The organism is Streptomyces sp. NPDC058291 (genome assembly GCF_042880855.1).
Taxonomy (GTDB): domain Bacteria; phylum Actinomycetota; class Actinomycetes; order Streptomycetales; family Streptomycetaceae; genus Streptomyces.
In genome coordinates this window covers 1-56264 of sequence record NZ_JBHVYK010000028.1, presented here as the reverse complement: position 1 = coordinate 56264, position 56264 = coordinate 1, and the positions used below count along the sequence as shown (strand labels likewise).

Sequence of the window (56264 nt, the reverse complement as noted above, 5' to 3'; positions counted from 1 at the left end):
TCCAGCTCGCGCTGTACCGGCTGGCGTGGGCCGAGCAGCAGGGCGTGCCCGTGGAATCCGTCACAGCGGCGTTCCTGTACGTGCGCACCGGCGACGTCGTCCGTCCGCAGGGACTGCCCGACCGGGCCGCGCTGGAGCGCCTGTTGACCGGGGACGAGGCCACCGGGCGCGACCGCGACGGACGACCCGGGGGAGCCGCGGCCGTTCAAGGGCCCGGCGAGGATGTCGGCGCGGGCCGATAGGCTCGTGACCATGAGCCATTCCGTTGACAGTGCCGTCAGCGCCGTCCGCAGGTACGTCGAACAGCACCGCGCCGCCTTCCTCGACGACCTCGCCGAGTGGCTGCGCATCCCGTCGGTGTCGGCCCAGCCCGACCACGCGTCCGACGTACGGCGCAGCGCGGACTGGCTCGCCGCCAAACTGAGCGAGACCGGCTTCCCCACCGTCGAGGTCTGGCCGACGCCGGGTGCGCCCGCCGTGTACGCCGAGTGGCCCTCCGGCGATCCGCAGGCCCCCACCGTCCTGGTGTACGGCCATCACGACGTGCAGCCCGCCGCCCGCGAGGACGGCTGGGACACGGACCCCTTCGAGCCCGTCGTGCGCGGCAACCGCCTCTACGCGCGCGGGGCGGCCGACGACAAGGGGCAGGTCTTCTTCCACACCCTGGGGGTGCGCGCCCACCTCGCCGCGACCGGGCGCACGGCCCCGGCCGTGACCCTCAAACTGCTGATCGAGGGCGAGGAGGAGTCCAGCTCACCGAACTTCCGCGCCCTGGTCGAGCAGCGGGCGCAGCGGCTGACCGCGGACGCCGTGATCGTCTCCGACACCGGCATGTGGTCCGAGGACACCCCCACGGTGTGCACGGGCATGCGCGGTCTCGCCGAGTGCGAGATCCGGCTCTTCGGACCCGACCAGGACATCCACTCGGGCTCCTTCGGCGGCGCCGTGCCCAACCCGGCCACCGCCGCCGCCCGCCTGGTGGCGGCGCTGCACGACGAGCAGGCGCGGGTGGCCGTCCCCGGGTTCTACGACGGCATCGTCGAGCTCACCGACCGTGAGCGCGAACTCTTCGCCGAGCTGCCCTTCGACGAAGCGCAGTGGTTGCGCACCGCCAGGTCGCACGCCGCCCACGGCGAGGCGGGGCACACCACCCTGGAGCGCGTCTGGGCCCGACCGACCGCCGAGGTCAACGGCATCGGCGGCGGCTACCAGGGCCCCGGCAGCAAGACGATCGTCCCGTCCTCGGCCTTCGTGAAGCTGTCCTTCCGGCTCGTCGCCGGCCAGGACCCCGAGCACGTCGAGAAGGCCGTCCGCGCGTGGGCCGCCGAGCAGCTGCCCGCCGGGATCCGGCACGAGATCACCTTCAGCCCGGCCACCCGTCCGTGTCTGACCCCGCTGGACCACCCGGCGCTGCGGTCGGTGGTCCGCGCCATGGGCCGCGCCTTCGAAGCCCCCGTCCGCTTCACCCGCGAGGGCGGCTCGGGGCCGGCCGCCGACCTGCAGGAGGTGCTCGGCGCCCCCGTGCTCTTCCTGGGCATCTCCGTCCCCTCGGACGGCTGGCACGCGCCGAACGAGAAGGTCGAGCTGGATCTCCTCCTCAAGGGCGTCGAGACCGCCGCCCACCTCTGGAGCGACCTCGCGGAGAACTGGCGTCATGCGCCCTGACGTCCGCGACCGGCCCGGAGGGCCCGCGTGCGGGGCGCACACTGGAGGGGCCGCCCCGCACCCCGACACCGCACCCGACCCGGTCGCCCCCTGCTGTACGTCCCGCTGAACCGCCCGCCGAAACAACCGTTCAACCGGGGGAGTTGGAAGTACCCGTGACCACCTGGACCGACCAGAACGCCGATCGACCCCTCTCGCTCACCGCTCCGAGCGGCGTCGACCGGGCCGCCCACCACCGGCTCGACGAGGCCTGGCTGGCCGCGGCGTGGAGCCACCCGACCACGCGGTGCTTCGTGGTCTCCGGCGGCCAGGTCCTCATCGACGAGACGTCCGACGGCCGCACCGAGCTCGTCATGACCCCGTCGTTCGAGGCGCCGCTCACCGAGGCGCACCGCTACTTCCTGGGGACCGACGACGACGGCGTCAGCTACTTCGCGCTCCAGAAGGACACGCTGCCCGGCCGTATCGACCAGTCCGCGCGCCCGGCCGGACTGCGCGAGGCGGGACTGCTGCTGTCGCCCCGCGACGTGGGCCTGATGGTGCATGCGGTCGGCCTGGAGAACTGGCAGCGCACCCACCGTTTCTGCTCCCGCTGCGGCGAGCGCACGGTCATCGCAGCGGCCGGCCACATCCGCCGCTGCCCCGCCTGCGGCGCCGAGCACTACCCGCGCACCGACCCCGCGGTGATCATGGCCGTCACCGACGACGACGACCGCATCCTCCTCGGCCGTCAGGTGCACTGGCCCGAGGGCCGCTTCTCCACCCTCGCCGGCTTCGTGGAGCCGGGGGAGTCCATCGAGCAGTCCGTGCGCCGTGAGGTCTTCGAGGAGGCCGGCATCAGCGTCGGCCCGGTCGAGTACGTCGCGAGCCAGCCCTGGCCCTTCCCGTCCAGCCTCATGCTGGGCTTCATGGCCCGCGCCACGTCCACCGACATCGACGTCGACGGCGACGAGATCCACGAGGCCCGCTGGTTCTCCCGCGACGAACTCGGCGCCGCCTTCGACTCCGGCGAGGTGCTGCCCCCTTACGGGATCTCCATCGCGGCCCGGCTGATCGAGCTCTGGTACGGCAAGCCGCTGCCCACCCGCGGCGTCTGACCCGACGCGCACGAAGGGCGGCCCCGAAAGCTCGGGGCCGCCCTTCGTCGTACGGCTGCGCCTGGTCACGCGCCGGACAGGATCACACGCCGATCTTCTGCTTCACCTGCGCCAGCGACGGGTTCGTCAGCGTCGAACCATCGGGGAAGAGCACGGTCGGCACCGTCTGGTTTCCGCCATTCGCCTTCTCCACGAACGCGGCGGACTCCGGGTCCTGCTCGATGTTGATCTCGGTGTACGCGATGCCCTCGCGGTCCATCTGCTTCTTCAGCCGCTGGCAGTAGCCGCACCACGTGGTGCTGTACATCGTCACGGTGCCCAGCATGTCTTTCGTGCTCCTTCGGCGGGTCGTGGGGACGGGGGTCGTAGGAGGGGAACGTACGGGGAAGGGCTGCCATTCCCGTGAGCCGGGGCCCGGCAATGCCGTGAGCGGAGGCCGGGCGGCGGGCGACCGAGGTGACGCTCGCCGCATTAGTACGACTGCGCGGGCCCGCCTGTGGACAACCGTCTCGACCGCCTCCGGCGACCTGGCAGCATGGCTGTGTGACAGCAGCAACGCACTCCTCCCTCTTCCCGCAGGCACCGGACTCGGCCGACGCGGTGCTCGAAGGGCTCGACCCCGAGCAGCGCGAGGTGGCCACCGCCCTGCGCGGTCCGGTGTGCGTGCTGGCGGGAGCCGGCACCGGCAAGACCCGGGCGATCACCCATCGCATCGCCTACGGCGTCCGAGCCGGCATTCTGCAGCCCTCCAGCGTGCTCGCCGTCACCTTCACCAACCGCGCCGCCGGGGAGATGCGGGGCCGGCTGCGCCAGCTCGGCGCCCAGGGCGTCCAGGCCCGCACCTTCCACTCCGCCGCCCTGCGTCAGCTCCAGTACTTCTGGCCGAAAGCGATCGGTGGCTCCCTGCCCCGGCTCGTCGACCGCAAGATCCAGCTCGTCGCGGACGCGGCCGCGGCCTGCCGTATCCGACTCGACCGCGGCGAGCTGCGGGACGCCACCGCGGAGATCGAGTGGTCCAAGGTCACCCAGACCGTCCCGGCCGACTACGCCCTGGCCGCCGTCAAGGCGGGCCGCGAGATCCCCCGGGACCCCGCCGAGATCGCCCAGCTCTACGCCTCCTACGAGGACCTCAAACGGGCCCGCGGCGTCATCGACTTCGAGGACGTCCTGCTGCTGACCGTCGCCGTCCTGCAGGACCGGCAGGACATCGCCGAGCAGGTCCGCACCCAGTACCAGCACTTCGTCGTCGACGAGTACCAGGACGTCAGCCCCCTCCAGCAGCGCCTGCTCGAACTGTGGCTCGGAGACCGGGACGACCTCTGCGTGGTCGGCGACGCCAGCCAGACGATCTACTCCTTCACCGGGGCCACCCCCGACCACCTCCTCGACTTCCGCACCCGCCACCCCGGCGCCACCGTCGTCAAGCTGGTGCGCGACTACCGCTCCACGCCCCAGGTCGTCCACCTCGCCAACGGCCTGCTCGCCCAGGCCCGCGGCCGCGCCGCGGACCACCGCCTGGAGCTGATCTCCCAGCGCGCCCCCGGCCCCGAGCCCGCCTACGCCGAGTACCCCGACGAGCCGGCCGAGGCGGAGGGTGCGGCCCGCCGTATCCGTGAACTCCTCGACGGGGGCGTCCCGGCCGCGGAGATCGCCGTCCTGTTCCGCACGAACGCGCAGTCCGAGACCTACGAACAGGCGCTGGCCGACCGCGGCGTCCCGTACCAGCTGCGCGGCGCCGAGCGGTTCTTCGACCGCCCCGAGGTGCGCAAGGCGAGCGTGGCCCTGCGCGGCGCGGCACGCTTCGGCGGCAACGACGCCCTCCTGGAAGACGCCGTCGATCTGCCCTCCCAGGTGCGTGCCGTCCTTTCCGGCGAGGGCTGGACCAACCGGCCGCCGGCCGGTTCCGGAGCCGTCCGGGAGCGCTGGGAGTCGTTGGCCGCGCTGGCCAACCTCGCCCAGGACTTCGCCGCCGCCCAGCCCGGCGCCACGCTCGCCGACCTGGTCGCCGAGCTCGACGAGCGCGCGAGCGCCCAGCACGCCCCGACCGTGCAGGGCGTCACCCTGGCCTCCCTGCACTCGGCCAAGGGCCTCGAGTGGGACGTCGTCTTCCTCGTCGGCGTCGCCGAGGGCATGATGCCGATCAGCTACGCCAAGACCGACGAGCAGATCGAGGAGGAGCGCCGCCTTCTCTACGTAGGGGTCACCCGGGCCCGCGAACGTCTCCACGTCTCCTGGGCGCTCTCCCGCTCACCGGGCGGCCGCGCCGGTCGCCGCCCCAGTCGTTTCCTCGACGGTCTGCGTCCCGGTTCGGGCACCGCCGCCGGTCGCGGCGGCGCCGGAGGCGCGGGAGGCATCGAGCGCGGCTTCACCGGCGTCGCGGCTCACGCGCCCGTCGCGCCGCGCCGGACCCAGCGCGCCCCGGCCCGCTGCCGGGTCTGCGGACGGACCCTGACCGACGCCGGTGAGATGAAGCTGATGCGCTGCGAGGACTGCCCCTCCGACATGGACGAGGGACTCTACGAACGGCTGCGGGAGTGGCGGGCGGGCCAGGCGCGGCGCAGCGGACAGCCGGCGTACTGCGTCTTCACCGACAAGACGCTGATGGCGATCGCCGAGGCCGTGCCCGACGAGGAGGGCGAGCTGGCGCGGATCCCGGGCGTCGGAGTGCGCAAGCTCAACCGCTACGGGACCGATGTTCTGGCCATCTGCGCAGGCCAGGACGTCGCAGGAGGTGACACGGAGGACTGAGGGGCGGGGCGCGCGGGATTGATCCGAACTCGTCGGAAAAATAGTTTGCGCATGCCCCGGCAATCCCCATAGGTTCTTAGACACGGAAACGGCGGCCTTCTCCAAGGCCCTGATTCCGTGCTGTACTTGCATACCCGTCGGACCGGTCTCATCCCCGGTCCCCCGAGACGCCGAGAGGAGGCGATTCCAGTGATCATCATCAACCGCAGCTCTGCCGCCGAACTGACCGATTGCTCGGTCGTCTCCGCGTGCATGCTCGGCGTTTCCACCCTGGGCACCGGTCTGTCCGTCATCAGTGTCGGTCGGCCGGCGTCCACCTCCATCGCCTCCGCGGATGTTCCCGTCCGTGAGCGCAATGAGCGACCGATCGAGGCACTGGAAGCAGTAAAGGGACAGGCGCACGCCTATGCCTTTGCGGCAGCCGGTGCCGGATCCCGGAAGCAGACGACGCAGCACCACCTTATGTGGGCCTTCCGTGGGCCGGAACCCTGGAGTGATCCAGCCTGATCGACGATCAGGCCGGCGCCTTCAGGGCCGCGGAACCCCACCCGGGATCCGCGGCCCTTCTGTTTGTCCCGAACACCGGGACGACGGAGCGAAGGGGCCTCGGGACAAGAAAAGAACCCGGTACCCGCCGACACCCGGTCCTACCGGACCGGACCGACCAGACGAGGAAAAACACACCGTGCAACTCGAAGCGCACGCCCCGTCCGTACCGCCTTCCGAAACGATCCCCCCGCCCGGCCTCCCGAAGGACCCCACCTTGACCCCGCTCACGGCGCTCACCGCGCTCGACGACGCCATCGAGAACCTCGGCGTGCCCGTCCCCTGCCGTTCCTACGACCCGGAGGTCTTCTTCGCCGAGACGCCGGCCGACGTCGAGTACGCCAAGTCCCTCTGCCGCACCTGCCCGCTGATCGAGGCCTGCCTCGCCGGCGCCAAGGAGCGGCGCGAGCCCTGGGGTGTCTGGGGTGGCGAGCTGTTCGTCCAGGGTGTCGTCGTCGCCCGCAAGCGGCCGCGTGGTCGCCCGCGCAAGAACCCGGTCACAGCATGAACATCGCAGGAACGATCGACCGCCCCCTCACGCAAGACCCCAAGAAGCAGGCCCCGATGAAGCCGTTCACCAGCGAGCCCGCAGGCTCCGCGACCGAAGACGTCACCACCACCGGCGCGTACGACTCGCGTCAGAACAGGACCCGCGAGATGCAACTCATCCCAGAAGCCCTGGCTCGTGCGCATATGCACGACCGACTGCGGGAGGCCGAGCAGGGGCGCCAGGCCGCGCGCCTGCTGGCCGCTCGCCGGATGCAGCGTCGGGCCGAGCGCGCCTCGCTGCGCGCCCGCCGGGCGCTCGCCATGGCCGTGATGCAGTAACGACACCCACCTGAAGCGGTGGCCTCCCGACCGACCGGGAGGCGAAGCTTCCGCGCGGGGGCCGGTCCGTCCGAACGGACCGGCCCCGCGGTGCGTTGTGCGGACCGATCGCGTCCGCGGCGTTATCGTCCCGAGGATGACGCGTTCTCCCGGAGACAGCGACCGAGGCGACTCCTGCGCCGAGCCCGGCCCCCTGGCCTGCGCCCGCTGTGGGGCCCAGGCAGCCCAGCCGCCGCCCCTCACGTGGAGCTGCTCCGTTCAGGACGGCGTCCGGCACTTTCTCTGCGAGGCCTGTGCCCGCGACCACCTGAGGGCGATCGAAGGGCGACTGGACTCGGACTGGTGGTGAGAACCGTCACACCGTGAGGGGCGGGCTCGCTGTCTGGACGGGATCCCGCCCGCCCCGCGCTTCTTCCCGGCTCACGCCTCGGCGACCGACTCCTCCGGTTCCTCGGATTCCTCGACGTCCTCCGGGAGGAACCCCGGCAGCCATTCCTCCAGTTCCTCGCGCAGTCGCACCGTCGCGCCGAGCTGGCACAGCACACCGATCGTGCTCAGGGTCACCCGGTGGATCAACAGATAGGCCGGCGGCAGGTTGAGCTGCTTGCCCAACTGGTGGGCGGGGGAGCGTATGTCGGCGATCCTCGCGGCCTGGCTGCGCATCCAGCCACGAGTGAAGGTGAACTCCTCCGCTCGGGCCGGCTCGATGATCGGCAGGAGGTAGTCGAGGACCGCGTCGGGATCCAGCTCGATGGACGACTTGACGAATCCCTCCCTGCGCAGCAGTTCGTAGACGCCCTCAGCCTCGCCCTCCAGCGTCATGCGCAGGGACTCGCCGATCGGGTCGGGCAGGCCGCCCGGGAGCCGGTCGACGGTGCCGAAGTCCAGGACGCCCAGCCGCCAGTCGTCCTCGCCGCCCGGTCCGCCCGGCAGCAGACGGAAGTTGCCCGGGTGCGGGTCGGCGTGCAGCAGGCCGGTGCGTGCCGGCCCGGAGAAGAGGAAACGGGACAGCAGCTGACCGGCGCGGTCGCGCTGGGCGTCGGTGCCGTCGGCGATCACCTCGGACAGCGGCACTCCGTCCATCCACTCGGTGACCAGGATCTGGTCGCACTGGTGGACGACCGCCGGGACCACGACGTCGGGGTCGTCGGCGAACTCCTCGGCGTGGGTCTGCTGGGCCTGCGCCTCCAGGCTGTAGTCGAGCTCCTCAGAGACCCGGTCCCTGAGCTCGGAGATCAAGGGCTTGACGTCCATGCCGGGGATGAGCGGGCCCAACAGCCTCGCGAAACGGCTGAGTTGGTTCAGGTCGGACAGCAGGGCCTCGCCGGCCCCGGGGTACTGGACCTTCACCGCGACCTCGCGGCCGTCGTGCCACACCGCTCGGTGCACCTGGCCGATCGAAGCGGCCGCGGCCGGCTTGTCGTCGAACTCCAGGAACAGCTCGGACCAGCCCTCGCCGAGCTGCGCGGCGAGCACGGAGTGCATCGTGCGCGTCGGCATCGGCGGGGCGGCGTCCTGGAGCTTGGTGAGAGCCGCGCGGTAGGGCCCGGCCACCTCCTCGGGCAGGGCGGACTCGAAGACGGACAGTGCCTGTCCGAACTTCATCGCGCCGCCCTTCAGCTCGCCCAGCACCTTGAAGAGCTGTTCGGCGGTGCGCTGCTGCAGCTCGCGGCCGACGATCTCCGCGGACTCGCCCACGATCCGCTTGCCCAGGCCCCAGGTCGCCCGCCCGGCGAAGCCGAGCGGGAGCGCGGCGAGCTTGGCGGTCCGGGTGACCGCCTTCCGGGGAAGATCAGACATGCGCCCTCCAAGTCTCAGACAACCGCGTCGCGTCCGCCGTACGGCGACGCTGCGTCGGATGCCGATGCCTCTCCATTGTCGCGTGCGACCCCCGGTGTTCGGAGGGGTGTTCCCGCTCACCTTTGCGCGCGGCCCCGCACGGACACGCGGAGTGAGGCCGCACCGGCCGAGCGTGCCACTGCAGGGTGGGCGAGCGGACCTCCCAGCGTGTGGCCTCACCGACCGGGGTCCGGCCGTCGAGGAAGGCGAGTGCGTGGGCGGCAGCCAGCCCGGCGACGGCCGTGGCGAGGGCCAGGTCGCAGGCGCCGGCCGCTCGCTTCCTGCCGGAGTGCCACTGGGCGACCAGCCGCGGCCAGGCCGGGTCCCGGTCGATGCGCTCCTGCTGCAGACACCCCGCGCAACCCGTCTCGCCCGGCAGCACGAGGGGACCGACGACGCCCGTGCCCTCCACGACGCCGGTATAGAGGTGAGGGGTGCCCGAGGCGATGAGGGGCTCGGCCGCCGAGGGCGCGGGCGCGTGCACGGACACGTCGTCCCGTGGGGCGAGGATCACCAGGCTGAAACCGGGGGTGTCCGACCCGGTGGGTGAGTCCGGGCGACGGCGCGGCGGGCGGTCCGGTGCGGCGCGGCGTACGGCGCGGCGGGCGGACTCGTCCCGACGCTCGCCGATCGCCTCGGCCGGCAGGCCGCCCGGAGCGACGTCCTCCGGCTCCACCCGGCCGCCGTCCCGCACGTCCACCTCGCCGACGCCCGCCCCCGACAGCAGCGCGGCGAGCACCGCGCCGACCCGGCCTGCGCCGCGCACCTGGACCCGCAGCCCGCGCCGGGCGGCCAGGTGCTCGATCGCGTCGCCCGGTTCCGGCGCGAGAAGGGAGAGCGCGGCGAGGTCGGGACGCAGGCGGGCCATGACCTCCTTGTTCTCGCGCAGCGCGCAGGCGTCGGGCCCGCCGCCGCGGGCGTCGTCGAGCAGCCCGGCCCGGGCCAGCCGCTCCACCAGCCGGTCGACATGGCCGTCCGGCAGATCCATGCGGCGGCCCTCCTCGCGCAGCAGCGGCAGCCCGCGCGTGCCGTCCAGCAGGTCGAGGAAGCTGCCGGTGGCCGTGTCCACCGGGCCGAGTGTCAGTGCGTGCGTCGGCGTCATCCCGAACTGCACCGTGTTGAGGTCGCGCCAGCCGCGCCGCAGCGCGGGTTTCACCGTCGGATGCATCGAAGGCCCCCGTTCGCCTGGAAACTCCCCGTCACGTCGACGGAGCGGGGCGTGGGGTGTCCTCGCTCCGCCGACGAGTGCCAGCATGCCGGGGTCCGGCGGAGCCCGTCGAAAGTTGTCCACAGGCGGAGGCGTTCATCGTATGAATCCGTCGTATGAGGCACATGTGACGGGAGAGATCGAAACCGAACCGTCCCGGAGTCGGGACTTCCCCCGTGTGCAGCGGGTAACGTCGGGGCGTGTCCGCCGACCCACTGCACCGCGCCGGAACACCACAGCGCATGACGACGAGCCAGCCGCCGAGCGGCTCACGGGCGAGCGCGATCGAGGTCCGCAGGAGCGCCCGTCGACGTCGGACGGTCTCCGCGTACCGCGAGGGCGACCGCACCATCGTGCTGATCCCCGCCCGGATGTCCGAGGCCGAGGAGCAACGCTGGGTGAGCGTCATGCTCGACAAGCTCGCCGCGCAGGAGAGCCGGCGGGTGCCGGGGGACGCCGAGCTGGCCGAGCGCGCGGAGCGGCTGTCGGCCCAGTGCTTCGGGGGCCGGGCCCGGCCCACCTCGGTGCGCTGGGTGACCAACCAGAACACGCGGTGGGGATCGTGCACCCCGGCCGAGGGCAGCATCCGGCTGTCGCACCGCCTCAAGGGCATGCCCGAGTACGTCATCGACTACGTCCTCGCCCATGAGCTCGCGCACCTGCTCGTGCCCGGCCACGGCCCCGACTTCTGGCGGCTGCTGGAGGCGTACCCGCGCACCGAGCGCGCACGCGGCTACCTGGAGGGCGTCGTCGCGGCGGAACGGCTGCCCCACCTGCCCGGCACGAGCGGGGAGTGACCTGCTCCGCGCGCGGTGAACCCGTCCCGCCTCGGGTGACGCCGGTTGTGTACCGGGTCTGTACCGACGTCGTGCGTTGTCCGACTTTGCCGTTAGCCTGACGCGACGCACTCGCAATCGGGATGGGGGACGGTCGTTACGCATGCCCAGGGAATTCCAGCGCGGCCACAAGGCCAGGATCAGTGACCTCACCGCGGGCACCGATCTGTACGTAGGCGTGCAGATCGCCGCACCCGGCCTGACCTTCGACATCAGCTGCTTCGGTCTCGACGCCGAGGAGCGACTCTCGGACGACCGGTACTTCGTCTTCTTCAACCAGCCGAAGTCTCCCGAGGAGTCCATCCAGCTCCTGGGCGCCCAGGCCGGCGACACGGAGTCCTTCCGCATCACCCTGGACCGGATCCCGCCGCAGATCCAGAAGCTCTCCTTCACGGCGACCCTCGACGGCGCCGGGCAGATGTCGCAGATCAACCCCGGCTATCTCCGCATCGTCGCGGGCGGTGAGGAAGTGGCCCGCTACGCGTTCAGCGGTTCGGAGTTCACCACCGAGCGCGCCGTGATGCTGGGCGACTTCTATCTGAAGGACGTCTGGCGGTTCGCGGCCGTCGGCCAGGGCTTCGACGGCGGTCTGGACGCGCTGCTGAAGAACTTCGGCGGCGAGGTCGCGGAGGAGGAGGCGCCCGCCGCGCCGCCCCAGCCGCAGGCCGGCGGCACCGGTCCCGGCTTCGCTCCCCCCACGTTCGGCGCCCCGCCGGCTCCGGCTCCGGCTCCGGCTCCGGCTCCGGCCCCCGCCCCGCACCAGCCGCAGCCCGCCGCGCAGGGCTTCGCGCCCCCGCCCGGCGCGTTTCCGCCGCCCGCCCCGGCGCCCGCGCCCTCGGTGCACGCCGCGCCGACCATCGTCGCGCCCCTGGCCCCGCCCGGCGGCGGCCACGTCCCGCCCCCGGCCCCCGCGCCGGCGCCCTACGGCCAGCCGCCGCAGCAGCCCTACGGACAGGGCCCTGCGCCGACCGCCCCCATGCCGCCCGGCTACGGCCAACAGCCGCCGCAGGCCCCGCCCGGCTACGGACAGCCGACCCCGCCGCCCGGCTACGGCCAGCAGCCGCCGTTCGGACAGGTCCCCGGTCAGCAGGCGTACGGCGTGCCGCAGGGCGCACCGCAGGGCGGCGCCGGGGTGGCCGCCGCTCTCCAGCAGTTCAAGGAGACGCCCACCGGGCAGCGCTGGACGCAGCAGAACAAGAAGCTGATCCGCGTCGACCTCGGCATGGGCGGCCAGCCCGTGCTCGCCCGCCAGGGCAGCATGGTCCTCTACCAGGGCAAGGTCGACTTCAGCTACAAGGGCGCCGGATTCGCCGGGCGGATCGTCGGCAACGCCACCGGCCAGGAGATGCAGCTGATGCGCTGCACCGGCCAGGGGCAGGTCTTCCTCGCCGAGAACTCCACCCATGTGCACCCCATCGAACTCCAGGGCGACGCGATCTGCGTCTCCGCGGAGAACGTCCTCGCCTTCGACGAGAGCCTCCAGTACGAGGTCCGCCGCATCGAGGGCCACGGCATTCCCGGCGGCGCGCTGTTCACCATGCAGTTCCAGGGCACCGGCACGATCGTCGTGAAGACGCACGGCACGCCCGTCGTCCTGCCGGTCACGCCCACCACGTTCGCCGACTGCAACGCCGTCGTCGCCTGGTCGGCCGCCTCCCAGGTGGTCGTCTCCAGCCAGGTGCGGATGCGACGCAACGCCTACCCCGGCGACACCGGAGAGAGCGTCAACCTCCAGTTCCGGGGAGCTCCCGGCAACTTCATCGTCGTCCAGCCGTACGAGGTCTGAGGGAGCCCGTCATGAACCAGCCGCTCGCGGGCTACGCCCCCGCACCCGTCACCGCCCGCATGGAGAACCACGGCAACCACATGCTGAAGGTCGCCATGCAGACCGGCAACGACCTCTTCGCGCGCGTGGGCTCGATGGTCGCCTATGAGGGCTTCGTCCAGTACGAGCCCAACCCGCCGGCCGTGCGCCAGATCGCGCGCGACTGGATGACCGGGGAGGGCGCGCCACTGATGAAGTGCACCGGCGACGGTCTGCTCTACCTCGCCGACTACGGCGCGAACGTCGTCGTGATCAACCTCAACGGCGACGGCATCTCCGTCAACGCCACCAACCTGCTCGCCTTCGACGCCCACCTCACCTGGGGCGTCGAGCGCGTCAAGGGGCTCGCGAAGTTCGCCGGCCAGGGATTGTGGAACACCAAGATCAGCGGCCAGGGATGGGTCGCGCTGACCTCCCGGGGCAAGCCGATCGTCGTCGACTGCGGCGGCGGCGAGGACGAGACGTACGTCGACCCCGACGCGCTCGTCGCCTGGTCCCCGAACCTCAAGGTGAAGGGCAAGCGCAGCTTCAAGGCGCAGTCGCTCATCGGCCGGGGCAGCGGCGAGGCCTACCAGATGGCCTTCTCCGGCCAGGGCATCGTCGTCGTCCAGCCCAGTGAGGACAGCACCGACCGCCTCCGGGTCCGGGGCTGAGGGGGAACCAGAAACGCCATGCAGAGCCCACTTTTCGCGCACAACGACGCGCAGACCCAGGAACGCTGGAGTCTGCAGAACAAGCAGATGCTCCGGATCGCCCTGGAGGGCCACGACGACATCCTCGCCCGCAAGGGCACGATGGTCGCCTATCAGGGCCTGATGGAGTTCGACGCCGAGTACCAGAGCAACCAGCAGGGGCGCGCGCGGGCGTACACGGGCGAGGGCCTGGACCTGATGCGCTGCCACGGGCAGGGCACGGTCTACCTCGCCAACCTCGCCCAGCACATCCACGTGATGGAGGTGGAGCAGGACGGCCTGACCGTGGACAGCAGCTATGTGCTCGCCATGGACTCCTCGCTGCACCACGAGGTCATCGCCGTCGACAGCCTCTACGGCATCTCCGGCTCGGGGAAGTACCAGCTGAACATCACCGGCCGCGGCAAGGTCGCCCTGATGACCTCGGGCGCGCCCCTGATGATGCAGGTCACCCCGGACAAGTACGTCAACTGTGACGCCGACGCCATCGTCGCCTGGTCCACCGGGCTGCGGGTGCAGATGCAGGCGCAGACCCACTCCTCCGGGGTGTGGCGCCGGCGCGGCAACACCGGGGAGGGCTGGGAGCTCAGCTTCATGGGCTCCGGCTACGCGCTCGTGCAGCCCAGCGAGCTGCTGCCGCCGCAGAACGCGGCGCTCGGCTCCGGCCTGGCCGCCCAGTACGGCATGGGCCAGCAGGGAGTGCGCGGTCAGAACCAGGGCAACGCCTGGAGCTGACCGACCGCCGGAGACGAGGTAAGGGGCGACCGCCCGGCGGGCCGCCCCTTACCCGTGCCGGTCACAACCGTGCGCGGGTCGCCTCCAGCAGCCGTACGACCGATTCGTCGGCGACGTCCGCCACCTGCGCGTACGGGAACCAGCGCAGGTCCAGGGACTCGTCGCTCATGGCCTCCACGGACCCGGCCGGGGCCAGCGCCGCGTACTGGACGTCGTAGTGCCAGGCGCACGGCGTCAGATGACGGTCGAGCCGGACCGGGCCGCCGGGCAGCAGGGCCAGACCCGGGACACCCGACTCCTCGGTCCCCTCCCGCAGGGCGGCGGCCGCCAGCGTCGCGTCGCCCGGCTCGCAGTGCCCGCCCGTCTGCAGCCACATCCGCAGCTTCTTGTGCAGTGTCAGCAGCACCCGTTCCCGCTCCGGGTCGATCACCAGCGCGCTCGCCGTGACGTGCCCGTTCCGGCAGGCCTTCCACATACCGTCGGGATGCGCCGTCAGGTGGTCCAGGTAGGACTGGCGCAGTTCTTCCTGGCCCTCGTACCCCTTCAGGACGAGGACCGCGTCGTCGTACAGGCTCACTCGGTGTCGTCGCCCCTGGAGTCGCTCTCGTCGCCGTCCTTCTTCAGGCCGTCGCCCTTCTTCAGGTCGTCGTCCTTCGTCGGACCGTCGTCCTTCGTCAGGTTCGGCTTCTCGCCGAGGCCGCCGCCGCTCGCGGCCTCGCCGAGCATCTTGTCGAGCTCGGAGAAGTCCATGTGCTCGCTGTGCACGAAGCCGTCCGGGTCGTCCAGGTCGGAGGCCGTGGGCAGCATGTCCGGGTGCGCCCACAGCGCGTCACGGCCGTCGACCCCGCGCGCGTCCGTCAGCGAGGCCCACAGACGGGACGCGTCCCGCAGCCGGCGCGGGCGCAGCTCCAGGCCGATCAGCGTCGCGAACGTCTGCTCCGCGGGACCGCCGGTGGCCCGGCGGCGGCGCAGCGTCTCGCGCAGCGCGTCGGCGGACGACAGGCGTGGTTTGGCGGCCGCGTGCACCACCGCGTCCACCCAGCCCTCGACGAGCGCCAGAGCCGTCTCCAGACGCGCCAGCGCGGCCTTCTGCTCCGGGGTGTCCTCCGGCTGGAACATGCCCTGCTGCAGCGCGTCCTGCAGCTGCTCGGGGTTCTGCGGGTCGAACTGGCCGACCACGTCCTCCAGCTTGGCGGTGTCGACCTTGATCCCGCGCGCGTAGCCCTCCACGGCGCCGAACAGGTGCGAGCGCAGCCACGGCACGTGCGCGAACAGGCGCTGGTGGGCCGCCTCGCGCAGGGCGAGATACAGCCGCACCTCGTCCTGCGGCACGCCCAGGTCCTTGCCGAAGGCCGCGATGTTCACCGGCAGCAGCGCCGCACGCCCGGCCGGGCCGAGCGGAAGGCCGATGTCGGTCGACCCGACGACCTCGCCCGCGAGGACGCCGACGGCCTGCCCGATCTGCGAGCCGAACATCGCCCCGCCCATCGAGCGCATCATGCCGATCAGCGGGCCGGCCATGGCCTGCATCTCCTCCGGCAGGACGTCGCCCATCGCGGCGCCGACGCGTTCGGCGACCGGGTCGACGAGCTCCTTCCACGCGGGCAGGGTCGCCTCGACCCACTCCGCGCGCGACCACGCCACCGCGGACCCGGCGCCGGACGGCAGCGAGGTGGCGTCGTCCAGCCACAGGTCGGCCAGGCGGACGGCCTCCTGGACGGCGGTGCGCTCGGAGGAACCGACGCTCGCGTCCTTGACGCCGTCGGACGTGCCCTGGGAGACGGTCTGGCGGGCGATCTGCTGGGCCATGTCCCAGTTCACCGGCCCGCCCTCGTACGAGAGCATCTGACCGAGCTGCTGGAACGCGGCCCCCAGGTCGTTGGGGTTCAGCGAACCGAACATCGCGGCGAGCGGGTTGTCGGCGCCCGGGGCGCCGAAGCCTCCGGCGCCGGGCAGCCCGCCGAAGCCGAACGGGTTGGCCGGTCCCTGACCACCGCCGCTCTGCGAGTCCTTCTTCTTGCCCTCGTCGCCGTCTTCCGGCTCCTCCGGCGGAAGGCCGAATCCGAATGGGGTGTCACTCACGGGGTTCCTCGGCTGGTAAGGCCACCGGTTTCTCGGCCGGCGGCGACTGCCCTGCAACACCACCCAGCGTAGACACCCCGGCTCGATCGGGCCTCGGTGCTTCGCCGACTGTCGGCCTGCGGCAGGATGGATGCCACCTGGTACGTACGCGTCACTCACGCCCGTATGCCAAGACAACCGCTGGAGACACCTGGTGAGTTCCCCAGATCCGCAGGTTCGCGCAGCGCGAAACCCTTCGACCCCGGGCGGTTCGCGCGGGCCCGTCGTCGCCGTGACCGGCGCGGCGAACGGGGTGGGCGCGCTGCTCACGGAGCGGCTCGCCGCATCGGAGGAGGTCAAGCAGGTCGTCGCCATCGACGAGCGGCGCGGCGAGTGCGACGCCGCCCAGTGGCACGTCCTCGACGTCCGTGATCCGGCGATCGCCGACAAACTGCGCGGGGCCGACGTCGTGGTCCACCTCGCGCTCGACCTCGACCTGGGGAGTGACGCCGCCGCCCGGACGGCCTACAACGTGCGCGGTACGCAGACCGTGCTGACGGCCGCCGCGGCGGCCGGCGTGCACCGGGTCGTGCTGTGCACCTCCGCGATGGTCTACGGGGCGCTGGAGGACAACGAGCTGCCGCTGTCCGAGGACGCGGAGCTGCGGGCGACGGCCGAGGCGACCGGCGTCGGCGACCTCCTGGAAGTCGAACGGCTCGCGCGGCGCGCGCCCCGGGCGCATCCGGGGCTCAACGTCACCGTGGTGCGCCCCGCGATCCTGGTCGGCGGCACGGACACCGCGCTGACCCGGTACTTCGAGTCGCCGCGGCTGCTGGTCGTGGCGGGGTCGCGGCCCGCCTGGCAGTTCTGTCACGTCGAGGACCTGGTGAGCGCCCTGGAGTACGCCGTCCTGGAGAAGGTCGACGGCGAGCTGGCCGTCGGGTGCGACGGATGGCTCGAACAGGAGGAGGTCGAGGAGCTCAGCGGGATCCGCCGCATGGAGCTGCCCTCGGCGGTCGCCCTGGGCGCGGCGGCCCGGCTGCACCGGATCGGGCTGACGCCGTCCCCGGCGGGCGACCTGGCGTACACGATGTACCCCTGGGTGGTGAGCGGGAGCCGGCTGCACGACGCGGGCTGGCGGCCGCGCTGGACCAACGAGGAGGTCCTCGCGGAGCTGCTGGCGGAGGTGGCCGGGCGGCACACGGTGGTCGGACGGCGGCTGGGGCGCAGGGACGCGACCGCGGCGGGCGCGGCCGGCGCGACGGTCGCTCTGCTGGGCGCGGCGGCCGTCGTGCGGCGCGCCCGCAAGGCCCGTCGCCGGTGACCGGCGGGGCGCGCGGGCGGCTCTGCTCGCCCCCGGCGCGCCTTGCCGCCCGTCGCCGCCCTGTTCGCGCCGTGCGGACATGAGGCGTTTTGTAGGTCGCTCCGAAGCGGCACGCGCGTGTGCCGGGCGATCACGCTGTTCCGGCTCGTCCGCGGAGTGCGGCACGATGGGGGCATGGCAGCCATCGACGACCATCCGGGCGAGCACGCAGCGCAGGACCCCATCAAGCTGATCGCCGTCCGCGACACCGCTCTCTCCCTGGACGAGGTCTTCCGGGCCGTCGGGGACGACGCGGCCGGCGGGACCGCGCTCTTCGTGGGCACCGTGCGCAACCACGACGGGGGCGCCGACGTCGACGCCCTCGGGTACTCCTGCCATCCCAGCGCCGAGGCCGAGATGCGGCGGATCGCCGAGAAGGTCGTCGCCGAGTTCCCGGTGCGGGCGCTCGCGGCCGTCCACCGGGTGGGGGACCTCGCGGTGGGAGATCTCGCGGTCGTCGTCGCCGTGTCCTGCCCGCACCGCGGGGAGGCCTTCGAGGCCTGCCGGAAGCTGATCGACGACCTCAAGCACGAAGTGCCCATCTGGAAGCACCAGAGGTTCTCGGACGGGACGCAGGAGTGGGTCGGCGCCTGCTGACCCGTGGCCTCCGCCGACGCGGCCCGGGCCGCCGCCGGCTCACCCGTCCGGTTGCGTAACCGCACCCCTGCCGTGAGCGTTGTCAGTGCGGACGGTTAATCTGCTGATCAGTCAGTTGCGGTGGTTCGTCGGGGTTGGGAGGTCGGTATGGCGGCGCTCGTCTGGTTGCTGATTCCACTGGTCGCCGCGATCGGCGCCGGCCTGTGGGGCAGTTGGGCCAACCGGACCCGCAAGGCGCGCAGCGACGGCCCCGAGCTGGACGGATACGCCCGCTTCCGCGAGGCCATGGAGAAGCCCCACTCGCGCACGTGACCCGGGTGGCAGCCCTGACGGTGCGCTGACAGACCCGTCCCGTAATGTCGAGGCATGCCACGCCGCACCGCGACGATGCTCGCCTCCACCCTGATGCTGATCGCGCTCCTGTGCGCGGGAGTGCTCATCCCCGTGCCGTACGCGGAGATGTCCCCGGGGCCGACGGTGAACACGCTCGGCGACCACGACGGCGAGCCGGTGCTGCAGATCGCGGGGCGCAAGACCTACCCGACCGACGGTCACCTGAACATGACCACCGTGCGGGTCACCAGCGCCGACTACCGGATGAACCTCGTCGAGGCGGTCTACGGATGGCTCGCGCACGACACCAAGGTCGTCCCGCACAACACGCTGTACCCGGACGGCAAGACCGAGGAGCAGTCCACCCAGGAGAACGCCGAGGAGTTCAGCCAGTCCCAGGAGAGCGCCAAGGTGGCGGCCCTCAAGGAACTGAAGGTCCCCGTGACGTCCTGGGTGATCGTCTCGACCGTGGTGAAGGGCTCCCCGGCCGAGGGCAGGCTGCACGCCGGTGACGTGATCAAGGCCGTGGACGGGGCGGCGGTGAAGGAGCCGGGCGACGTCGCGAAGACGGTCACGAAGCACAAGCCGGGGGAGAAGGTCGTCTTCACCATCGTGCCGGCCAAGGAGCAGGCGGCCGCCGAGAAGGCGCACAGGACGGCGCGCGGCACCACGGACGTCACCGTCACCACCGCGACCTCCGACGACAGCGGTCACAAGCGGGCCATCGTCGGGATCTCGGCCGGGACCGACCACACCTTCCCGTTCACCGTCGACATCAAGCTCGCCGACGTCGGCGGCCCCAGCGCCGGCCTGATGTTCGCCCTCGGCATCTACGACAAGCTCACCCCGGGCAGCCTCACCGGCGGGAAGTTCGTCGCCGGCACCGGGACCATCGACGACGCCGGCAAGGTGGGGCCGATCGGCGGCATCGAGCTGAAGACGGTCGGCGCGCGCAGCCAGGGCGCCCAGTACTTCCTGACGCCCGCCGACAACTGCGCGGCCGCCGCCAAGGACACCCCCTCGGGGCTCAGGCTCGTCAAGGTGAACACCATCGACGACGCCCTGGGCGCCCTCAAGGACATCCGCAGCGGCGACACCGCCGGCCTGCCCACGTGCAGGAAGTAGCCGCAGGGCCACTCCGCCGCGGTCCGGGAGGCCGCGGTCCGGGAGGCGCTACTCGGCGAACGTCGCCGACAGCGCCTCCGCCAGGCCCGGCACCAGCCCCGCGCCCGTGAGGACCTCCGTCGGGGCATCCTTGTCGCGCAGGCGCAGGGCGGAGTCGCGGGCGCCGTCGCGCAGGACGCCGACCGTCATCCGGACCTCCTGGCGGTCGGGATGGTCCGCCACCCACCTGGCGAGCTTCGCCTCGCTCAGGCCCTGAGGGACCTGGGCCTCGGCGGACGGCGGCAGCATCAGACGCTCCACGGTGAGGGCGCAGCCGACCACCGCGTCGGGCCAGGCGATCGTGGCGAGGAACTCGTCGAGCGGCTTGTCCGCCGGCACCTCGTCCTGCTCGATCGGGGTGAGACCGGTGATCTCGGGCTCGTCCTGAAGGCCGAGCTGGGCCGCTAGCGACGGTTCCTGGGCACGCAGCCGAGCGGTGTCTACGAGGGCGAAGAGGCGGGCGGGCTGGTCCCAGCCGAGGCCGGAGGCGTACTCGTCGATCTCGAGCACGGCCCGGGTGAGCGGGCTCGCCGCCATGGGTGTGTTGGACATGGTCACAATCCTCTCTCGTTCCTGGCCGGAATCGGGAACCGAGTAAACCGTGAGTAAGTTGCATAGGTGTGGGCCCGCGATCACGGGGGGCCACGAACGGTCCACGAACACGCGGGCCTGACGGATCTACTGCGACTTTCGAGGTGCGCACCTTGGCTTTCCAGATGCCGGACCGCGGCGGAGGCCCCACGGGGCCGCGGATCAGAGTGGGCCGCCCGTCCCGGCGCGTCCGGACCCTGCTCACGACACTGGGCGTCCTGGCCGTCCTGGGCATGGCGTTCACCATGTTCGCCGGGTTCTGGACGGACTGGCTCTGGTACCGCTCGGTGCATTACTCGTCGGTCTTCACCACCACGCTGTGGACCAAGATCGGGCTGTTCTTCGTGTTCGGCCTGCTGATGGCCCTCGCGGTCGGCCTCAACATCTGGCTGGCGCACCGGCTTCGGCCACCGCTCAGCGCGATGTCGGTGGAGCAGCAGAGCCTCGACCGCTACCGCATGGGCATCGCGCCGTACAAGACGTGGCTGCTGCTCGGCATCACCGCCCTGGTCGGCCTCATCGCCGGCGCGTCCGCGGCGGGCCAGTGGCGGACGTGGCTGATGTGGGTCAACGGGGTGTCCTTCGGCCAGAAGGACCCGCAGTTCCACCTCGACGTGTCCTTCTTCGCCTTCGACCTGCCCTGGTACCGGTTCCTGCTCGGATTCGGCTTCGCCGCCACGATCCTGTCCCTGGTCGCCGCCGCGCTCACCCACTACCTGTACGGCGGGCTGCGCGTCACCAGTCCGGGCGCGCGCGCCACCGCCGCGGCCACCGGCCACCTGTCGGTGCTGCTGGGCGTCTTCGTGGCCCTGAAGGCGGTCGCCTACTGGCTCGACCGCTACGGCCTGGCGGTGAAGTCCAGCGACTTCAAGGCCACCGACAACTGGACGGGCCTGCGGTACGTCGACGCCAACGCCTACCTGCCGGCGAAGACGATCCTGTTCTGCATCGCCGTCATCTGCGCCCTGCTCTTCTTCGCCACCCTGTGGCGGCGCACCTGGCAGTTGCCGGTGATCGGCTTCGGCCTGATGGTGCTCTCGGCGATCCTCATCGGCGGGCTGTACCCGGCGATCGTCCAGAAGTTCCAGGTCCAGCCGAACGAGCAGGCCAAGGAAGCCCCGTACGTCGAGAAGAACCTGAAGGCGACGCGCGAGGCGTACGGCATCGACGGCGCGCAGGTCACCGAGTACTCGGGGACCAGCACGACCAAGGACAAGACGACGCTGCGCGACGACGTCGACTCCACGGCGAGCGTCCGCGTCCTGGACCCGAACATCGTCTCCCCGACGTTCCAGCAGCTCCAGCAGATGCGGAAGTACTACGCGTTCCCGACCAACCTGGACGTGGACCGCTACAACGTGAAGGGGACCGACGAGGACACCGTCATCGGTCTGCGCGAGCTGAACCTCGCGGGCGTCGACAAGCAGAACTGGATCAACAACCACTTCCGCTACACCCACGGCTACGGCGTCGTCGCCGCCAAGGGCACCACGTCCGACGCCGAGGGGCGTCCGGTCTTCACCGAGTCGAACCTGCCCTCCGAGGGCGAGCTCGGCACCTACGAGCAGCGGGTCTACTACGGGGAGAAGACGACCACGTACTCGATCGTCGGCGGTCCCCAGAAGGAGATCGACTACTCCGACGACCAGGGTGAGAAGACCACCAGCTACACGGGCAGGAGCGGGGTCAACCTCTCCAACCCGATCAACCGTGCCGCGTACGCGGTGGCGTTCGGCGAACCGCAGATCCTGTACTCCGGCGCCATCGGCGACGGTTCGCGGATCCTGTACAACCGCACCCCCAAGGAGCGCGTCGAGGCGGTCGCCCCGTGGCTGACCATCGACGGCGACGCCTACCCGGCCGTGGTCGACGGCAAGATCCAGTGGATCGTCGACGCCTACACGACGACGAACGGCTATCCGTACGCCTCGCGGACGACCCTCGGGGACACCACGGCCGACTCGCTGACCGCGACCAACGACAACCGCGCGGTGGTGGCCCAGCAGAACCAGGTCAACTACATCCGCAACTCGGTGAAGGCGACCGTCGACGCCTACACCGGCGAGGTCAAGCTGTTCCAGTGGGACACCGAGGACCCGGTCCTGAAGACCTGGATGAAGGCGTTCCCCGGCACGGTGAAGGCCAAGTCCTCCATCTCCCCCTCGCTGATGGCCCATCTCCGCTATCCGCAGGACCTGTTCAAGGTGCAGCGCGAACTGCTCACCCGCTACCACGTGAAGGACGCCACGACGTTCCTCAGCGGCAGCGAGGTGTGGCAGGTGCCGGACGACCCGTCCAACAAGTCGGGCGACGCGGTGCCGCCGTACTACCTGAGCATGGCGATGCCCGACCAGAAGGCGCAGGCGTTCTCGCTGACGACGACGTTCACGCCCAACGGCCGTGACAACCTCAGCGCGTTCATGGCGGTCGACTCCGAGGCGGGCACACCCGACTACGGCAAGATCAGAGTCCTGAAGCTGCCGACGAGCACGACCGTCGACGGACCCAAACAGGTGCAGAGCCAGTTCAACTCCGAACAGGACATCGCCGAGTCCATCAGACTCCTGAAGGGCGGCGACTCCGACATCGAGTACGGCAATCTGCTGACGGTTCCGCTCGACGGCGGCCTGCTCTACGTCGAACCCGTGTATGTGCGTGGCGGCGGGCTCAAGTACCCGCTGTTGAAGAAGGTGTTGGTGACCTACGGAGGCAACACGGCCTTCGAGGACACCCTGGACGAGGCCCTCAACAAGGTCTTCGGCGCGGAGGGCACGACCCCGCCGCCGACGGACGAGGGCGGGGGCAAGACCCCGCCGCCCACGTCGTCCGACCCGACGGTCCGCCAGGCGCTGGCCGACGCCCAGAAGGCCTTCACCGCCGGCCAGGAGGCGCTGAAGAAGCCCGACTGGGACGCGTACGCCAAGGCGCAGAAGGATCTGGAGGCCGCGCTGCAGCGGGCCGAGGACGCGCAGGCCGCGGCGGACAAGGGCGCCAAGGCGAGCAGCAGTCCCAGCCCGGCGGGCACGGCGAGCCCGCCCGCCGGTTCCGGGAGCGGCTCGGGCGCCGGCGGAGGCAAGGCGACGAGCAGTCCCAGCCCCGGTCCCAGCAGCGGCTGATCATGTCCGCCCCGCGTCGTGGTACGGTTGTGGAACACGACGCGGGGTGGAGCAGCTCGGTAGCTCGCTGGGCTCATAACCCAGAGGTCGCAGGTTCAAATCCTGTCCCCGCTACTGAAGACGAAGGCCCGGATCCGGAAACGGATCCGGGCCTTCGTGATGTGCGAACTCATGTGCCGGGCAGACGATCGCCGTGCCGCTGGGGGGAGTTGGGCGATCTGTGTTTGACTTGTCTCTCTGTGGGCATGTCGACAAAACGCTGAAGTGACCTTACGGGCCGCGGTATACCAGGTGTACCCGGGTTGCGGGTGGTGCGACGATGGACGTTATGGGGGACAAGGCAACTCTGTTCGAGACAGGGCGGTTTGTGCAGCCTTCCGGTGAGGAAGCGACCCCGGACGAGAGCCGGGACGAGGCGGCGGACGCCGTCGAGACGGGGGAGGCCGTCGAGGAGATGCGCCTGCGACTCGCGGCGGAGGCCGGCGACGTCGAGGCCGTGAGCGTCCTCGGGGCCATGCTGCTGCGCCGCGGCGACCTCGACGGAGCCGAACCCCATCTTCGCGCCGCCACCGCCGAGGGCGACCGGGCCGCCGCCAACAACCTGGGCGTCCTCCTCCATCAGCGCGGATACCCCGACGAGGCCGCCGGCTGGTGGCGGGTCGCCGCCGTCGCCGGCTCCGCGGCCGCGGCTCACGCGCTCGGCCGCCACTGCCGGGAGTGCGGGGACGAGCCGGCCGCCGAGTACTGGCTGCGCCAGTCCGCGGAGCAGGGGCATGCGCTGGGCGCCTACGCCCTCGCCGACCTGCTGGAGCACCGCGGCGACGCCGCCGCCGAGCGGTGGATGCGGGCCGCCGCCGAGCGCGGGCACCGGGAAGCGGCCTACCGGCTGGCCCGAGCCCTCGACCTGAAGGACCACGAGCACGGCGGCGAGCTCGGCGAGCGCGGGAGCCCCCCTGCGGGCGGCGCGTCGGGCGCCGCGGCGGGCGGACGCGGGCACGACAACGGCGTCCCCGCGCGGTCGGAGGCCGAGCAGTGGTACCGCCAGGCCGCCGCGCGCGGGCACCGCCGGGCCGCGCTCCACCTCGGGACGATCCTGGAGAAGCGGGGCGACCTCAAGGAGGCCGGGCGCTGGTACCTGACGTCCGCCAAGGACGGCGAGGCGCGTGCCGCCTGCGCGCTCGGGTTCCTGCTGCGCGACGCCGGCGACACCGAGAACGCGGCCGTCTGGTGGCTGCGGGCCGCCCAGGACGGCGACGGCAACGCGGCGAACGCGCTGGGCGCGCTGCACGCCGAGCGGGGACAGACCCAGACCGCCGAGCGCTGGTACCGGGCCGCGATGGACGCCGGCGACGACAACGGCGCCTACAACCTCGCCCTGCTCTGCGTCGAGCAGGGCCGCACCGCGCAGGCCGAGCAGTGGTACCGCCGGGCCGCCTACGCCGGGCACCGGGAGGCGGCCAACGCGCTGGCCGTCCTGCTGCTCCAGGGCGGCGACACGGCCGGGGCCGAGCCCTGGTTCTCCAAGGCCGCCGAGGCGGGCAGCGTCGACGCCGCGTTCAACCTCGGCATCCTGTTCGCCGGGCGGGGCGAGGAGGCGGTCGCCCTGCGCTGGTACGAGCGGGCGGCGGCCGCCGGGCACACCGAGGCCGCGCTCCAGGTCGGGATCGCGCGGCTGCGGGACGGCGACGAGCAGGAGGCGGAGCGGCATCTGCGCTGCGCCGCCGGCGGGGGCAGCGCGGAGGCGGCGTACCGGCTGGCGGCCGTGCTCGACGCGCGACGGCCGCCGCAGCCCGCGCACGAACTCGGGGAGATCGTGCACGAGAAGACCGAATGCGAGGAGTGGTACGAGCGCGCGGCGACGCAGGGGCACCGGCGCGCGCAGGTGCGGGTCGGGATGCTGGCCGCCGCCCGGGGCGACGTCGTGGAGGCGGCTCGCTGGTACCGCACGGCCGCGGAGGCCGGGTCCCGCAACGGCGCCTTCAACCTGGGGCTGCTGCTCGCTCGGGAGGGCAGCGAGCCCGAGGCCGCGGTCTGGTGGACGCGGGCGGCCGACGCGGGGCACGGGCGGGCGGCGTTGCGGCTGGCCCTGGTCTACGCGCGTCGCGGCGAGCTGGCGGAGGGGCAGCGGTGGGCGGACCGGGCGGTGTCGCTCGGGCCGGCGGAGGTGGCCGAGCGGGCGGCTCGACTGCGGGACGCTCTGCGGGAGGAGCTGTCCGCGTGACGGTGCCCTGTGCGTGACGGTGCCCTGCGCTCGGGCTGTGCTGCGGTGGCTGTGACTTGAGTGCACCGGGGTGCGGGGCGGGGGTGCTGGAGTCCAGTGACGGCCGGTTCTCGCCCCCGCCGCCCCTTCCGTCCCGTCCTCGGGGGCTGCCGCCCCCGGACCCCCGCTGTCGGCCCTTCCCGTCCCGTCCTCGGGTGCTGCCGCCCCCGGACCCCCCGCTGTCGGCCCTGAAGGGGCCTCGTCCTCAAACGCCGGACGGGCTGGACGAAGGGTGCAGTGCTTGCCCGGGCTCTCCTTGCACGGGTGCCTTCCCGTCCGGACGGGAAGGATGGGTGGGACCGTGCTGGTCAGAGGGGTGGGAGGGGGGATTTGCCTTCAGGGTCTTCCTTCACGTAACGTTGCATTCATCGACGCGGGGTGGAGCAGCTCGGTAGCTCGCTGGGCTCATAACCCAGAGGTCGCAGGTTCAAATCCTGTCCCCGCTACTGAAGGCCGAGGGCCGGAATCCGAAAGGGTTCCGGCCCTCGGTCGTTTCGTTCGGGTCGTGGGCGGTCCGGTCCCGCCCGGATCCGTGAGGCCGGGCGGGAACTTACGCCGTCGCGCAGGTGGGGCAGAGGCCGCGGTAGGTCACCTCGACGTCCGAGACCGTGAAGCCGAAGCGCTCCGAGTCCGGGAGGTCGGCCAGCGGGTTGCCGATCGGGTGGACGTCCTTGATGGCGCCGCACCGGGCGCACACCAGGTGGTGGTGCGGGCGATGGGCGTTGGGGTCGTACCGCTTGGCGCGCCGGTCGGTGGCGACTTCGAGCACCTCGCCGAGAGAGACCAGTTCGCCGAGCGTGTTGTACACGGTCGCCCGGGAGATCTCCGGCAGCCGGACGACGGCCCTGGCGTGCACCTCGTCGGCCGTCAGATGGACGTGTTCGCCGTCGAGCACCTCGGCCACGACGCGCCGCTGCGCGGTCATCCGCCATCCGCGGCCGCGCAGTCGGTCCAGAAGGTCACTCATGAATCCAGCCTAACAGTCGGAGCGACCAGGTCCCGAACGGGTGTGATTTTAGATCGTGGCTTGGCTTGGACCGAGTCCACTGTAGGACGGGGTACGACCTCGGCCGAGCGGGCCGGTCGGCGCCCAGCAGCGGATGATGTCGCGCACCGAGACGATCCCGGCCGGCGCGTGGTGGTCGAGGACGATCAGATGGCGGAAGCCGCCGTGGGTCATCGCCCGGGCCGCTTCCTCCAGCGTCCAGGTCGGGGCGGCGAAGACGACGTCGTCCGTGGTGTGGGCGTGGGTGCGTTCGGTGTCCGGGTCCTGGCCGAGCGCCACGGAGTTGAGGATGTCGCGCTCGGTGAGGATGCCGATGCCGCCGGCGTCCGGGTCCAGGACGACGGCGGCGCCGACGCGGCGGGCGGACATCAGGGCGGCGGCCTGACGGAGGGTGTGTGCGGGGCCGATGGTGAGGATCACCGTGCTCATGGCGTCACGGACGAGCATGGCTGGAGCCACCTCCTACGAATCCACGGCGCAGAGACCTGGATTCACAAGTTCACAAGTGGGGGTGCTGTCAGCGTGACAGGTAAAGCACGGGTCAACAAGAGGGCGCGCGCGTCCAATTGAGGGCGCGCGCGCTCATCTGTGGCGCGGGGAAGCGTTCTCAGTAGCGCTGGTTGAGGTGGTCCAGCAGGTCGTCGTGGAGAAGGCCGTTGGACGCGGCCGCGTTGCCGCTGTGCGGGCCCGGACGCCCGTCGAGCCCGGTGAACGTGCCGCCGGCCTCCGTCACCACGATCGCCGTGGCCGCCATGTCCCACAGGGACAGCTCGGGCTCGGCGCACATGTCGATCGAGCCCTCGGCGACCATCATGTACGGCCAGAAGTCGCCGTACGCGCGCGTGCGCCATACCGCGCGGGTGAGGTCCAGGAAGCCGTTCAGCCGTCCCCGCTCCTCCCAGCCGCCGAGCGACGAGTAGGCGAAGGAGGCGTCCGAGAGCTCCGAGACGCGGGACACGTGCAGCCGGGTCGCGGCGGACAGGCTGCGGCCGCTGTACGCGCCGTGGCCCTTCGCGGCCCACCAGCGGCGGCCCAGCGCGGGCGCGGAGACGACGCCCACCACCGGCTGGAAGCCGCCCTCGCCCGCCTCCATCAGCGAGATGAGGGTGGCCCACACGGGGACGCCCCGCACGTAGTTCTTGGTGCCGTCGATCGGGTCGATCACCCAGCGGCGGGGGCCGGTGCCCTCGACGCCGTACTCCTCGCCCAGGATCGCGTCCCGGGGCCGGGCCCGCTGCAGCTGGCCGCGGATGAGTTCCTCGGCGGCCTTGTCGGCCTCGGTCACCGGCGTCATGTCCGGTTTCGTCTCCACCTTGAGGTCGAGGGCCTTGAAACGGTCCATGGTCCCGGCGTCGGCGGCGTCCGCGAGGACGTGCGCGAGTCGGAGGTCGTCGAGGTAGTCCGGCATGGGACGAACCGTATCCGGCGGAGGCGAGCGGGGGCCACAGAGGACCGAGAGGCGGACGGACCCCGGCGGTGCGCCTGGTCCGGCGGCCGCCCCGGTCCGCCGCCCCCGGTCCGGCCGCGAACCCTTGACAGTGCCCCCTCGCGCGTCAAACCTGGGCGCAGAGCCGCTCGCTCCAGGGAGGCGATGATGCCTGCAGCGCGGGAATCCCTACTGGACGCCGCCTTCGAGGCGCTTGCGCTACGGCCGTGGGCCGCGGTGCGGATGGTGGACGTCGCCGCGGCGGCCGGGGTGTCCCGGCAGACGTTGTACAACGAGTTCGGCAGCAAGGAGGGCCTGGCCAGAGCGCTGGTCCGCCGAGAGGCCGACGGGTATCTCGCCGGGATCGACCGGGCGCTGGCCGTGCACGGCGACGCCCGCGACCGACTCACCGCCGCCGCCGAGTGGACCGTCTCGGCCGCCCGGGAGAACGTGCTCGTGCGGGCCGTCCTCACCGGCTTCTGGAGCGAGCGTCTGCCCACGCCGACGCTCTCGGCGGTCCCGTCCTCCTCCGCCGTGCCGGCGCAGCGGCGGGCCGACGGGCCGCTGCCCTCGCCCGGCGATCTGGTGGCCGCCGTCCGCGACCGGGCGGTGGCCGCGTTCTGCGGCCCCGGCGCGATCCGGGCCGACTCCGCCGAGCAGGCCCGCTGCTGCGAACTCGCCGTCCGCCTCGCCCTGTCCTGCGTGGCCGCGCCGCCGCCGGGCGAGGACGGGGTCGCGGAGCTGGTGCGCGGAGCCCTGCACCGGCACCTCAGGAGTCAGGCGCCCCCGGCCGGAACAGGGGCCTAGTGAGCCGAGCCCGACAGCTGCAGCCCGATCACTCCTATGATCACCAGGCTGATCGAGACGATCTTCAGGGCGGACACCAGGTCGCCGAGGAAGACCATGCCGTAGATCGCGGTGCCGGCCGCGCCGATGCCCGTCCACACGGCGTAGGCGGGACCGACGTCCAGCTTCTTCAGGGACAGGGTCAGCAGACCGAAGCTGCCGAGGGCGAAGGAGCAGAAGGCCACGGTCGGCCAGAGCCGGGTGAAACCGTGCGACAGCTTGAGGCATACGGCGAAACCGGTTTCGAGCAGTCCGGCCACGACGACCAGCAGCCACGCCATGTGCTGTCCCTCCGTTTGACCGGCCCGGTCCGGCTCGGTGCGATTATGCACTTGCCGGACTCGGGGCGACGCAAACAACGCGATGGTCAGTAGGCCGTTCGACGGGGGTCAGTCGCCGTCCGTGCGCTCCCGCGTGGACAGCAGCCGGCGCAGCGAGTACAGCCGTTGCGGGTCGGCGTGGCCCTCGGCCACCCACGCGTCCAGCGCACAGTCCGGCTCGTCGTGGCTGCACGCGCGCGGGCAGCCCTCGGTGCCCGGCACCAGGTCCGGGAAGGCGAGGATCACCCGGGACGGATCGACGTGGTGCAGACCGAAGGAGCGGATGCCCGGGGTGTCGATCACCCAGTCGTCCGTGCCGGCCAGCGGCAGGGCCAGCGCCGAGGTCGTGGTGTGCCGGCCGCGGCCGGTCACCGCGTTGACATGTCCGGTCACCCGCCGCCGTTCCCGCGGGACCAGCGCGTTGACCAGCGTCGTCTTGCCGACGCCCGAGTGGCCGACGAACGCCGTGGTCCGCCCGGCGAGCAGCTCGCGCACCCGCTCCGCCGCGTCACCGTTCTCCAGCTCCTCACGGCTGGTGACGACGTAGGGGATGTCGAGGTGGCCGTACAGCTCCAGCAGCTTGTCGGGGGACGCCAGGTCCGACTTCGTCATGACCAGGAGCGGGGTAAGGCCGCCGTCGAACGCCGCGACCAGACAGCGGTCGATCAGCCGGGGGCGCGGCTCCGGGTCGGCCAGCGCGGTGACGACGGCGAGCTGATCGGCGTTGGCCACGACGACGCGCTCGTAGGGGTCGTCGTCGTCCGCGGTGCGGCGCAGCACCGAGGTGCGCTCGGCGATGCGGACGATGCGGGCGAGGGTGTCCTTCTTGCCCGACAGATCGCCGACGATGTCGACCCGGTCGCCGACGACCGCGGCCTTGCGGCCCAGTTCACGGGCCTTCATCGCGAGGACGATCCGGTCGTCGACCAGGCAGGTCAGCCGGCCCCGGTCGACGGTGAGGACCATGCCCTCGACGGAGTCCTCGTGCTTGGGACGGATGTGCGTACGAGGCCGGTTGCCCTTGCGGTTCGGGCGGCTGCGGATGTCGTCCTCGTCGGTGTGCTTGCCGTAGCGGCGCATGGCGAAAGTCCCTATACCCCGGACGCCCCGAGCATCCCGGTCCACAGTTCGGGGAAGTCCGGCAGGGTCTTCGCCGTCGTCGCCACGTTCTCGATCTGCACGCCCTCCACCGCCAGGCCGATGATCGCGCCGGCCGTCGCCATGCGGTGGTCGTCGTAGGTGTGGAAGATCCCGCCGTGCAGCCGGCGCGGACGGATGTGCAGGCCGTCGGCGGTCTCCGTCACATCACCGCCGAGCTCGTTGATCTCCTTGGTCAGCGCGGCCAGCCGGTCGGTCTCGTGCAGCCGCAGATGGGCCACGCCCCGCAGGGTGGACGGGGAGTCCGCGAGTGCGGCGACCGCGGCGATGCCCGGGGTCAGCTCGCCGACGTCGCCCAGGTCGACATCGATGCCGTGGATCGAACCCGAACCGGTGAAGACCAGGCCGTAGTCGGCCAGTTCGCAGGAACCGCCCATCTCGGTGAAGATCTCGCGCAGCCGGTCACCCGGCTGGGTGGTGTGGGCCGGCCAGTCCGGGATCAGCACGCGCCCGCCCGTGACCAGCGCCGCCGCCAGGAACGGCTGGGCGTTGGACAGGTCCGGCTCGATCGTCAGGTCCCGGCCCAGCAGGGCGCCCGGTGTGACCCGCCAGACGTTCGGCTCGCCGCCCGACTCCGGGGTGTCCACCTGGGCGCCGACCGCGCGCAGCATGTCCACCGTCATCCGGATGTGCGGCACGGACGGCAGCGAGGAGCCGATGTGCCGGACCTCCACGCCCTGGTTGAACCGCGGCGCGGACAGGAGCAGGGCCGACACGAACTGCGACGACGACGAGGCGTCGATCTCCACCGTGCCGCCGTCCAGCCCGCCCGAGCCGTGCACGGTCAGCGGCAGGGCGCCGCGGTCGTCGTCGTCGATGCGGGCGCCGAGGACGCGCAGCGCGTCGATGACGCCGTTCAGGGGACGCTCGTACGCGCGCGGGTCGCCGTCGAAGCGGACGGGGCCGTCGGCGAGGGCGGCGACCGGCGGCAGGAAGCGCATGACCGTGCCCGCGTTGCCGACGTCGACCGTGGCCGGTCCGCGCAGCCCCGCCGGCAGGACCCGCCAGGCCTCGCCGGCGCGGTCCGGGCCCGCCGCCACGGCGGAGCTGGAGGAGACCGTCTCCTCGATGCCGACGCCCATCTCGCGCAGGGCGGCCGCCATCAGCAGGGTGTCGCGGGAGCGCAGCGGGCGGCGCAGCCAGCCGGGCTCGGAGGCGAGTGAGGCGAGGACGAGGGCACGGTTGGTGACCGACTTCGACCCTGGCACGTGGACCGTCGCGTCGACGGCCCCGCTCGCGTGCGGGGCGGGCCAGAGGGCGGTGTGGGCGGGGTTCACGGGCATGCGCCCACTTTAGTCCGCGGCCGGGATCCGGGTGCGGCCCCGTTCGGTCCGGCGCCCGGTCCCCGGCGAGGATCCGCAGACGCCGTCCGGCGCACCCGGGGTCCGGTTGCGGGCCGGTCACAGCCCCAGCAGCCACCTGCCCCCGCCCATCAGCGCGGACAGGCTGACCGCGTGGAACAGGAACAGCCACAGGCCGGCCGGCACATGGGTCAGGCGGGAGAGCTGGTCGGCGTCCGAGTCGCCCGCGCCGCCGTGCGAGCGCTTCGCCTGCAGCTCGAAGGCGGGCCGTACGCCGCCCAGCAGCAGGAACCACACCACCGCGTACGCGAAGGCCGCTTGCACCTGGGGGCCGGCCAGCCAGGACACGAGCAGGAAGGCGCCGCCGGTGAGGACGACGGTCAGGGCGCCGTAGGCGTTGCGGATCATCACCAGCATCGCCACCAGCAGCGCCGTCGCCGCCCAGAGCAGCAGGGTGATGCGGCCGGCGCCCAGCAGGGCGGCGCCTCCCAGGCCGAGCAGCGGGGGAGCGGTGTAGCCGGCGGCCGCGGTGAGGATCATGCCGAGGCCGTGCGGCTTGCCCCGGCTGACGGTCAGGCCGCTGGTGTCGGAGTGCAGCCGTATCCCGGTCAGTTGACGACCGGTCAACAGCGCGACCAGGCCGTGGCCGCCCTCGTGGGCGATGGTGATGGCGTTGCGGGAGAGCCGCCACAGGCTGTGCGGCACCACGACCGCGAGGGCCGCCACCGCCGTGGCGACGACCACCCACAGGTCGGGGTCGGACTGGGTGCCGACGACCCGGTCCCACAGGTCGGGCAGCGCGAGCGCGGCGGTGCTCTCCATAGTGTCGGGTGGCTCCCGTTCTCTCCGAGGAATCTGGCAGTGTGGCACGTATGTGCGGACGGTATGCAGCGAGTCGCAGGCCCGAGGATCTCGCAGGAACCTTTGAGATCGAGGTGGGGGAGCCCGAGGAGTCCCTGGAGCCCGATTACAACGTGGCGCCGACCAAGGAGGTCTACGCCGTACTGGACCGTCCCCTGAAGGACGCCGACGACCGGCGCCCGGTTCGCCAGCTGCGCAGGCTGAAGTGGGGACTGGTGCCCTCCTGGTCCAAGTCGCCCGAGGGCGCGGCGCGGATGATCAACGCCCGCGCCGAGACCGTCCACGAGAAGCCCTCCTACCGGCGTGCGTTCACCAGCAGGCGCTGCATCCTGCCCGCCGACGGCTACTACGAGTGGGTCACCGGCGTCCAGGAGCGGGACCTGGAGGTGGAGGGGAGGAAGAAGCGGCCCCGCAAGCAGCCCTACTTCGTGCTCCCGGCCGACGGCTCGGTCTTCGCGATGGCCGGCCTGTACGAGTTCTGGCGGGACCGCACCCTGCCCGACGACCACCCGCAGGCCTGGTGGGCGACCTGCTCGGTGATCACCACCGAGGCCGAGACGTCCCCGCTCGCGGTGGCCCCCGCCGACGGGCCGCGCGCCCTCGCCGACATCCATCCCCGGATGCCGCTGATGCTCACCCCGGACCGGTGGGACGCCTGGCTCGACCCGGCGCGCACGGACGCCGACGACCTCCGCTCCCTGCTCGCGCCGCCGCCGGCCGGGCTGATGCGCGCCTACCCGGTGTCGACGGCCGTCAGCAACGTCCGCAACAACGGGGCGGAGCTGCTGAAGGAGCTGGAGGCGCCCGAGGAGGGCACACTCTTCTGATGTGACGAACGAGACGGCCGCGGCCGGCAAGGCAGGCGACCCCCAGGAAAGCCGGACGGCCCGCGCTGTCCGCGTGACGCGCGAGACGGTCGAGACCGGGGCGGGCCCCGCCCGCGTCACCTGGCACCACGCCGGGACGCCGCGGCTGGTCCTCGCGGTGAGCCATGGCGCCGGGGGCGGTGTCGAGGCCCGGGACCTCCAGGCGCTCGCCGCCGCGCTGCCCGGACACGGGGTGAGCGTCGCCCTGGTCGAGCAGCCGTGGCGGGTGGCGGGCAAGAAGGTCGCGCCCGCGCCGAAGACCCTCGACGTCGGCTGGCGCGGGATCTGGCCGGCCGTCGTCGCGCCCGGACTGCCGGTGATCGCGGGAGGACGGTCGGCGGGCGCGCGGGTGGCGTGCCGCACCGCCGGCGAGCTCGGCGCCCACGCCGTGCTGGCGCTCGGCTTCCCGCTGCACCCGCCGGGCAGACCGGAGAAGTCCCGCGCCGGCGAGCTGCTCGGGGCCGGGGTGCCGACCCTCGTCGTCCAGGGCGCCAACGACCCCTTCGGCAGACCCGGGGAGTTCCCCCAGGGCGGGTACGAGCTCGTCGAAGTCCCCTACGGCGATCACGGGTTCGCGGTGCCCAAGCGGGCTCCGGTCACCCAGGAGCAGGCCCTGCGGACCGTCACCGAGGGAGTGGTCCGGTGGGCCGGATCACTCAGGTGAACGGGAGGGGAATGGGGAGGGGCCGGACGCTGTTGAGGCGGACAGAAGTGCTGAACGACCGGCACCGACGTCAGTGGGAAGGAAGTCCGCCGCATGGGTTCGACCATCTGCCCGAGCCGCAGCAACCGTGCCGACCTGGACTGGACGGTTCTGCATGCGGCCAAGGCCACGCCTTTTCGAGCGGCGGTCGGCACGGGTAGTCGTCTATCCTCCGATTCGAGTGGGGTCGGTTTCGGTCCCACCCGCGATCTTGAGGAGGTGGGTCCGGTCACCGGTACCGACGCAGGGACCGACAACGGCCAGGCGGAGCTGCCCGAGGGCCAGGGCGTGAGCGGGGAGACCGTCGCGGAGTCCACCGCCGAGCGCACTGCGCGCTTCGAGCGGGACGCGCTCGAGTTCCTCGACCAGATGTACTCGGCGGCGCTGCGCATGACGCGCAACCCCGCGGACGCCGAGGACCTGGTGCAGGAGACGTACGCCAAGGCCTACGCGTCCTTCCACCAGTTCCGGGAGGGCACCAACCTCAAGGCCTGGCTGTACCGGATCCTCACCAACACCTTCATCAACTCGTACCGCAAGAAGCAGCGCGAACCCCAGCGCTCCGCGGCCGAGGAGATCGAGGACTGGCAGCTGGCGCGCGCCGAGTCGCACATGTCCACCGGTCTGCGCTCCGCCGAGTCGCAGGCGCTGGACCACCTGCCCGACTCGGACGTCAAGGAAGCGCTCCAGGCCATCCCGGAGGAGTTCCGGATCGCCGTGTATCTCGCGGACGTAGAGGGCTTTGCGTACAAGGAGATCGCGGACATCATGGGGACACCCATCGGCACGGTGATGTCCCGGCTGCACCGGGGCCGCCGTCAACTGCGCGGCATGCTGGAGGACTACGCCCGTGACCGCGGGCTGGTCCCGGCCGGCGCCGGAGAGTCGAACGAAGCGAAAGGTTCGGGCTCATGAGCTGCGGAGATCCGCACGAGACGGACTGCAGTGAGGTCCTCGACCACCTGTACGAGTATCTCGACAGCGAGATGCCTCCACTGGACCGGGACAAGTTCCAGCACCACTTCGAGGAATGCTCCCCCTGCCTGGAGAAGTACGGGCTGGAGGAGGCCGTGAAGAAGCTGGTCAAGCGGTGCTGCGGACACGACGACGTGCCGAGCGACCTGCGCGCCAAGGTCCTCGGGCGACTGGATCTGATCCGCACCGGCCAGGCCGTCCCCGAGCACGACGTGACGGCCTCGTCGCGGGAGTCCTGATCCCACCGGCCGATCCCACCGGCCGATTCCAGCCGGTCGATTCCACCGGCCGATCCCACGGTCGATCCCACCGGTCCGAGCTCACGGCCCTGCCGTGTTCGTGGTCCCGGCCCCGTGTGCACCTCGCCGGTCCGTCGGGACCCGGACGCCGTCAGCGTCACCCGAATGTGCTAATCCGCCGGTGATACGCCCGCGAAGCCACCCCCGGCCGTCCTAGGCTCCTGAGCCCGGACAGGCACGGCTGGGGGAGGCGTCATGGAAGGGGTCCCGGCGCGGGCACGCGCCTACGTCGCCTGTGCCGCCCTCGGCGCCCTGCTCTGTCTGCTCCCGCTGCCGGGCGTGCGGACCCCCTGGTGGGCCGTCGCCCTGCTCGCCGCCCTGTACGCCGGGGGCGAGCAGATCGCCCGCCGCAGGTTCGCCGGCACCTTCCACCCCGTACTGCTCGCCGGGGCCTTCCTGCTCGCACCCTCCGCCGCCGCCCTGGTGCCGTTGCCCGGGGCGCTGTTCTCGCACGTCGAGCAGCCTCCCGCCCTGCTGCGCCGGATCTGGCGGGCCGCCCAGTCGGCGCTCGCCGTATGGGCCGCGTCCCGGGTGCACGGGGCGCTCGGCGGCCGGGAGGCCGTGGCCGGATCCGACGTGCCCTTCGCCCTCGCGCCGGCCGGTGCGGCCGTGCTGGTGTTCTGCGCCGCGCTCGCCCTCCTGGACGGCGGGATGCTCGCGCTCGCCGAGAAGCGGCCGCTGCGAGGGGCCTGCCGGGGCCTGTTCCTGCGCTCCCTGGCGCCCCTCGCCGTCCACGGACTGGCCGGCCTGATGACGGCCGTGCTGTGGCGCAGCCCCTACGGGCCCGTGGCCGCGCTGCTCGTGCTCTTCCCGATGGGCGTCTCGTGGTGGGTGTTCGCGCAGTACCACCGCGAGCGCGCCGCCCACCAGGCGACCATCCGCGCGCTGGTGCAGGCCGTCGACATCAAGGACGGCTACACCCGCGGACACAGCGAACGCGTCGGACAGGCCTCGATGATGATCGGCCGCGAACTCGGCATGGACGAGGCCCGCATCGAAGTGCTCCGCTTCGCCGGCATCCTGCACGACGTCGGCAAACTCGGCGTCCCCACCCGGCTGTTGCGCAAGAACGGGCCGCTGACGCCCGAGGAGCGGCGGGTGATCGAGCTGCACCCCGAGTACGGGCACGAGATCACCCGGGGCATCTCCTTCCTCGGCGAGGCCCGCTCGGCGATCCTCCACCACCACGAACGCATCGACGGCACCGGCTATCCCTACGGCCTCGTGGGCGCGCAGATCCCGGAGCCCGCGCGCGTGGTCGCCGTCGCCGACGCCTTCGACGCGATGACGTCCACCCGGTCCTACAGCCGCGCCCGGCCGGTCGAGGCGGCTCTGGAGGAGCTGCGCCGGTGCGCCGGAGCCCACTTCGACCCCCGGATGGTCACGGCGCTGACCCGGGTCGTCGAACGGGACGGCTGGCGCCCGGTGGTGACCGCCGAGGAGACCCGGCCCGCCTTCCCCACGCCCGCGCAGCCCTCCGAGGACCGGTCCGAGGCCCGCCGATGACCGGCCGCCGTCCGCTCCTCGCCCTGCGCGCCGCCGCCGCCGTCCTCGTCGCCGTCTGCCTCCTCGTCACGTTCATGACCGGCGTGGACCAGCGGTCCATGGCGCTCGCCTTCGGCATCCTGGTCGCCGTCGGCGAGCTGCCCCTGCCGGACCCCCGGCCCCTGCCGGTCGGGGAGACGCCCGCAGACGGGCCCGGACCGCGTGAGCGCGCGCCCCTCGGCGCGGCCGCCGCGCTGTCGTACGCGCTGGTCGGGGAGCACGCCGGGCACCCCACCCACCACGGGGTCGCGCAGGTCGTCGTGGTCGTCGCCGCCGCCGCCCTGCTCGGCAGCGTGCCGTACCTGGCCCGCGGCGAGGGACCGGTGCTCGACCATCTGGTCCGGCGCGTCCTGGCCGTCGGGTTCGCCGCCGTCTGCTTCCAGCCCCTCTACAACCGCGGGGCGTTCGACGGCTGGAGCGGTCCCGCGTACGCGCTGCTGCTGCTGGCGCTGCTGGTGCTGACCGTCCTGTGCGACGCCGTGGTCGCCGCCGCGCTCGCCTGCTCCCGCACCGGCTGGCCGTTCGCCCCGCTGCTGCGCGACGAGCTGCGGGCGGTGCCCGGGATCGGATCGGCGGTGTGCGCCACGGGCGCGGTGATGGCGCTCGCGGTCGCCGTGGTGGGCCTGTGGGCGCTGCCGGTGTTCTCGGTGCCGCTGCTGCTCACCCAGTTGTCCCTGCGCCGCTACGCGGCCGTGCGGGCCACCTACCGGCAGACCATCGCCTCGCTGGCCCGTGCCACCGAGATCGCCGGGTACACCCCGCCCGGGCACGCCCGCCGGGTCGCGGTCCTCAGCCAGGCCGTGGGCCGCGATCTGGGGCTGCCGGAGCCCGAGCTGACCGTCCTGGAGTACGCGGCCCTGATGCACGACATCGGACAGCTCAGCCTCGTCGACCCGGTCCCGGCCGGGGCCACCGCGGGCCTGCCGGCCGCGGAGCAGCGCCGGATCGCGCTGCTCGGCGGGGCCGTCGTCCGCCAGACCGGGGCGAGCGCCCAGGTCGCGAAGGTGGTGGAACGGCAGGCCGACGCCTACCCGGAGCAACCGGTCGCGGCCCGCATAGTCCGGGTGGTGAACGCATACGACGAGAAGGTTCGGGGCAGCGGTCCCGGCGGGCCCCTCACGGCTCTGGAGGAGCTGCGGCTGGGCACCGGCGGGGAGTACGCGCCGGAGGTGGTCGAAGCGCTGGCCAGGGTGTTGTCGAGAGGCCGTCTGACCTTGCCCGCGGGTGGGTAACCCATGGGTAATGAGCGGCCCTGCGGCCACACGTGGTTGGATGCGAGGGAGAGAGTGTCCGGGGGCACTGGCCAGCCCACAGAACGGAACTGGCAGGCGGGAATCGTGAGGATCTTCGGCAAGGGACGGCACCGGCCCTCCGCCTCCTGGCGGCAGGCCACCGACCGCGCGTTCACGCTGATCGGCGACGGGCGGTACGAGGACGCGGGCGCGCTGCTGACACGTGCCGCCGACCTGGAACCCTGGCTGTCGGAGTCCTGGTTCAACCTCGCGCTGCTGCACAAGTTCCGGCACGACTGGGAGCAGGCCCGTACGGCGGGCCTGCGGGCCGTCGCGCTGCTCGACCGCGGGTCGGGCGCCCCCGACTGGTGGAACGTCGGCATCGCCGCCACCGCCCTGCAGGACTGGCCGCTGGCCCGCCGGGCCTGGCAGGCGTACGGGCTGCACGTGCCCGGCGAGGCCACCGGCGCGGGCGAGCCCGTCGGGATGGAGCTGGGCAGCGCGGCCGTGCGGCTGTCGCCCGAGGGCGAGGCCGAAGTGGTGTGGGGGCGGCGGCTGGACCCCGCCCGCATCGAGGTGCTGTCGATCCCGCTGCCCTCCTCCGGGCGGCGCTGGGGCGAGGTCGTGCTGCACGACGGGGTGCCGCACGGCGAGCGGACCACCTCGGCCGGCCACTCCTATCCGGTCTTCGACGAGATCGAGCTGTGGGCCCCGTCCCCGGTGCCGACCTGGGTGGTCCTGCTGGAGGCGGCCACCGAGTCGGACCGCGACGCGCTGGAGCGGCTGGCCGCCGACGCCGGCTTCGCGGCGGAGGACTGGTCGTCCTCGGTGCGGCTGCTGTGCCGGATGTGCTCGGAGTCACGGATGCCGTCCGACGAGGGCGACGGCGAGCATCTCGACCCGCACGACCACAGCGAGCCGGGGCATCCGGGTCCGCTCGGCCACCGCACCGACGGCCAGCTCTGGGTTCCCGAGCGGGAGTGCGGGGTGGCCGCGCCGGCCTCGCTCGTGCGGGGGCTGCTGGACGGGTGGGTCGCCGACAGCCCCGAGTCGAGGGACTGGCGAGATCTCGAAGAGGTGTGCTGACCGCCGTCGGCCGCGGGTTCGTCGTGGCGGGTCGCGCATCCGCTTCCGGCTCCGCCCGAGCGGGGGCCCGGTCGCGGAGCCGCGCATCGATCACGGTCCGGCGTCCCTCACGGGGCGCTCCACGTACCCTGTATCGAGCATTCACCCCCTGTCTGTTTGAGGAAGGCATCGTCGGTCATGGCCCAGCAGGACACCGATCAGCAGCACGCGGGCGTGCTCCCCGTGGACGACGAGGGCTTCGTCATCGACACCGAGAAGGCGCAGGAGCGCGAGCTGGCCTGGCGTGAGGCCGGCACCTCGCGGCCGATCACCGTCGTCGGCAACCCGGTGCTGCACAAGGAGTGCGCGGACGTCACCGAGTTCGACGAGGAGCTGCGGCAGCTGGTCGCGGACATGTTCGCCTCGCAGCACACCGCCGAGGGCGTGGGCCTGGCCGCCAACCAGATCGGCGTCGCCCTGAAGGTCTTCGTCTACGACTGCCCCGACGACGAGGGCGTGCGGCACACCGGTGTCGTCTGCAATCCCAGGCTGGTCGAACTGCCCGCCGACCGGCGGCGGCTGGACGACAGCAACGAGGGCTGTCTGTCGGTGCCCACCGCCTACGCGCCGCTGGCCCGCCCCGACTACGCCGAGGTCACCGGGCAGGACGTGCACGGCAACCCCGTCAAGGTGCGCGGCACCGGGTACTTCGCACGGTGTTTGCAGCACGAGACCGATCACCTGTACGGGTACCTCTACATCGACCGGCTGTCCAAGCGCGAGCGCAAGGACGCGCTGCGGCAGATGGCCGAGAACGAGCCTCGTTACCCCGTGGTCGCCAACGACTGAACGCGACCCCGCACCCACCCCCGAACGACGCCTGGCCGGGATGCCTTCCGGTCAGGCGTCGTTCGTGTGTCCGACGGACGTTCGATCGCTTACGCACATCTACCGCACATCAGCTGATCCTTACCAGTCACGCAAGGGGGGGGATTCTCGGCATGTTGGGGTAGTGAATGAAGCAAATCCGTTCCCAGAACGGTCAGTTGTAGGGCTGAATGGGAAGTGCGGGGATACGCAACGGCGCACGCCCGGCACGGGGGGAGGGGTGTGCGCCCACTGGCGGCTGAGAGGGGTTGTTCGTGCCAGCTTTCCCATACAGCACCACATACAGCACCACTGCGACGGTGGCCGCGCCCGCGGTCCCTCCCTCGCTCTCTCTTCCTGTCATCGAGGCGGCGTTTCCCCGGCAACTGCATCCGTATTGGCCCAAGTTGCAGGAGAAGACCCGCTCCTGGCTGCTGGAAAAGCAGTTGATGCCGGCGGACAAGGTCGCCGAATATGCCGACGGCCTGTGCTATACGGACTTGATGGCGGGCTTCTACCTCGGTGCACCCGACGAGGTCATGCAGGCCATCGCGGACTACAGCGCGTGGTTCTTCGTCTGGGACGACCGGCACGACCGTGACGTCGTGCACGCCCGTGCCTCGTCCTGGCGGCGACTCAGGTTCCGCTTGCACGCGGCTCTGGACTCCCCGGCGGCTCATCTGCGCCACCCGGACCCGCTGGTGGCCGGACTCGCCGACGCGGTGGCCCGGTTGTACTCCTTCCTTCCCTTCACCTGGAACGCGCGGTTCGCCCGGCACTTCCACTCCGTGATCGAGGCGTACGACCGGGAATTCCACAACCGCATCGAAGGGCGCATTCCCGGAGTCGAGGAATACCTCGCGCTGCGCCGGCTCACCTTTGCGCACTGGATCTGGACGGATCTGCTGGAACCGAGTGCGGGATGCGAACTACCGGCCGCGGTACGGAAAAACCCGGCCTATCGGCGAGCGGCCCTGCTGAGCCAGGAATTCGCCGCCTGGTACAACGACCTCTGCTCGCTGCCCAAGGAACTGGCGGGCGACGAGGTGCACAACCTCGGGATCAGTCTCATCACTCATGAGGGAATGACCCTGGAAGAAGCGGTCGAGGAACTCCGGAACCGCATCGAGGAATGCATATCCGAGTTCCTGGCCGTCGAGAAGGACGTCTTACGCCTCGCCGACCGGCTCGACGACGGGACGGTCCGCGGAAGGGAACTCGGCACCGCCGTCCGGGCCTGCCTCGGCAATATGCGGAACTGGTTCAGTTCCGTCTACTGGTTCCACCACGAGTCCGGCCGTTACATGGTCGACAGCTGGGACGACCGGTCCACGCCCCCGTACGTCAACAACGAAGCGGCAGGTGAGAAATGACCGTCGAGTCGGTGAAACCCGCGACCCCCGGAACGCCCGAACTGCCTGAGCCGCCATGGGCAGGCGGCGGGCTTCCGCTCCTCGGGCACGGCTGGAAGCTGGCCCGTGACCCGCTGGCCTTCATGGCCCGGCTGCGCGACCACGGCGACGTCGTACGCCTCAAGCTGGGCCCCAAGACGGTGTACGCCGTCACCGCGCCGGACCTCACCGGGGCCCTGGCGCTCAGCCCGGACTACATCATCTCCGGCCCTCTGTGGGAGACCCTGGAGAGCCTGCTCGGCAAGCAGGGGGTGGCGACCGCCAACGGCCCGCTCCATCGCCGCCAACGGCGCACGATCCAGCCCGCCTTCCGGCTCGACGCCATCCCGGAGTACGCGCCGATCATGGAGGAGGAGGCCTACGCGCTCATCGAGCGCTGGACGAAGGGCGAGGTCCTCGACGTCACGGCGGAGGCCTTCCGGGTGTCCGTGCGCATCTCGGCCCGCTGTCTGATGCGCGGCAGCTACATGGACGCCCGGTCCGAGCGCATCACCTCCGCGCTCGCCACGGTGTTCGCCGGTATGTACCAGCGCATGGTGCTGCCGCTCGGGCCGCTTTATCGGGTACCGGTTCCGGCCAACCGCGCATTCAACCGGGCGCTGGCCGATCTGCATCGGCTGGTGGACGAGATCGTCGCCGATCGCCGGGCATCCGGTCAAAAACCGAACGATTTGCTGACGGCTTTGCTCGAGGCGAAGGACGAGAATGGCGAACCGATCGGGGAACAGGAGATCCACGACCAGGTCATCGCCATACTCACCCCCGGCAGCGAAACCGCCGGCTCAGTGGTCATGTCGCTGCTCCACGTCCTCACCGAGCACCCGGATCAGGTGGACAAGATCCGCGAAGAGGTGAAAAACGTTGTCGGCGACCGGCCGGTCGCATTCGCCGACGTCCGAAAGCTGCAGCACACCGCCAATGTCGTCGTCGAGACCATGCGGCTGTATCCCGCCGTATGGATATTGACCCGGCGGGCGGTGACCGAGACGGAGCTCGGCGGATACCGCATTCCCGCCGGAGCCGACATCGTGTACAGCCCGTACGCGGTTCAGCGCGATCCGAGGTCGTACGAGCGGCACACGGAGTTCGACCCCGACCGCTGGCTGCCCGGCGGCTCCCCGGATCTGCCGAAATACGCCATGACACCGTTCGGCGTCGGCAATCGGAAGTGCCCGAGCGACCACTTCTCGATGGCCGAGCTGACGCTGATCACCGCGGTGGTGGCGAACGCGTTCCGCTTCGAGCCGGCGCCCGGTTCCGACAACCGGACGCACATCGGCATCACCCTGCGGCCGCGCCGGCTGCTGCTGCGGGCCGTACCGGGGTGACAGCCGCGGGCGATACCGGAGCGAGTGCCGCGGCTCAGGCGACGGCCTGCGGACCGCGGAACGTGCGCCGGTAGGCGTTGGGGGTCGTCCCCAGCGCCTGCACGAACTGGTGGCGCAGCGCGCCCGCCGTGCCGAAGCCGGCGCGCCAGGCGATCGCGTCCACCGTCTCGTCCGTCGCCTCCAGCAGGTGCTGCGCCAGCAGCACCCGCTGGCGCAGCAGCCACCGGTAGGGGGTCGTGCCCGTCTCCTGCTGGAAGCGCCGGGCGAAGGCGCGCGGGGACATGTGGGCGCGTTCGGCGAGCTGCTCGACGGTGACCTCCGCGTCGAGGTGCTGCTCCATCCAGGCGAGCACCCCGCCGACGGTGTCGCACCGCGAGCGGGGCAGCGGCCGTTCGATGTACTGGGCCTGGCCGCCGTCCCGGTGCGGCGGCACCACCATCCGCCGGGCGATCCGGTTGGCGATCTCGGGGCCCTGCTCCTTGCGGACGATGTGCAGACAGGCGTCGATGCCCGCGGCCGTCCCGGCCGAGGTGATCACCGGGTCCTCGTCGACGTAGAGAACGTCCGGTTCGACCGTCGTGCGCGGATACTGGCGGGCCAGCCGCTCGGCGTGCCGCCAGTGCACCGCGCAGCGCCGTCCGTCGAGCAGCCCCGCCGCGGCCAGGACGAAGGCTCCGGAGCAGACGCTGAGCACCCGGGCGCCCCGGTCCACGGCCCGGCGCAGCGCGTCCAGCAGCTCCGGCGGGAACTCCCGGCTGCCGTACGTCTCCCCGGCGGGCACGGCGATCAGGTCGGCGCTCTCCAGCCGGTCGAGCCCGTGCTCGGTGCCCAGCGTGAAGCCCGCGGGCGTGCTCAGCCTCGGCCCCTCGGCCGAGGCGACGGCGAAGTCGTACACCGGCAGCCCCTCGTCGCTGCGGTCGATCCCGAAGACCTCGCAGATCACGCCCAGTTCAAAGGGGTGCACACCGTCCAGCAGGATCGCGGCCACGTTGTTCAGCATGCCGCCAGTGTGCCTGGGAAGTGGCAGGAATTTGAAGGTGTGCGGCAGTCCTGCCACTGTCAGGAGTGTCCGGCTCGTACGACGCTTACCTCATGAACGCATTCAGCGAGTACCTCACCGTCCTGGCCCTCTTCCTCCTCCTGGCGGGACCGGCGCGCGTGGGACTTCGCCACGAGCGCCGGACCGACCGTCAGCTGAAGGCCGCCCAGGCCGCCCAGGCCGCCCAGGTCCTTCGGGTCGCGCGGACCGCGACCCGGACTCAGAAGTCCTCGTCCAGGTCGACGGTGCCCTCCACCGCGACCTGGTACGCCGACGGACGGCGCTCGAAGAAGTTGGTCAGCTCCTGAACGCCCTGCAGCTCCATGAAGGAGAACGGGTTCTCCGAGCCGTACACCGGGGCGAAACCGAGCCGCGACAGGCGCTGGTCGGCGACGCACTCCAGGTACTGCCGCATGGAGTCGGTGTTCATGCCCGGCAGGCCCTCGCCGCACAGGTCACGCGCGAACTGCAGCTCGGCCTCGACGGCCTCCCGGAGCATGTCGACGACCTCCTCCCGGAGCCGGTCGTCGAAGAGCTCCGGCTCCTCCTTGCGGACGGTGTCGACCACTTCGAAGGCGAAGCTCATGTGCATCGTCTCGTCGCGGAACACCCAGTTGGTGCCGGTCGCCAGGCCGTGCAGCAGACCGCGGCTGCGGAACCAGTAGACGTACGCGAAGGCCCCGTAGAAGAACAGGCCCTCGATGCACGCGGCGAAGCAGATCAGGTTGAGCAGGAAGCGGCGGCGGTCGGCCTGGGACTCCAGCCGCTCCAGCTTCTCGACCTCGTTGATCCACTTGAAGCAGAACTCCGCCTTCTCGCGGATGGAGGGGATGTTCTCCACCGCGTCGAAGGCGGCCGCCCGGTCCTGCGGATCGGGCAGGTAGGTGTCCAGCAGCGTCAGATAGAACTGGACGTGCACGGCCTCCTCGAACAGCTGCCTCGACAGGTACAGGCGCGCCTCGGGGGAGTTGATGTGCTTGTACAGCGTCAGCACGAGGTTGTTCGCCACGATCGAGTCGCCCGTCGCGAAGAACGCGACCAGCCGGCCGATCATGTGCTGCTCACCCTCGGACAGCTTCGCGAGGTCCGCGACGTCCGAGTGGAGGTCGACCTCCTCGACGGTCCAGGTGTTCTTGATGGCGTCCCGGTAGCGCTCGTAGAAGTCGGGGTAGCGCATCGGCCGCAGCGTCAGCTCGAAGCCCGGGTCGAGCAGGTTCTTCTCGGTCTTCTCGGGTGCGGTGGTCATTACTGGCAGGCCTCGCAGGACTCGGGGTTCTCAAGGGAGCAGGCGACGGCGTCGGGGTCGGCCGCCTGCTGCACGGGGATGGTCTTCTCGGGCTGCGCCTGGGCCTGGGCGGCGCGCGCGATGCGCGTCGCCGGGCGCGAGCGCAGGTAGTACGTCGTCTTCAGACCCGACTTCCAGGCGTAGGCGTACATCGAGGAGAGCTTGCCGATGGTCGGCGTCTCCAGGAACAGGTTCAGCGACTGCGCCTGGTCCAGGTACGGGGTGCGGGCGGCGGCCATGTCGATCAGGCCGCGCTGCGGGATCTCCCACGCCGTGCGGTACAGCGCGCGCACCTCGGCCGGGATCCACGCGAACTGCTGTACCGAGCCGTTCGCGTCGCGCAACGCCTCACGGGTGCGAGCGTCCCACACGCCGAGCTCCTTGAGGTCGCGCACCAGGTAGGAGTTGACCTGGAGGAACTCGCCGGAGAGGGTCTCGCGCTTGAACAGGTTGGACACCTGCGGCTCGATGCACTCGTACACGCCCGCGATGGAGGCGATGGTGGCGGTCGGCGCGATGGCGAGCAGCAGCGAGTTGCGCAGACCGGTCGCGGCGATCCGTTCGCGCAGGGCCGCCCAGCGCTCCGGCCAGGCGAACTCGACGCCGTAGTGGTCGGGGTGCAGCACGCCCCGGGCGGTACGGGTCTTCTCCCAGGCGGGGAGGGGGCCGTTGCGCTCGGCCAGGTCGGCGGAGGCCTCGTACGCGGCCAGCATCACGCGCTCGGCGATGCGGGTGGACAGTGCCTTGGCCTCGGGCGAGTCGAACGGGAGGCGCAGCTTGAAGAAGACGTCCTGCAGGCCCATCGCGCCCAGTCCCACCGGACGCCAGCGGGCGTTGGAACGGCCCGCCTGCTCGGTCGGGTAGAAGTTGATGTCCACGACCCGGTCGAGGAAGGTGACGGCCGTGCGGACGGTCTCGTCCAGCCGCTCCCAGTCGATCGTGCCGGCCGCCGTGTCGACGAACGCGCCGAGGTTCACCGAACCCAGGTTGCAGACCGCCGTCTCGCCGTCGTCCGTGACCTCCAGGATCTCCGTGCAGAGGTTGGAGGAGTGCACGACATGGCCCGGCTCGGCCGTCTGGTTGGCGGTGCGGTTGGCGGCGTCCTTGAAGGTCATCCAACCGTTGCCGGTCTGCGCGAGGGTGCGCATCATCCGGCCGTAGAGGTCACGGGCGGGGATGGTCTTCTTCGCCAGCCCCTTCGCCTCGGCCGACCGGTAGGCCGCGTCGAACTCGTCGCCCCACAGGTCGACCAGCTCGGGCACGTCGGCGGGCGAGAACAGCGACCACGGCTCGTCGGCGTTGACCCGGCGCATGAACTCGTCCGGGATCCAGTGCGCGAGGTTCAGGTTGTGCGTACGCCGGGCGTCCTCACCGGTGTTGTCGCGCAGCTCCAGGAACTCCTCGATGTCGGAGTGCCAGGTCTCCAGGTACACGGCGGCCGCGCCCTTGCGCCGGCCGCCCTGGTTCACGGCGGCGACCGAGGCGTCCAGCGTCTTCAGGAACGGGACGATGCCGTTGGAGTGCCCGTTGGTGCCTCGGATCAGCGAACCGCGGCTGCGGATGCGGGAGTACGACAGCCCGATGCCGCCGGCGTGCTTCGACAGCCGGGCCACCTGGTGGTAACGGTCGTAGATGGAGTCCAGCTCGTCCAGCGGGGAGTCGAGGAGGTAGCAGGACGACATCTGCGGGTGCCGGGTGCCGGAGTTGAAGAGCGTGGGAGAGGACGGGAGGTAGTCCAGCCGGCTCATCAGCCCGTACAGCGCGGCGACTTCGTCCACGGCGCGGACCGTGTCGTCCTCGGCGAGACCGGAGGCGACGCGCAGCAGGAAGTGCTGGGGCGTCTCGACGACCTTGCGGGTGATCGGGTGCCGCAGGAGGTAGCGGCTGTGCAGGGTGCGCAGCCCGAAGTAGCCGAAGCGGTCGTCGGCGGCCGGGTCGATCAGCGCGTCGAGGCGGGCCGCGTGGACGCGCACGAACTCGGCGGTGCGGTCGGCGATCAGGCCCTCGCGATGGCCCACGGCGATCGATCCGGTGAACGACGTGACGCCCTGGGACGCGGCCTCCGCGGCGATGCTGATCGTCAGCAGCCGGGCGGCCAGCTTCGAGTAGACGGGGTCCTCGGAGATGAGGCCGGCGGCCGCCTCCGTGGCCAGCTCGCGCAGCTCCGCGGTGATCTCGGAGGCGGCCCGTGTCGACCGGCCGCGCAGGGCCGCGGCGGCGACCCGGCCGGGGTCGGCGTCGGGCAGATCGGCGGTCAGCTCGGTCAGGGTACGCAGCAACGCGGTACCGGGACCGTCGGTCTCCGGCTCGACGGCTGAAACCGGTTCGGCTGGCGCGATGGTCACGTGGGGGCTCTCCCTCGCTCGGCGGGGGCCTTGCGCAGGGCAGGAGGCAGCACACGAGCGCGCGGGGGCGTCGCGTCCACCGGCCCACTCCGCGAGGCCCGGACGTCAGGGCGCCCGGACCGGACGGCCGGGCACGCTGTCGGCAGGACCTCGGACTGAACAGGCGTGCGCATATGGGTATACGTGCACACGAGTACACCGTTGCGGGACAGTTCCGGATTCGCACCGGATTCCCCTGCGGCGACAGCGAGCATGAGCATACATCTTGTGCTCGCCCGTCACGCCACCCCCAGATGTTGTGTCGCGGCGGTTTCAGAGCGTCAACTGATAGGTGAGCAGAGTGATGTCGGCCCGCCCCGGCAGGGGATTCCGGTCCCGCTCGGGCGTGCGGACGAAGCCGAGGCGTTCGTAGATCCGGTGGGCGGCGCGCATCGTGCGCCGGGTCGACAGAACGACGGCGGTGCAGCCCTCCGCCGCCCGGGCTCGCTCGACGCGGGCGCGCACCATGGCCTCGCCGGCCCCCCGGCCGCGCGCCGCCCGCGCGACGGCGAGCATCCTGATCTCCGCCTCGCCGGGGCGCGCGATGTCGGCCAGGGGGCCGGGGCCCGGGACGAAGGCGACCCCGCCGAGCAGCCGTTCGCCGTCCACGGCCACCAGGACCTCGGCGGCGGCCGCCCGCCGCGTCACGTCCCTCAGTTCGCGCTGATACGCGTCGCTCTCACCGAAGTCGAGGAGGCCGTCGTCCAGGTAGGCGCGGGCGGTCAGGTCGCCGAGGGCCTCGAACTCGGCGGGTCGTACGGCTCGGATGCCGATGTCCATGACGGGCAGTGTGCGCTGCAGCACGAGGATGGGCCGCCGGTTTCCTCCGACGGCCCCTCGTCATGCGGGCGCGGCGCGCGAGGGGCGAGCCCCGCCTCGCCGAGGCTAGTGGGACGTTCCCACGGTCGCCGGCGGCAGCTCCACCTGCACGCCCGGGTCGCCCGCGTCCGCCGTGTAGTCCTGCGGCCTCGTCTCGTCGACGCCGTCGGGTGCCTTGGCCGCCTTGAGGACGAACGTCAGGACCACCGCGACGACGACGTTGAGGACGAACGCGGTGAGGCCGATGTAGCCGATCTCCCCGATGCCCGGGATCTCCTTCGAGGAGCCGCCGAAGTGCGCTTGCGTCGGGGAGGCGACCCCGTAGGCGGCGAAGGTGCCGTAGACCATGCCGACCGCCCAGCCGGCCAGCAGGGCCCAGCGGTGGAACCAGCGGGTGAACAGACCGCCGACCAGGGCCGGGAAGGTCTGCAGGATCCAGATCCCGCCCAGCAGCTGGAAGTTGATGGCGACCGTCTTGTCCATGGTGAGGACGAAGACCAGGGCCCCCACCTTCACCAGCAGCGAGACCAGCTTGGAGACCTGGGTCTCCTGCGCGGGCGTCGCGTCCGGTTTGATGAAGTCCTTGTAGATGTTGCGGGTGAAGAGGTTCGCGGCCGCGATCGACATGATGGCCGCCGGCACGAGCGCCCCGATGCCGATCGCCGCGAACGCCACACCGGCGAACCAGGACGGGAACATGTCCTCGAACAGCTGCGGGATGGCCAGCTGCCCGTTGGTGACCTTGACGCCGGCCGCGATCGCCATGAAGCCCAGCAGTGCGAGCAGACCCAGCATCAGCGAGTACAGCGGCAGGATCGTGGTGTTGCGCCGGATCACCTCACGGCTGCGCGAGGACAGCGTCGCGGTGATCGAGTGCGGGTACATGAACAGCGCCAGCGCCGAGCCCAGCGCGAGCGTCGCGTACGTCCACTGGCCCGGCTCCGCCGGCGCCAGCGCGCCACGCGGCTTGCCCGTCGCCGGGTTGGTCTGGCTGAACGCGTCGCCCGCCTTGGCGAAGATGTCGTCGAACCCGCCCAGCTTGATCGGGATGTAGATGATCGCCACCGCGATGACGATGTAGATCAGCGTGTCCTTCACGAACGCGATCAGCGCGGGGGCCCGCAGCCCGGAGGAGTACGTGTAGGCCGCCAGCACGCCGAACGCGATCAGCAGCGGCAGGTCCTTCACGAACCAGTTGGTGTTCTCGCCGCCGCCGACGCCCATCACGTCGAGCACGGCCTGGATGCCGACCAACTGCAGCGCGATGTAGGGCATCGTCGCCAGGATGCCGGTCACGGCGACCGCCAGCGACAGGCCCTTCGAGCCGAACCGGCCCCGCACGAAGTCCGAGGTCGTCACGTAGCCGTGCTTGTGGGACACCGACCACAGACGGGGCAGGAACGTGAAGATCAGCGGGTACACGAGGATCGTGTACGGCACCGCGAAGAAGCCGGCCGCGCCCGCCGCGTAGATCGCCGCCGGCACGGCGACGAAGGTGTACGCGGTGTACAGGTCCCCGCCCAGCAGGAACCAGGTCACCCAGGTGCCGAACGAGCGGCCGCCCAGCCCCCATTCGTCGAGGCTGTCGCTGTCGGCCTTGCGCCAGCGCGCGGCCAGGAAGCCCATGACCGTGACGGCCAGGAAGAAGAAGATGAAGACGGCGAGTGCCACGCCGTTCACGCCGTCCTTCACTCCGACGCACCGCCCTTCGCAGAAGCGCCGGAAGCGCCGGAAGCCGGGGCGGTGACGCCGCGGGTGCGCTGGTCACGCTGCCACAGCTTGTACGCCGTCACGGTGAGCGCGGCGGAGAGGGGCACCCACAGCATCTGGTACCAGTAGAAGAAGGGGATCCCGATGAACGCGGGATCCACCTTGGCGTACGAACCCACCCACAGCATCGCCACGAAGGGGGCGAGCAGACAGAGGGCGATGACGACGCGCACAGGCGTCACCAACGGCCCTCTGCTCACTTCCGGGGTCTCTGACATCGGCGGCTGGGCCCCTCTCACTCGATCGCCTTGATCACAGGTGTAATGCGCAGGCAATGTAAGTGACGGATAAGCCCAGCGGAAGGCCCTCCACAGACCCTCTACTCGGCGGGCCTCTTCAGCCGCGCCACGAACTTGTACCGGTCGCCCCGGTACACCGACCGCACCCACTCCACCGGCCGGCCCTTCAGGTCCAGCGAGTGACGGGAGAGCATCAGCATGGGCAGGCCGACGTCGGTGCCGAGCAGACCGGCCTCGCGGGGGGTGGCCAGGGACGTCTCGATGGTCTCCTCGGCCTCGGCGAGACGGATGTCGTACACCTCGGCCAGGGCCGTGTAGAGCGAGGTGTACTTGGCCAGGGACCGGCGCAGGGCCGGGAAGCGCTTGGCCGACAGGTGGGTCGTCTCGATCGCCATGGGCTCGCCGTTGGCCATGCGCAGCCGCTCGATGCGCAGCACCCGGCCGCCGGCCGTTATGTCGAGCAGCCCGGCGAGACGGTCGTCGGCGGTGATGTACCCGACGTCCAGCAGCTGCGAGGTCGGTTCGAGCCCCTGGGCGCGCATGTCCTCGGTGTAGGAGGTCAGTTGCAGCGCCTGGGACACCTTCGGCTTGGCGACGAACGTCCCCTTGCCCTGGATGCGCTCCAGTCGCCCTTCGACCACGAGTTCCTGCAGCGCCTGGCGGACGGTCGTGCGCGAGGTGTCGAACTCGGCCGCCAGCGTGCGCTCCGGTGGGACCGGAGTGCCGGGCGACTGCGTCTCCGTCATGTCGAGCAGGTGCTTCTTGAGGCGGTAGTACTTGGGCACACGCGCGGTACGGACGGTCGCCCCACCCTCGTTCTCCGCACTGCTGACGTCGGTGCTCATGGCCTGCCTTCCCGGCTGCGGGTGCCGAAACGGCCGACACCCCGTCGGCCGCGGCACACATCGTGGCACGGACGCGGCGACGCGCGCGCCGTCGTTCCGTGATCCCTCTGTATACCGTCGCAACCTTTGCTGGTCTAGTCCACCAGGGCAAATGGTCTACCGGACCGGACCCCTCGGCGGCCGATGTTTTCGAGGGCTTCTTACTTAAAGGTTCCTGCATATGTAGGTCCCATAACGGCTGGTCGGAGGGGGTTCGGCCACCCTTGACAGGCTTATGGGCCTGAGCCAAGCTCTGCGCACTGGTCTACACCATTGGTCCAGATCGAGGTCCCGGCCCGTGGGCGGGGGGTGTGGCATCCCTGAGGAGGATGGCGTGAAGCGCAAGCTGATAGCCGCGATCGGTATCGCGGGCATGATGGTCTCCATCGCGGCGTGCGGGGACGACAGTGGCAGCGGGGACTCGAAGGGCACGGACGCCAAGGAGCTCACCGTCTGGCTCACCGTCGACGCGCAGAACAACTGGCCCGACCTGGTCAAGGCCGCCGACGCCGCCGTGCAGAAGGCGCACCCCGGCGTCAAGGTCAACCACGAGTACTACGGCTGGCCGGACAAGAACGCCAAGTTCGACGCCGTCCTCGCCACCGACAAGGCCCCCGACGTCGTCGAGATGGGCAACACCGAGATGCTCGGCTACATGGTCAAGGGCGCCTTCGCTCCCCTCGACACCGCCAAGTTCGACAACTCCTCCGCCTGGCTCGACGGCCTCAAGGCCTCGGTGACCTACGACGGCAAGACCTACGGCGTGCCTTACTACGCCGGCGGCCGCGTCGGCAACTGGCGCAAGGACGTCTTCGCCGCGGTCGGCGTGAAGTCCGCGCCCAAGACGTACGCGGAGCTGACCGCCGCCCTGGACAAGGTCCAGGACAAGCAGGGCGACAAGTTCTCCGCCTGGTACCAGCCCACCCGGGACTGGTACGCGGCGATGTCCTTCGTCTACGACGCCGGCGGCTCCATCGCCAAGGAGGACGGCGGCCAGTGGAAGGCCGACCTCTCCTCGCCGGAGTCCGTCAAGGGCCTCACGGAGTTCAAGAACGTCGTCGACAAGTACATGCACGCCGACAAGACCAAGGACGAGTCCGACCGCTACATCGTCTACGGCCAGGGCAAGTCCGGCATGATCTTCGGCGCGGCCTGGGAGGGCGCGACCTCCGCCGACCCGAAGAACGACAAGACCGGCAAGCTCAAGGACAACCTCGAGAACTTCGTGATGCCCGGTCCGTCCGGCAAGAACCTCCCCGTCTTCCTGGGCGGCTCCGACCTCGCCGTCCCGGTCAAGTCGCACGCGCAGGGCCTCGCCGCCGAGTGGATCAACGCGTTCACCGGCCCCTCCGGCCAGAAGGGCCTGATGGCCAAGGGCAACCTGCCCAACAACAAGACCGACCTCGCGACCCTCAAGAACGACCCGGCGACGGCCGTCCCCGCCACCGCGGCCGAGTCCAACTGGTTCGTCCCCATGGCCCCCGGCTGGGGTCAGGTCGAGAAGGCCCAGGTCCTGCAGACCATGCTGCAGAGCATCGGCACCGGCAAGAAGACGGTCGAGGCCGCCGCGAAGGACGCGGACGCCGCGATCGACAAGGTCATCAACACCAAGTGACCTGAGGGCGGGGCCCTGCAGCGAGCAGGGCCCTGCTCCCCGTACGACCCGAGGGACCGCTGAGGAGCGCGCGGATGAGTGCCGCAGACACGACCACTGCCAAAGTGCCGCCGACGCGGCAGTCGCCACCCCCGCCGCCCGTCGGCGAACCGGGCGCGAAGAGACCACGCGGCGGCCGCGGTTCCGGCGGGACCGCGACCCCCTGGCTGCTCCTCGCCCCCTGTCTGCTGGTTCTCGCCCTGGTGATGGGCTATCCGCTGGTGCGGCTGGTCACCCTGTCCTTCCAGAAGTTCGGGCAGTCCCAGCTGTGGGGCTTCCAGCCGGCCGAGTCGGTCGGGTTCGACAACTTCACGGGCGTGTTGGGCGACGGCGAGTTCTGGCAGGTCGTGCTGCGCACGATCGTCTTCGCGGCCGGCTGCGTGATCCTCACGATGGTCCTCGGCATGCTGATCGCGCTGCTCCTCCAGCGCGTCTCCGGCTGGGTGAAGACCCTCGTCAACATCGCGCTCGTGGCCGGGTGGGGCATGCCCGTCATCGTCGCCACCACCGTCTTCAAGTGGCTGTTCGACTCCGACTACGGCATCCTCAACGCGGTGCTGAGCAGGCTGCCCGGCGTCGACCTGATCGGCCACAACTGGTTCGCGAGCGGACCGCAGGGCCTCGCGGTGATCATGCTGCTGGTGATCTGGGGCGCGGTGCCCTTCGTGGTGATCACCCTCAGCGCGGGCCTCACCCAGGTCCCGGCCGAGCTGGAGGAGGCTGCCCGCCTCGACGGCGCCGGCGCCTGGGGCGTCTTCCGGTACGTCACTCTGCCCATCCTCAAGCCGGTCATCGTGATGCTCACGACCCTGTCGGTCATCTGGGACATGGGCGTCTTCCCCCAGGTCTTCGTGATGCGCAACGGGCATCCGGAGGCCGAGTTCCAGCTCCTGACGACGTACTCCTACGACCGCGCGTTCGTCGTCAACGACTACGGCCAGGGCTCGGCGATCGCCCTGGTCACCGTGGTGCTGCTGCTCGGGGTGGTCGCCGTCTACATGCGCCAGATGCTGAAGATCGGAGAGGTCGAATGAGCGCCATCGCCTCCGGGGCGAACCCGGCCGGAAGCCGGCCCCGGCGCCGGAAGTCCAAGCTCGGCTGGAACCTCGTCGGCCTGTTCGTCTTCGCGGTCGCCGGCTTCCCCGTCTACTGGATGCTCAACACGGCGTTCAAGCCGGCCAAGGACGCGATCGACCCGGACCCGAGCCTGCTGCCGACGGCACTCACCCTCTCCAACTTCAGCCGCGCGCTGAACATCGCCGACTTCTGGGGCCCGGTGGGCCGCAGCCTGATCGTCTCCCTGGCGGTCGTCGCGATCGGCGTCGTCGTCGGCCTGCTGGCCGCGCTGGCCATCTCCCGGTTCGCCTTCCGCGGCCGCAAGATCGTGATCGTCGGCATCCTGGCCGTCCAGATGATCCCGCTCGTCGCCATGATCATCCCGGTCTTCCTGCTCCTGAACGACCTGGACCAGTACGACAAGCTCTCGGGCCTGATCATCACGTACCTGACCTTCATCCTGCCCTTCACGGTGTGGACCCTGCGCGGCTTCATCGTCAACATCCCGAAGGAACTGGAGGAGGCCGCGATGGTCGACGGCTGCAGCCGCACCGGCGCCTTCGTCCGCGTCGTCTTCCCGCTGCTGGCCCCCGGCATGGTCGCCACCTCGGTCTACGGCTTCATCCAGGCCTGGAACGAGTACCTGTACGCCCTGATGCTGCTCAGCCAGAAGAACCAGACCGCGACCGTGTGGCTCAGCAACTTCTCCACCAAGCACGGCACCGAGTACGCCCCGATGATGGCCGGCGCCACGATGATGGCCGTACCGATCGTCGCCCTGTTTCTCCTCGTCCAGCGCAAGATGGCCGCGGGGCTGACCGCGGGCGCCGTGAAGGGATGACGCCCCCGATGACGACAACCGCCAGCGGCACGACCGTGTTCGGCAAGGACGGGCTCACCCGTGACGCCCTGACGGTCCTGCAACCCGGCTTCCCCGGCACCACCGCCCCCGACTGGCTGCTGCGCCGGCTCGGCGAGGGACTGGCGTCGGTGGGACTGTTCGGTAGGAACATCGCCTCGCCCGAGCAACTCGCCGCCCTGACAGCGCAGTTGCGGGCCGAACGGGACGACGTCCTGGTCGCGGTCGACGAGGAGGGCGGAGACGTCACGCGCCTGGAGGTGCGCACCGGCTCCAGCTTCCCCGGCAACCACGCGCTGGGCGCGGTGGACGACGTCTCGCTCACGCTGGAGGTCGCCGCCGAGCTGGGCCGCCGCCTCGCGGAGTGCGGCGTCAACCTCAACTGGGCGCCCTCGGCCGACGTCAACTCCAACCCCGCGAACCCGGTGATCGGGGTCCGCTCCTTCGGCGCCGACCCCGGCCTGGTCGCCCGGCACACCGCCGCCTACGTCAGCGGCCTGCAGTCGGCGGGCGTGGCGGCCTGCACCAAGCACTTCCCGGGCCATGGCGACACGGCCGTCGACTCCCACCACGCGCTCCCGCGCATCGACGCCGGCCCGGCCGTCCTGACCGAGCGCGAGCTGACCCCTTTCCGCGCGGCCATCGCCGCCGGCACCCGCGCCGTGATGAGCGCGCACATCCTGGTCCCGGCCCTGGACCCGGCCCGCCCGGCGACGCTGTCGCCCCACATCCTCACCACGCTCCTGCGCGACGAGCTCGGCTACGACGGGCTCATCGTCACCGACGGCATGGAGATGCAGGCGGTCGCCGCGACCTACGGCATCGAGCGCGGCAGCGTCCTCGCGATCGCCGCCGGCGCCGACGCCATCTGCGTGGGCGGCGGCCTGGCCGACGACGACACCGTGCGCCGGCTGCGGGACGCGCTGGTCACCGCCGTCCGCTCGGGCGAACTGCCGGAGGAACGCCTCGCGGACGCGGCGCACCGCGTACGGGAGCTGGCGCGCTGGACGGCGACGGGCCGGGGCCGGGCGACCGCGCGCGCGGCCGCCGCCGAGCACGGGGCCGGCCCGGCGACGCCGCCCAACGGCGCCGGAGTGCGCGCCGACGTCGGACTGATCGCCGCCCGCCGCGCCCTCCGGCTCACCGGCGACGAGGTCTTCACGCCGTTCGTCGACGCCCCGTTCGTCGCCTCGTTCACCCCGGTCGCGAACATCGCCGTCGGCGACGAGACCCCGTGGGGCGTGGCCGCGGAACTGCTTCGCCTGCTGCCGGGGACGCGGACGGGCAGCTTCACCGGCGCGGACGCCGGGCACGCGGCGCTGGCCGAAGCGGGGGAGCGGCGGATCGTCGCCGTGGTCCGCGACGAGCACCGGCACGCCTGGATGGCCGCGGCCCTCGACGCCCTCCTGGCGGCCCGTCCGGACACGGTCGTCGTCGAGATGGGCGTGCCCCAGGCCCCGCCGCGGGGCGCCCTGCACATTGCCACCCATGGCGCGGCCCGGGTGTGCGGCCTTGCGGCGGCGGAGGTCATCGCGGCCGGCCCGCACGGCTGAGCCCCACGA

General features: G+C 71.5%; 52 protein-coding genes, 2 tRNA genes and 1 riboswitch (1 of these 55 running past the window's edge). Of the genes, 34 read left to right on the top strand and 20 right to left on the bottom strand.

What is annotated here, in order from left to right; all coding sequences use genetic code 11:
• From ACFVYK_RS16905 to nudC, 3 genes are all read left to right on the top strand, one after another.
• Positions 1-242, top strand: partial view of a UvrD-helicase domain-containing protein gene (locus ACFVYK_RS16905; RefSeq protein ID WP_389774173.1) — the 3' portion only. Its footprint begins 3394 nt before the window's first position; only the last 242 of its 3636 coding nucleotides appear in the window; the start codon falls outside the window, past its left edge; it ends in the stop codon at positions 240-242.
• Positions 243-252: 10 nt separating this feature from the next.
• Complete coding sequence (locus ACFVYK_RS16900) at positions 253-1665, top strand: dipeptidase (RefSeq protein ID WP_389774171.1); 1413 nt, start codon at positions 253-255, stop codon at positions 1663-1665.
• 155 nt (positions 1666-1820) lie between these two features.
• Positions 1821-2762: an NAD(+) diphosphatase gene (gene nudC, locus ACFVYK_RS16895; RefSeq protein WP_389774168.1), complete on the top strand. Its 942-nt coding sequence runs from the start codon at positions 1821-1823 to the stop codon at positions 2760-2762.
• Between the two features lie 82 nt (positions 2763-2844).
• Here nudC and ACFVYK_RS16890 read toward each other — a convergent pair whose 3' ends face one another.
• Positions 2845-3087 carry a mycoredoxin gene (locus ACFVYK_RS16890; protein WP_389774166.1) on the bottom strand — a complete coding sequence of 81 codons (243 nt, stop codon included), beginning with the start codon at positions 3085-3087 and terminating at the stop codon, positions 2845-2847.
• 218 nt (positions 3088-3305) lie between these two features.
• Between ACFVYK_RS16890 and ACFVYK_RS16885 the strand changes: the two genes are divergently transcribed.
• The 4 genes from ACFVYK_RS16885 (at position 3306) to ACFVYK_RS16870 (ending at position 6884) form a co-directional block, all read left to right on the top strand.
• Positions 3306-5510, top strand: coding sequence for an ATP-dependent DNA helicase UvrD2 (locus ACFVYK_RS16885; protein WP_389774163.1), 2205 nt, complete (start codon positions 3306-3308; stop codon positions 5508-5510).
• A 189-nt stretch (positions 5511-5699) separates the two neighbouring features.
• Entirely contained in the window at positions 5700-6017 is a 318-nt protein-coding gene (locus ACFVYK_RS16880) for a hypothetical protein (protein ID WP_389774160.1), read from the top strand.
• A 178-nt stretch (positions 6018-6195) separates the two neighbouring features.
• Entirely contained in the window at positions 6196-6564 is a 369-nt protein-coding gene (locus ACFVYK_RS16875) for a WhiB family transcriptional regulator (protein WP_389774157.1), read from the top strand.
• The gene (locus ACFVYK_RS16870) at positions 6561-6884 is read left to right on the top strand and encodes a hypothetical protein (RefSeq protein ID WP_069771665.1); all 324 of its coding nucleotides are present in this window, start codon (positions 6561-6563) and stop codon (positions 6882-6884) included. The genes ACFVYK_RS16875 and ACFVYK_RS16870 overlap by 4 nt, the downstream gene beginning before the upstream one ends.
• Before the next feature lie 420 nt (positions 6885-7304).
• On the opposite strand, the gene ACFVYK_RS16865 is transcribed toward ACFVYK_RS16870, so the two are convergent.
• The gene (locus ACFVYK_RS16865) at positions 7305-8684 is read right to left on the bottom strand and encodes an ABC1 kinase family protein (RefSeq protein WP_389774154.1); all 1380 of its coding nucleotides are present in this window, start codon (positions 8682-8684) and stop codon (positions 7305-7307) included.
• Positions 8677-9891, bottom strand: a complete 1215-nt coding sequence (locus ACFVYK_RS16860) for a TOMM precursor leader peptide-binding protein (RefSeq protein ID WP_389774151.1) — start codon at positions 9889-9891, stop codon at positions 8677-8679. The genes ACFVYK_RS16865 and ACFVYK_RS16860 overlap by 8 nt, the downstream gene beginning before the upstream one ends.
• 239 nt (positions 9892-10130) lie before the next feature.
• Here ACFVYK_RS16860 and ACFVYK_RS16855 point away from each other — a divergent pair, with 239 nt between their 5' ends.
• The 4 genes from ACFVYK_RS16855 to ACFVYK_RS16840 all read left to right on the top strand — a co-directional run bounded on the left by ACFVYK_RS16855 (position 10131) and on the right by ACFVYK_RS16840 (position 14018).
• The gene (locus tag ACFVYK_RS16855) at positions 10131-10727 is read left to right on the top strand and encodes a M48 family metallopeptidase (RefSeq protein WP_389774148.1); all 597 of its coding nucleotides are present in this window, start codon (positions 10131-10133) and stop codon (positions 10725-10727) included.
• Between the two features lie 142 nt (positions 10728-10869).
• Positions 10870-12552 carry a TerD family protein gene (locus ACFVYK_RS16850; RefSeq protein WP_389774145.1) on the top strand — a complete coding sequence of 561 codons (1683 nt, stop codon included), beginning with the start codon at positions 10870-10872 and terminating at the stop codon, positions 12550-12552.
• Between the two features lie 11 nt (positions 12553-12563).
• On the top strand, positions 12564-13244 hold the full coding sequence (locus ACFVYK_RS16845) for an AIM24 family protein (RefSeq protein WP_079659796.1): 681 nt from the start codon (positions 12564-12566) through the stop codon (positions 13242-13244).
• A gap of 18 nt (positions 13245-13262) precedes the next feature.
• Complete coding sequence (locus ACFVYK_RS16840; protein ID WP_389774143.1) at positions 13263-14018, top strand: AIM24 family protein; 756 nt, start codon at positions 13263-13265, stop codon at positions 14016-14018.
• A 61-nt stretch (positions 14019-14079) separates the two neighbouring features.
• Here ACFVYK_RS16840 and ACFVYK_RS16835 read toward each other — a convergent pair whose 3' ends face one another.
• Both ACFVYK_RS16835 and ACFVYK_RS16830 read right to left on the bottom strand, forming a co-directional pair.
• Positions 14080-14595, bottom strand: a complete 516-nt coding sequence (locus tag ACFVYK_RS16835; RefSeq protein WP_389774141.1) for an NUDIX hydrolase — start codon at positions 14593-14595, stop codon at positions 14080-14082.
• Entirely contained in the window at positions 14592-16100 is a 1509-nt protein-coding gene (locus ACFVYK_RS16830; protein WP_389774138.1) for a zinc-dependent metalloprotease, read from the bottom strand. Before ACFVYK_RS16830 ends, ACFVYK_RS16835 begins: the two co-directional genes overlap by 4 nt.
• 193 nt (positions 16101-16293) lie before the next feature.
• Here ACFVYK_RS16830 and ACFVYK_RS16825 point away from each other — a divergent pair, with 193 nt between their 5' ends.
• The 4 genes from ACFVYK_RS16825 (at position 16294) to ACFVYK_RS16810 (ending at position 19497) form a co-directional block, all read left to right on the top strand.
• A complete protein-coding gene (locus tag ACFVYK_RS16825; protein WP_389774136.1) occupies positions 16294-17403 on the top strand; it encodes an SDR family oxidoreductase in 1110 nt (369 codons plus the stop codon).
• Between the two features lie 174 nt (positions 17404-17577).
• Positions 17578-18039, top strand: a complete 462-nt coding sequence (locus tag ACFVYK_RS16820; protein ID WP_389774133.1) for a molybdenum cofactor biosynthesis protein MoaE — start codon at positions 17578-17580, stop codon at positions 18037-18039.
• 147 nt (positions 18040-18186) lie between these two features.
• The gene (locus tag ACFVYK_RS16815; protein WP_167467584.1) at positions 18187-18351 is read left to right on the top strand and encodes a hypothetical protein; all 165 of its coding nucleotides are present in this window, start codon (positions 18187-18189) and stop codon (positions 18349-18351) included.
• 54 nt (positions 18352-18405) lie between these two features.
• A complete protein-coding gene (locus ACFVYK_RS16810; RefSeq protein WP_389774130.1) occupies positions 18406-19497 on the top strand; it encodes a PDZ domain-containing protein in 1092 nt (363 codons plus the stop codon).
• A gap of 48 nt (positions 19498-19545) precedes the next feature.
• Here ACFVYK_RS16810 and ACFVYK_RS16805 read toward each other — a convergent pair whose 3' ends face one another.
• Positions 19546-20088, bottom strand: a complete 543-nt coding sequence (locus tag ACFVYK_RS16805) for a PPA1309 family protein (protein ID WP_389774128.1) — start codon at positions 20086-20088, stop codon at positions 19546-19548.
• 164 nt (positions 20089-20252) lie between these two features.
• On the opposite strand from ACFVYK_RS16805, the gene ACFVYK_RS16800 reads away from it, so the two are divergent.
• From ACFVYK_RS16800 to ACFVYK_RS16785, 4 genes are all read left to right on the top strand, one after another.
• Complete coding sequence (locus ACFVYK_RS16800) at positions 20253-23243, top strand: UPF0182 family protein (RefSeq protein WP_389774225.1); 2991 nt, start codon at positions 20253-20255, stop codon at positions 23241-23243.
• A 40-nt stretch (positions 23244-23283) separates the two neighbouring features.
• Positions 23284-23357, top strand: a tRNA-Met gene (locus tag ACFVYK_RS16795).
• Positions 23358-23562: 205 nt separating this feature from the next.
• On the top strand, positions 23563-25464 hold the full coding sequence (locus tag ACFVYK_RS16790; protein ID WP_389774126.1) for a tetratricopeptide repeat protein: 1902 nt from the start codon (positions 23563-23565) through the stop codon (positions 25462-25464).
• A gap of 411 nt (positions 25465-25875) precedes the next feature.
• A tRNA-Met gene (locus ACFVYK_RS16785) sits at positions 25876-25949 on the top strand.
• 104 nt (positions 25950-26053) lie between these two features.
• Here ACFVYK_RS16785 and ACFVYK_RS16780 read toward each other — a convergent pair.
• The 3 genes from ACFVYK_RS16780 to hisN all read right to left on the bottom strand — a co-directional run bounded on the left by ACFVYK_RS16780 (position 26054) and on the right by hisN (position 27917).
• Positions 26054-26470, bottom strand: a complete 417-nt coding sequence (locus tag ACFVYK_RS16780; protein ID WP_389774123.1) for a Fur family transcriptional regulator — start codon at positions 26468-26470, stop codon at positions 26054-26056.
• A 48-nt stretch (positions 26471-26518) separates the two neighbouring features.
• The gene (locus tag ACFVYK_RS16775; protein ID WP_389774120.1) at positions 26519-26956 is read right to left on the bottom strand and encodes a cyclic nucleotide-binding/CBS domain-containing protein; all 438 of its coding nucleotides are present in this window, start codon (positions 26954-26956) and stop codon (positions 26519-26521) included.
• Positions 26957-27116: 160 nt separating this feature from the next.
• Positions 27117-27917, bottom strand: a complete 801-nt coding sequence (gene hisN, locus ACFVYK_RS16770; RefSeq protein ID WP_389774118.1) for a histidinol-phosphatase — start codon at positions 27915-27917, stop codon at positions 27117-27119.
• Between the two features lie 183 nt (positions 27918-28100).
• Between hisN and ACFVYK_RS16765 the strand changes: the two genes are divergently transcribed.
• A complete protein-coding gene (locus ACFVYK_RS16765) occupies positions 28101-28742 on the top strand; it encodes a TetR/AcrR family transcriptional regulator (RefSeq protein WP_389774116.1) in 642 nt (213 codons plus the stop codon).
• On the opposite strand, the gene ACFVYK_RS16760 is transcribed toward ACFVYK_RS16765, so the two are convergent.
• The 4 genes from ACFVYK_RS16760 to ACFVYK_RS16745 form a co-directional block, all read right to left on the bottom strand.
• On the bottom strand, positions 28739-29062 hold the full coding sequence (locus ACFVYK_RS16760) for a DMT family transporter (protein ID WP_389774114.1): 324 nt from the start codon (positions 29060-29062) through the stop codon (positions 28739-28741). The two genes, ACFVYK_RS16765 and ACFVYK_RS16760, sit on opposite strands and share 4 nt — an antisense overlap.
• Before the next feature lie 108 nt (positions 29063-29170).
• Positions 29171-30181 carry a ribosome small subunit-dependent GTPase A gene (gene rsgA, locus ACFVYK_RS16755; RefSeq protein ID WP_389774111.1) on the bottom strand — a complete coding sequence of 337 codons (1011 nt, stop codon included), beginning with the start codon at positions 30179-30181 and terminating at the stop codon, positions 29171-29173.
• Between the two features lie 11 nt (positions 30182-30192).
• Positions 30193-31542, bottom strand: a complete 1350-nt coding sequence (gene aroA / locus ACFVYK_RS16750) for a 3-phosphoshikimate 1-carboxyvinyltransferase (RefSeq protein ID WP_389774108.1) — start codon at positions 31540-31542, stop codon at positions 30193-30195.
• Positions 31543-31659: 117 nt separating this feature from the next.
• The gene (locus ACFVYK_RS16745; protein ID WP_389774105.1) at positions 31660-32382 is read right to left on the bottom strand and encodes a M50 family metallopeptidase; all 723 of its coding nucleotides are present in this window, start codon (positions 32380-32382) and stop codon (positions 31660-31662) included.
• Between the two features lie 50 nt (positions 32383-32432).
• On the opposite strand from ACFVYK_RS16745, the gene ACFVYK_RS16740 reads away from it, so the two are divergent.
• The 10 genes from ACFVYK_RS16740 (at position 32433) to ACFVYK_RS16695 (ending at position 42713) form a co-directional block, all read left to right on the top strand.
• The gene (locus tag ACFVYK_RS16740) at positions 32433-33248 is read left to right on the top strand and encodes an SOS response-associated peptidase (RefSeq protein WP_389774102.1); all 816 of its coding nucleotides are present in this window, start codon (positions 32433-32435) and stop codon (positions 33246-33248) included.
• Positions 33249-33321: 73 nt separating this feature from the next.
• A complete protein-coding gene (locus ACFVYK_RS16735) occupies positions 33322-33951 on the top strand; it encodes an alpha/beta family hydrolase (RefSeq protein ID WP_389774223.1) in 630 nt (209 codons plus the stop codon).
• A gap of 258 nt (positions 33952-34209) precedes the next feature.
• A complete protein-coding gene (gene sigR, locus ACFVYK_RS16730; RefSeq protein WP_389774099.1) occupies positions 34210-34905 on the top strand; it encodes an RNA polymerase sigma factor SigR in 696 nt (231 codons plus the stop codon).
• Positions 34902-35204 (top strand): mycothiol system anti-sigma-R factor, encoded by a 303-nt coding sequence (gene rsrA, locus ACFVYK_RS16725; protein ID WP_389774096.1) that lies wholly within the window; start codon positions 34902-34904, stop codon positions 35202-35204. Before sigR ends, rsrA begins: the two co-directional genes overlap by 4 nt.
• 255 nt (positions 35205-35459) lie before the next feature.
• Complete coding sequence (locus ACFVYK_RS16720; protein ID WP_389774093.1) at positions 35460-36770, top strand: HD-GYP domain-containing protein; 1311 nt, start codon at positions 35460-35462, stop codon at positions 36768-36770.
• On the top strand, positions 36767-38041 hold the full coding sequence (locus ACFVYK_RS16715; RefSeq protein WP_389774091.1) for an HD-GYP domain-containing protein: 1275 nt from the start codon (positions 36767-36769) through the stop codon (positions 38039-38041). Before ACFVYK_RS16720 ends, ACFVYK_RS16715 begins: the two co-directional genes overlap by 4 nt.
• A gap of 105 nt (positions 38042-38146) precedes the next feature.
• Positions 38147-39127, top strand: a complete 981-nt coding sequence (locus tag ACFVYK_RS16710) for a tetratricopeptide repeat protein (protein WP_389774089.1) — start codon at positions 38147-38149, stop codon at positions 39125-39127.
• A gap of 177 nt (positions 39128-39304) precedes the next feature.
• Positions 39305-39955 (top strand): peptide deformylase, encoded by a 651-nt coding sequence (def, locus tag ACFVYK_RS16705; RefSeq protein WP_389774087.1) that lies wholly within the window; start codon positions 39305-39307, stop codon positions 39953-39955.
• Between the two features lie 293 nt (positions 39956-40248).
• Positions 40249-41346: an epi-isozizaene synthase gene (gene cyc1, locus ACFVYK_RS16700; protein WP_389774084.1), complete on the top strand. Its 1098-nt coding sequence runs from the start codon at positions 40249-40251 to the stop codon at positions 41344-41346.
• Entirely contained in the window at positions 41343-42713 is a 1371-nt protein-coding gene (locus ACFVYK_RS16695) for a cytochrome P450 (RefSeq protein ID WP_389774081.1), read from the top strand. Before cyc1 ends, ACFVYK_RS16695 begins: the two co-directional genes overlap by 4 nt.
• Before the next feature lie 34 nt (positions 42714-42747).
• Here the strand turns inward: ACFVYK_RS16695 and ACFVYK_RS16690 are convergent, their stop codons facing one another.
• From ACFVYK_RS16690 to ACFVYK_RS16660, 7 genes are all read right to left on the bottom strand, one after another.
• Complete coding sequence (locus tag ACFVYK_RS16690; protein ID WP_389774078.1) at positions 42748-43713, bottom strand: GlxA family transcriptional regulator; 966 nt, start codon at positions 43711-43713, stop codon at positions 42748-42750.
• A 259-nt stretch (positions 43714-43972) separates the two neighbouring features.
• Positions 43973-44998: a ribonucleotide-diphosphate reductase subunit beta gene (locus ACFVYK_RS16685; protein ID WP_389774075.1), complete on the bottom strand. Its 1026-nt coding sequence runs from the start codon at positions 44996-44998 to the stop codon at positions 43973-43975.
• Positions 44998-47382, bottom strand: coding sequence for a ribonucleoside-diphosphate reductase subunit alpha (locus tag ACFVYK_RS16680; RefSeq protein ID WP_389774072.1), 2385 nt, complete (start codon positions 47380-47382; stop codon positions 44998-45000). Before ACFVYK_RS16680 ends, ACFVYK_RS16685 begins: the two co-directional genes overlap by 1 nt.
• Before the next feature lie 175 nt (positions 47383-47557).
• Positions 47558-47619, bottom strand: a riboswitch (cobalamin riboswitch).
• Between the two features lie 75 nt (positions 47620-47694).
• Entirely contained in the window at positions 47695-48201 is a 507-nt protein-coding gene (locus ACFVYK_RS16675) for a GNAT family N-acetyltransferase (protein WP_389774070.1), read from the bottom strand.
• Between the two features lie 105 nt (positions 48202-48306).
• On the bottom strand, positions 48307-49932 hold the full coding sequence (gene mctP, locus ACFVYK_RS16670) for a monocarboxylate uptake permease MctP (RefSeq protein WP_389774067.1): 1626 nt from the start codon (positions 49930-49932) through the stop codon (positions 48307-48309).
• Positions 49929-50228, bottom strand: a complete 300-nt coding sequence (locus tag ACFVYK_RS16665; protein WP_389774064.1) for a DUF3311 domain-containing protein — start codon at positions 50226-50228, stop codon at positions 49929-49931. Before ACFVYK_RS16665 ends, mctP begins: the two co-directional genes overlap by 4 nt.
• Before the next feature lie 101 nt (positions 50229-50329).
• Positions 50330-51094 carry a GntR family transcriptional regulator gene (locus ACFVYK_RS16660; protein WP_389774061.1) on the bottom strand — a complete coding sequence of 255 codons (765 nt, stop codon included), beginning with the start codon at positions 51092-51094 and terminating at the stop codon, positions 50330-50332.
• Between the two features lie 373 nt (positions 51095-51467).
• Between ACFVYK_RS16660 and ACFVYK_RS16655 the strand changes: the two genes are divergently transcribed.
• From ACFVYK_RS16655 to ACFVYK_RS16640, 4 genes are all read left to right on the top strand, one after another.
• Positions 51468-52748 (top strand): extracellular solute-binding protein, encoded by a 1281-nt coding sequence (locus ACFVYK_RS16655; protein WP_389774059.1) that lies wholly within the window; start codon positions 51468-51470, stop codon positions 52746-52748.
• A 74-nt stretch (positions 52749-52822) separates the two neighbouring features.
• The gene (locus ACFVYK_RS16650; protein ID WP_389774056.1) at positions 52823-53821 is read left to right on the top strand and encodes a carbohydrate ABC transporter permease; all 999 of its coding nucleotides are present in this window, start codon (positions 52823-52825) and stop codon (positions 53819-53821) included.
• Positions 53818-54684: a carbohydrate ABC transporter permease gene (locus tag ACFVYK_RS16645; RefSeq protein ID WP_389774053.1), complete on the top strand. Its 867-nt coding sequence runs from the start codon at positions 53818-53820 to the stop codon at positions 54682-54684. The genes ACFVYK_RS16650 and ACFVYK_RS16645 overlap by 4 nt, the downstream gene beginning before the upstream one ends.
• Before the next feature lie 8 nt (positions 54685-54692).
• The gene (locus tag ACFVYK_RS16640) at positions 54693-56255 is read left to right on the top strand and encodes a glycoside hydrolase family 3 protein (protein ID WP_389774050.1); all 1563 of its coding nucleotides are present in this window, start codon (positions 54693-54695) and stop codon (positions 56253-56255) included.
• Positions 56256-56264: the final 9 nt, after the last annotated feature.

Bases quoted from the DNA above. Each gene is read 5' to 3' on its own strand.
- ACFVYK_RS16765 (WP_389774116.1), top strand. From the start codon at position 28,101: ATGATGCCTGCAGCGCGGGAATCCCTACTGGACGCCGCCTTCGAGGCG.
- ACFVYK_RS16900 (WP_389774171.1), top strand. From the start codon at position 253: ATGAGCCATTCCGTTGACAGTGCCGTCAGCGCCGTCCGCAGGTACGTC.
- ACFVYK_RS16850 (WP_389774145.1), top strand. From the start codon at position 10,870: ATGCCCAGGGAATTCCAGCGCGGCCACAAGGCCAGGATCAGTGACCTC.
- ACFVYK_RS16840 (WP_389774143.1), top strand. From the start codon at position 13,263: ATGCAGAGCCCACTTTTCGCGCACAACGACGCGCAGACCCAGGAACGC.
- ACFVYK_RS16715 (WP_389774091.1), top strand. From the start codon at position 36,767: ATGACCGGCCGCCGTCCGCTCCTCGCCCTGCGCGCCGCCGCCGCCGTC.
- ACFVYK_RS16860 (WP_389774151.1), bottom strand. From the start codon at position 9,891: ATGCATCCGACGGTGAAACCCGCGCTGCGGCGCGGCTGGCGCGACCTC.
- ACFVYK_RS16690 (WP_389774078.1), bottom strand. From the start codon at position 43,713: ATGCTGAACAACGTGGCCGCGATCCTGCTGGACGGTGTGCACCCCTTT.
- ACFVYK_RS16745 (WP_389774105.1), bottom strand. From the start codon at position 32,382: ATGGAGAGCACCGCCGCGCTCGCGCTGCCCGACCTGTGGGACCGGGTC.
- ACFVYK_RS16695 (WP_389774081.1), top strand. From the start codon at position 41,343: ATGACCGTCGAGTCGGTGAAACCCGCGACCCCCGGAACGCCCGAACTG.
- ACFVYK_RS16720 (WP_389774093.1), top strand. From the start codon at position 35,460: ATGGAAGGGGTCCCGGCGCGGGCACGCGCCTACGTCGCCTGTGCCGCC.
- ACFVYK_RS16760 (WP_389774114.1), bottom strand. From the start codon at position 29,062: ATGGCGTGGCTGCTGGTCGTCGTGGCCGGACTGCTCGAAACCGGTTTC.
- ACFVYK_RS16645 (WP_389774053.1), top strand. From the start codon at position 53,818: ATGAGCGCCATCGCCTCCGGGGCGAACCCGGCCGGAAGCCGGCCCCGG.
- ACFVYK_RS16845 (WP_079659796.1), top strand. From the start codon at position 12,564: ATGAACCAGCCGCTCGCGGGCTACGCCCCCGCACCCGTCACCGCCCGC.
- ACFVYK_RS16650 (WP_389774056.1), top strand. From the start codon at position 52,823: ATGAGTGCCGCAGACACGACCACTGCCAAAGTGCCGCCGACGCGGCAG.
- ACFVYK_RS16640 (WP_389774050.1), top strand. From the start codon at position 54,693: ATGACGACAACCGCCAGCGGCACGACCGTGTTCGGCAAGGACGGGCTC.
- def (WP_389774087.1), top strand. From the start codon at position 39,305: ATGGCCCAGCAGGACACCGATCAGCAGCACGCGGGCGTGCTCCCCGTG.
- ACFVYK_RS16870 (WP_069771665.1), top strand. From the start codon at position 6,561: ATGAACATCGCAGGAACGATCGACCGCCCCCTCACGCAAGACCCCAAG.
- ACFVYK_RS16805 (WP_389774128.1), bottom strand. From the start codon at position 20,088: ATGTCCAACACACCCATGGCGGCGAGCCCGCTCACCCGGGCCGTGCTC.
- ACFVYK_RS16800 (WP_389774225.1), top strand. From the start codon at position 20,253: ATGCCGGACCGCGGCGGAGGCCCCACGGGGCCGCGGATCAGAGTGGGC.
- aroA (WP_389774108.1), bottom strand. From the start codon at position 31,542: ATGCCCGTGAACCCCGCCCACACCGCCCTCTGGCCCGCCCCGCACGCG.
- ACFVYK_RS16775 (WP_389774120.1), bottom strand. From the start codon at position 26,956: ATGCTCGTCCGTGACGCCATGAGCACGGTGATCCTCACCATCGGCCCC.
- rsgA (WP_389774111.1), bottom strand. From the start codon at position 30,181: ATGCGCCGCTACGGCAAGCACACCGACGAGGACGACATCCGCAGCCGC.
- rsrA (WP_389774096.1), top strand. From the start codon at position 34,902: ATGAGCTGCGGAGATCCGCACGAGACGGACTGCAGTGAGGTCCTCGAC.
- ACFVYK_RS16665 (WP_389774064.1), bottom strand. From the start codon at position 50,228: ATGTCAGAGACCCCGGAAGTGAGCAGAGGGCCGTTGGTGACGCCTGTG.
- ACFVYK_RS16780 (WP_389774123.1), bottom strand. From the start codon at position 26,470: ATGAGTGACCTTCTGGACCGACTGCGCGGCCGCGGATGGCGGATGACC.
- ACFVYK_RS16820 (WP_389774133.1), top strand. From the start codon at position 17,578: ATGGCAGCCATCGACGACCATCCGGGCGAGCACGCAGCGCAGGACCCC.
- ACFVYK_RS16685 (WP_389774075.1), bottom strand. From the start codon at position 44,998: ATGACCACCGCACCCGAGAAGACCGAGAAGAACCTGCTCGACCCGGGC.
- ACFVYK_RS16740 (WP_389774102.1), top strand. From the start codon at position 32,433: ATGTGCGGACGGTATGCAGCGAGTCGCAGGCCCGAGGATCTCGCAGGA.
- ACFVYK_RS16810 (WP_389774130.1), top strand. From the start codon at position 18,406: ATGCCACGCCGCACCGCGACGATGCTCGCCTCCACCCTGATGCTGATC.
- ACFVYK_RS16675 (WP_389774070.1), bottom strand. From the start codon at position 48,201: ATGGACATCGGCATCCGAGCCGTACGACCCGCCGAGTTCGAGGCCCTC.
- ACFVYK_RS16865 (WP_389774154.1), bottom strand. From the start codon at position 8,684: ATGTCTGATCTTCCCCGGAAGGCGGTCACCCGGACCGCCAAGCTCGCC.
- ACFVYK_RS16890 (WP_389774166.1), bottom strand. From the start codon at position 3,087: ATGCTGGGCACCGTGACGATGTACAGCACCACGTGGTGCGGCTACTGC.
- ACFVYK_RS16790 (WP_389774126.1), top strand. From the start codon at position 23,563: ATGGACGTTATGGGGGACAAGGCAACTCTGTTCGAGACAGGGCGGTTT.
- hisN (WP_389774118.1), bottom strand. From the start codon at position 27,917: ATGCCGGACTACCTCGACGACCTCCGACTCGCGCACGTCCTCGCGGAC.
- ACFVYK_RS16660 (WP_389774061.1), bottom strand. From the start codon at position 51,094: ATGAGCACCGACGTCAGCAGTGCGGAGAACGAGGGTGGGGCGACCGTC.
- ACFVYK_RS16815 (WP_167467584.1), top strand. From the start codon at position 18,187: ATGGCGGCGCTCGTCTGGTTGCTGATTCCACTGGTCGCCGCGATCGGC.